At 45.2% G+C, this 56,158-nt stretch carries 60 protein-coding genes, 3 pseudogenes and 2 riboswitches (2 of these 65 cut by a window edge); of the genes and pseudogenes, 33 read left to right on the forward strand and 30 right to left on the reverse strand.

The window, feature by feature from the left end:
* Positions 1-870, forward strand: partial view of a flavin-containing monooxygenase gene (locus ACWJJX_RS16420; RefSeq protein ID WP_146276180.1) — the 3' portion only. 168 nt of this gene lie to the left of the window's left edge; only the last 870 of its 1,038 coding nucleotides appear in the window; its start codon lies beyond the left edge, outside the window; its stop codon occupies positions 868-870.
* Positions 871-1,218: 348 nt separating this feature from the next.
* Positions 1,219-1,752 carry a cupin domain-containing protein gene (locus ACWJJX_RS16425; RefSeq protein ID WP_146276182.1) on the forward strand — a complete coding sequence of 178 codons (534 nt, stop codon included), beginning with the start codon at positions 1,219-1,221 and terminating at the stop codon, positions 1,750-1,752.
* Positions 1,753-2,008: 256 nt separating this feature from the next.
* Here ACWJJX_RS16425 and ACWJJX_RS16430 read toward each other — a convergent pair whose 3' ends face one another.
* Positions 2,009-2,536, reverse strand: coding sequence for a DinB family protein (locus ACWJJX_RS16430; protein ID WP_225979779.1), 528 nt, complete (start codon positions 2,534-2,536; stop codon positions 2,009-2,011).
* A 96-nt stretch (positions 2,537-2,632) separates the two neighbouring features.
* Between ACWJJX_RS16430 and ACWJJX_RS16435 the strand changes: the two genes are divergently transcribed.
* From ACWJJX_RS16435 to ACWJJX_RS16470, 8 genes are all read left to right on the forward strand, one after another.
* On the forward strand, positions 2,633-3,175 hold the full coding sequence (locus ACWJJX_RS16435) for a dihydrodipicolinate synthase family protein (RefSeq protein WP_225979780.1): 543 nt from the start codon (positions 2,633-2,635) through the stop codon (positions 3,173-3,175).
* A gap of 55 nt (positions 3,176-3,230) precedes the next feature.
* Positions 3,231-3,611, forward strand: a complete 381-nt coding sequence (locus tag ACWJJX_RS16440) for a hypothetical protein (RefSeq protein ID WP_146276184.1) — start codon at positions 3,231-3,233, stop codon at positions 3,609-3,611.
* Positions 3,612-3,728: 117 nt separating this feature from the next.
* Positions 3,729-3,832, forward strand: a riboswitch (TPP riboswitch).
* 77 nt (positions 3,833-3,909) lie between these two features.
* The gene (locus ACWJJX_RS16445; RefSeq protein ID WP_014417011.1) at positions 3,910-4,374 is read left to right on the forward strand and encodes a TIR domain-containing protein; all 465 of its coding nucleotides are present in this window, start codon (positions 3,910-3,912) and stop codon (positions 4,372-4,374) included.
* Entirely contained in the window at positions 4,371-5,381 is a 1,011-nt protein-coding gene (locus ACWJJX_RS16450) for a thymidylate synthase (RefSeq protein ID WP_146276186.1), read from the forward strand. Before ACWJJX_RS16445 ends, ACWJJX_RS16450 begins: the two co-directional genes overlap by 4 nt.
* Positions 5,378-6,136 (forward strand): class I SAM-dependent methyltransferase, encoded by a 759-nt coding sequence (locus tag ACWJJX_RS16455; protein ID WP_146276188.1) that lies wholly within the window; start codon positions 5,378-5,380, stop codon positions 6,134-6,136. The genes ACWJJX_RS16450 and ACWJJX_RS16455 overlap by 4 nt, the downstream gene beginning before the upstream one ends.
* A gap of 14 nt (positions 6,137-6,150) precedes the next feature.
* Positions 6,151-6,969: a bifunctional hydroxymethylpyrimidine kinase/phosphomethylpyrimidine kinase gene (gene thiD / locus ACWJJX_RS16460; RefSeq protein WP_014417014.1), complete on the forward strand. Its 819-nt coding sequence runs from the start codon at positions 6,151-6,153 to the stop codon at positions 6,967-6,969.
* A gap of 11 nt (positions 6,970-6,980) precedes the next feature.
* Positions 6,981-8,216: an HAD-IIA family hydrolase gene (locus tag ACWJJX_RS16465; protein WP_326375111.1), complete on the forward strand. Its 1,236-nt coding sequence runs from the start codon at positions 6,981-6,983 to the stop codon at positions 8,214-8,216.
* A 188-nt stretch (positions 8,217-8,404) separates the two neighbouring features.
* The gene (locus tag ACWJJX_RS16470; RefSeq protein ID WP_060675337.1) at positions 8,405-9,367 is read left to right on the forward strand and encodes an arsenic resistance protein; all 963 of its coding nucleotides are present in this window, start codon (positions 8,405-8,407) and stop codon (positions 9,365-9,367) included.
* A 58-nt stretch (positions 9,368-9,425) separates the two neighbouring features.
* Here the strand turns inward: ACWJJX_RS16470 and ACWJJX_RS16475 are convergent, their stop codons facing one another.
* On the reverse strand, positions 9,426-10,475 hold the full coding sequence (locus tag ACWJJX_RS16475; RefSeq protein ID WP_128574460.1) for an NAD(P)-dependent alcohol dehydrogenase: 1,050 nt from the start codon (positions 10,473-10,475) through the stop codon (positions 9,426-9,428).
* Positions 10,476-10,634: 159 nt separating this feature from the next.
* Here ACWJJX_RS16475 and ACWJJX_RS16480 point away from each other — a divergent pair, with 159 nt between their 5' ends.
* Complete coding sequence (locus ACWJJX_RS16480) at positions 10,635-11,039, forward strand: MerR family transcriptional regulator (protein ID WP_007409338.1); 405 nt, start codon at positions 10,635-10,637, stop codon at positions 11,037-11,039.
* Positions 11,040-11,262: 223 nt separating this feature from the next.
* Positions 11,263-12,552, forward strand: coding sequence for a Na+/H+ antiporter NhaC family protein (locus ACWJJX_RS16485; protein WP_454023123.1), 1,290 nt, complete (start codon positions 11,263-11,265; stop codon positions 12,550-12,552).
* A gap of 37 nt (positions 12,553-12,589) precedes the next feature.
* Here the strand turns inward: ACWJJX_RS16485 and pdxR are convergent, their stop codons facing one another.
* Complete coding sequence (pdxR, locus tag ACWJJX_RS16490; protein WP_454023124.1) at positions 12,590-13,972, reverse strand: MocR-like pyridoxine biosynthesis transcription factor PdxR; 1,383 nt, start codon at positions 13,970-13,972, stop codon at positions 12,590-12,592.
* Positions 13,973-14,090: 118 nt separating this feature from the next.
* On the opposite strand from pdxR, the gene ACWJJX_RS16495 reads away from it, so the two are divergent.
* Complete coding sequence (locus ACWJJX_RS16495; RefSeq protein ID WP_003156081.1) at positions 14,091-14,711, forward strand: FMN-binding negative transcriptional regulator; 621 nt, start codon at positions 14,091-14,093, stop codon at positions 14,709-14,711.
* A gap of 48 nt (positions 14,712-14,759) precedes the next feature.
* Here the strand turns inward: ACWJJX_RS16495 and ACWJJX_RS16500 are convergent, their stop codons facing one another.
* Positions 14,760-15,122 carry a hypothetical protein gene (locus ACWJJX_RS16500; RefSeq protein ID WP_454023125.1) on the reverse strand — a complete coding sequence of 121 codons (363 nt, stop codon included), beginning with the start codon at positions 15,120-15,122 and terminating at the stop codon, positions 14,760-14,762.
* Between the two features lie 226 nt (positions 15,123-15,348).
* On the reverse strand, positions 15,349-16,539 hold the full coding sequence (locus ACWJJX_RS16505; protein WP_046559377.1) for an MFS transporter: 1,191 nt from the start codon (positions 16,537-16,539) through the stop codon (positions 15,349-15,351).
* Between the two features lie 245 nt (positions 16,540-16,784).
* Here ACWJJX_RS16505 and ACWJJX_RS16510 point away from each other — a divergent pair, with 245 nt between their 5' ends.
* Positions 16,785-17,363 carry a TetR/AcrR family transcriptional regulator gene (locus ACWJJX_RS16510; protein WP_102422381.1) on the forward strand — a complete coding sequence of 193 codons (579 nt, stop codon included), beginning with the start codon at positions 16,785-16,787 and terminating at the stop codon, positions 17,361-17,363.
* A 51-nt stretch (positions 17,364-17,414) separates the two neighbouring features.
* On the opposite strand, the pseudogene ACWJJX_RS16515 reads toward ACWJJX_RS16510, so the two are convergent.
* From ACWJJX_RS16515 to ACWJJX_RS16540, 6 genes and pseudogenes are all read right to left on the reverse strand, one after another.
* Positions 17,415-17,492: pseudogene (locus ACWJJX_RS16515) on the reverse strand (hypothetical protein); the annotation flags it as partial.
* Positions 17,493-17,543: 51 nt separating this feature from the next.
* The gene (locus ACWJJX_RS16520; protein ID WP_016937108.1) at positions 17,544-17,843 is read right to left on the reverse strand and encodes a spore coat protein; all 300 of its coding nucleotides are present in this window, start codon (positions 17,841-17,843) and stop codon (positions 17,544-17,546) included.
* A gap of 14 nt (positions 17,844-17,857) precedes the next feature.
* On the reverse strand, positions 17,858-18,055 hold the full coding sequence (locus tag ACWJJX_RS16525) for a hypothetical protein (RefSeq protein WP_003156073.1): 198 nt from the start codon (positions 18,053-18,055) through the stop codon (positions 17,858-17,860).
* A gap of 18 nt (positions 18,056-18,073) precedes the next feature.
* Positions 18,074-19,210 carry a zinc-dependent alcohol dehydrogenase gene (locus ACWJJX_RS16530; RefSeq protein WP_003156072.1) on the reverse strand — a complete coding sequence of 379 codons (1,137 nt, stop codon included), beginning with the start codon at positions 19,208-19,210 and terminating at the stop codon, positions 18,074-18,076.
* Between the two features lie 18 nt (positions 19,211-19,228).
* Positions 19,229-19,597, reverse strand: a complete 369-nt coding sequence (locus ACWJJX_RS16535) for a spore coat protein (RefSeq protein ID WP_070081429.1) — start codon at positions 19,595-19,597, stop codon at positions 19,229-19,231.
* Positions 19,598-19,614: 17 nt separating this feature from the next.
* A complete protein-coding gene (locus ACWJJX_RS16540; RefSeq protein WP_070081430.1) occupies positions 19,615-19,860 on the reverse strand; it encodes a spore gernimation protein GerQ in 246 nt (81 codons plus the stop codon).
* A gap of 466 nt (positions 19,861-20,326) precedes the next feature.
* Here ACWJJX_RS16540 and ACWJJX_RS16545 point away from each other — a divergent pair, with 466 nt between their 5' ends.
* The 3 genes from ACWJJX_RS16545 (at position 20,327) to ACWJJX_RS16555 (ending at position 24,367) form a co-directional block, all read left to right on the forward strand.
* Positions 20,327-21,487, forward strand: coding sequence for a sensor histidine kinase (locus ACWJJX_RS16545; protein WP_181445539.1), 1,161 nt, complete (start codon positions 20,327-20,329; stop codon positions 21,485-21,487).
* Positions 21,480-22,115 carry a response regulator transcription factor gene (locus ACWJJX_RS16550; protein ID WP_014304442.1) on the forward strand — a complete coding sequence of 212 codons (636 nt, stop codon included), beginning with the start codon at positions 21,480-21,482 and terminating at the stop codon, positions 22,113-22,115. The genes ACWJJX_RS16545 and ACWJJX_RS16550 overlap by 8 nt, the downstream gene beginning before the upstream one ends.
* Positions 22,116-22,213: 98 nt before the next feature.
* Entirely contained in the window at positions 22,214-24,367 is a 2,154-nt protein-coding gene (locus ACWJJX_RS16555; RefSeq protein WP_326375115.1) for an MMPL family transporter, read from the forward strand.
* A gap of 33 nt (positions 24,368-24,400) precedes the next feature.
* Here the strand turns inward: ACWJJX_RS16555 and ACWJJX_RS16560 are convergent, their stop codons facing one another.
* From ACWJJX_RS16560 to ACWJJX_RS16575, 4 genes are all read right to left on the reverse strand, one after another.
* Positions 24,401-25,123 carry a gamma-glutamyl-gamma-aminobutyrate hydrolase family protein gene (locus ACWJJX_RS16560; protein WP_029326195.1) on the reverse strand — a complete coding sequence of 241 codons (723 nt, stop codon included), beginning with the start codon at positions 25,121-25,123 and terminating at the stop codon, positions 24,401-24,403.
* Positions 25,124-25,259: 136 nt separating this feature from the next.
* A complete protein-coding gene (gene abc-f, locus ACWJJX_RS16565; protein WP_101562770.1) occupies positions 25,260-26,888 on the reverse strand; it encodes a ribosomal protection-like ABC-F family protein in 1,629 nt (542 codons plus the stop codon).
* A gap of 279 nt (positions 26,889-27,167) precedes the next feature.
* Positions 27,168-27,695, reverse strand: coding sequence for a GNAT family N-acetyltransferase (locus ACWJJX_RS16570; protein WP_276123258.1), 528 nt, complete (start codon positions 27,693-27,695; stop codon positions 27,168-27,170).
* 118 nt (positions 27,696-27,813) lie between these two features.
* Positions 27,814-28,671, reverse strand: coding sequence for a YitT family protein (locus ACWJJX_RS16575; RefSeq protein WP_276123259.1), 858 nt, complete (start codon positions 28,669-28,671; stop codon positions 27,814-27,816).
* Positions 28,672-28,953: 282 nt separating this feature from the next.
* Between ACWJJX_RS16575 and ACWJJX_RS16580 the strand changes: the two genes are divergently transcribed.
* Positions 28,954-30,087 (forward strand): glycerol dehydrogenase, encoded by a 1,134-nt coding sequence (locus ACWJJX_RS16580; RefSeq protein ID WP_014304447.1) that lies wholly within the window; start codon positions 28,954-28,956, stop codon positions 30,085-30,087.
* A 145-nt stretch (positions 30,088-30,232) separates the two neighbouring features.
* Positions 30,233-31,444 (forward strand): Bcr/CflA family efflux MFS transporter, encoded by a 1,212-nt coding sequence (locus tag ACWJJX_RS16585; protein ID WP_025853711.1) that lies wholly within the window; start codon positions 30,233-30,235, stop codon positions 31,442-31,444.
* Between the two features lie 28 nt (positions 31,445-31,472).
* Here ACWJJX_RS16585 and fabF read toward each other — a convergent pair whose 3' ends face one another.
* On the reverse strand, positions 31,473-32,708 hold the full coding sequence (gene fabF / locus ACWJJX_RS16590; RefSeq protein WP_172614481.1) for a beta-ketoacyl-ACP synthase II: 1,236 nt from the start codon (positions 32,706-32,708) through the stop codon (positions 31,473-31,475).
* A 108-nt stretch (positions 32,709-32,816) separates the two neighbouring features.
* Here fabF and ACWJJX_RS16595 point away from each other — a divergent pair, with 108 nt between their 5' ends.
* Positions 32,817-33,656 carry a helix-turn-helix transcriptional regulator gene (locus ACWJJX_RS16595; RefSeq protein WP_165409813.1) on the forward strand — a complete coding sequence of 280 codons (840 nt, stop codon included), beginning with the start codon at positions 32,817-32,819 and terminating at the stop codon, positions 33,654-33,656.
* 41 nt (positions 33,657-33,697) lie between these two features.
* Here the strand turns inward: ACWJJX_RS16595 and ACWJJX_RS16600 are convergent, their stop codons facing one another.
* A complete protein-coding gene (locus tag ACWJJX_RS16600; protein WP_044803008.1) occupies positions 33,698-34,441 on the reverse strand; it encodes a sulfite exporter TauE/SafE family protein in 744 nt (247 codons plus the stop codon).
* A 158-nt stretch (positions 34,442-34,599) separates the two neighbouring features.
* Complete coding sequence (locus tag ACWJJX_RS16605) at positions 34,600-35,058, reverse strand: GNAT family N-acetyltransferase (protein WP_003156050.1); 459 nt, start codon at positions 35,056-35,058, stop codon at positions 34,600-34,602.
* A gap of 131 nt (positions 35,059-35,189) precedes the next feature.
* Here ACWJJX_RS16605 and ACWJJX_RS16610 point away from each other — a divergent pair, with 131 nt between their 5' ends.
* The 4 genes from ACWJJX_RS16610 (at position 35,190) to ACWJJX_RS16625 (ending at position 38,697) form a co-directional block, all read left to right on the forward strand.
* Positions 35,190-36,011, forward strand: a complete 822-nt coding sequence (locus ACWJJX_RS16610; RefSeq protein WP_003156048.1) for a MerR family transcriptional regulator — start codon at positions 35,190-35,192, stop codon at positions 36,009-36,011.
* 215 nt (positions 36,012-36,226) lie between these two features.
* On the forward strand, positions 36,227-37,099 hold the full coding sequence (locus ACWJJX_RS16615) for a DMT family transporter (protein ID WP_025853708.1): 873 nt from the start codon (positions 36,227-36,229) through the stop codon (positions 37,097-37,099).
* Positions 37,100-37,261: 162 nt separating this feature from the next.
* Positions 37,262-37,879, forward strand: coding sequence for an NUDIX hydrolase (locus ACWJJX_RS16620; RefSeq protein WP_060386777.1), 618 nt, complete (start codon positions 37,262-37,264; stop codon positions 37,877-37,879).
* Positions 37,880-37,914: 35 nt separating this feature from the next.
* A complete protein-coding gene (locus ACWJJX_RS16625; protein ID WP_188155771.1) occupies positions 37,915-38,697 on the forward strand; it encodes a class I SAM-dependent methyltransferase in 783 nt (260 codons plus the stop codon).
* A gap of 61 nt (positions 38,698-38,758) precedes the next feature.
* Here ACWJJX_RS16625 and ACWJJX_RS16630 read toward each other — a convergent pair.
* The 3 genes and pseudogenes from ACWJJX_RS16630 to ACWJJX_RS16640 form a co-directional block, all read right to left on the reverse strand.
* Positions 38,759-39,277, reverse strand: a pseudogene (locus ACWJJX_RS16630) (isocitrate/isopropylmalate family dehydrogenase); the annotation flags it as partial.
* Between the two features lie 207 nt (positions 39,278-39,484).
* Positions 39,485-39,910, reverse strand: coding sequence for a hypothetical protein (locus tag ACWJJX_RS16635; RefSeq protein WP_020955408.1), 426 nt, complete (start codon positions 39,908-39,910; stop codon positions 39,485-39,487).
* Between the two features lie 424 nt (positions 39,911-40,334).
* Positions 40,335-40,702, reverse strand: a pseudogene (locus tag ACWJJX_RS16640) (isocitrate/isopropylmalate family dehydrogenase); the annotation flags it as partial.
* 191 nt (positions 40,703-40,893) lie between these two features.
* Between ACWJJX_RS16640 and ACWJJX_RS16645 the strand changes: the two are divergent.
* Positions 40,894-41,580, forward strand: a complete 687-nt coding sequence (locus ACWJJX_RS16645; protein ID WP_060386780.1) for a GntR family transcriptional regulator — start codon at positions 40,894-40,896, stop codon at positions 41,578-41,580.
* A 141-nt stretch (positions 41,581-41,721) separates the two neighbouring features.
* On the forward strand, positions 41,722-42,915 hold the full coding sequence (locus ACWJJX_RS16650) for a macrolide family glycosyltransferase (RefSeq protein WP_070081443.1): 1,194 nt from the start codon (positions 41,722-41,724) through the stop codon (positions 42,913-42,915).
* 57 nt (positions 42,916-42,972) lie between these two features.
* Here the strand turns inward: ACWJJX_RS16650 and ACWJJX_RS16655 are convergent, their stop codons facing one another.
* Positions 42,973-43,227: a hypothetical protein gene (locus tag ACWJJX_RS16655; protein ID WP_015416933.1), complete on the reverse strand. Its 255-nt coding sequence runs from the start codon at positions 43,225-43,227 to the stop codon at positions 42,973-42,975.
* Positions 43,228-43,460: 233 nt separating this feature from the next.
* Here ACWJJX_RS16655 and ACWJJX_RS16660 point away from each other — a divergent pair, with 233 nt between their 5' ends.
* Together ACWJJX_RS16660 and ACWJJX_RS16665 are read left to right on the forward strand one after the other, a co-directional pair.
* The gene (locus ACWJJX_RS16660) at positions 43,461-43,730 is read left to right on the forward strand and encodes a hypothetical protein (protein ID WP_070081444.1); all 270 of its coding nucleotides are present in this window, start codon (positions 43,461-43,463) and stop codon (positions 43,728-43,730) included.
* Between the two features lie 133 nt (positions 43,731-43,863).
* Positions 43,864-45,222, forward strand: coding sequence for a serine hydrolase (locus ACWJJX_RS16665; RefSeq protein ID WP_454023126.1), 1,359 nt, complete (start codon positions 43,864-43,866; stop codon positions 45,220-45,222).
* Positions 45,223-45,274: 52 nt separating this feature from the next.
* Here ACWJJX_RS16665 and ACWJJX_RS16670 read toward each other — a convergent pair whose 3' ends face one another.
* Positions 45,275-45,448 carry a hypothetical protein gene (locus ACWJJX_RS16670; RefSeq protein WP_003156030.1) on the reverse strand — a complete coding sequence of 58 codons (174 nt, stop codon included), beginning with the start codon at positions 45,446-45,448 and terminating at the stop codon, positions 45,275-45,277.
* Between the two features lie 196 nt (positions 45,449-45,644).
* Here ACWJJX_RS16670 and ACWJJX_RS16675 point away from each other — a divergent pair, with 196 nt between their 5' ends.
* A complete protein-coding gene (locus tag ACWJJX_RS16675) occupies positions 45,645-46,211 on the forward strand; it encodes a YdhK family protein (RefSeq protein ID WP_024084955.1) in 567 nt (188 codons plus the stop codon).
* Between the two features lie 51 nt (positions 46,212-46,262).
* Here the strand turns inward: ACWJJX_RS16675 and ACWJJX_RS16680 are convergent, their stop codons facing one another.
* A complete protein-coding gene (locus tag ACWJJX_RS16680; RefSeq protein ID WP_015388619.1) occupies positions 46,263-47,423 on the reverse strand; it encodes an MFS transporter in 1,161 nt (386 codons plus the stop codon).
* Positions 47,424-47,477: 54 nt separating this feature from the next.
* A riboswitch (purine riboswitch) is annotated at positions 47,478-47,577 on the reverse strand.
* A 178-nt stretch (positions 47,578-47,755) separates the two neighbouring features.
* Between ACWJJX_RS16680 and ACWJJX_RS16685 the strand changes: the two genes are divergently transcribed.
* From ACWJJX_RS16685 to ACWJJX_RS16695, 3 genes are all read left to right on the forward strand, one after another.
* The gene (locus ACWJJX_RS16685; protein ID WP_007409298.1) at positions 47,756-48,472 is read left to right on the forward strand and encodes a GntR family transcriptional regulator; all 717 of its coding nucleotides are present in this window, start codon (positions 47,756-47,758) and stop codon (positions 48,470-48,472) included.
* Between the two features lie 121 nt (positions 48,473-48,593).
* Positions 48,594-49,280 (forward strand): FadR/GntR family transcriptional regulator, encoded by a 687-nt coding sequence (locus ACWJJX_RS16690; RefSeq protein WP_003156026.1) that lies wholly within the window; start codon positions 48,594-48,596, stop codon positions 49,278-49,280.
* Positions 49,270-50,484 carry a CynX/NimT family MFS transporter gene (locus ACWJJX_RS16695; protein ID WP_015416938.1) on the forward strand — a complete coding sequence of 405 codons (1,215 nt, stop codon included), beginning with the start codon at positions 49,270-49,272 and terminating at the stop codon, positions 50,482-50,484. The genes ACWJJX_RS16690 and ACWJJX_RS16695 overlap by 11 nt, the downstream gene beginning before the upstream one ends.
* Positions 50,485-50,543: 59 nt before the next feature.
* Here ACWJJX_RS16695 and ACWJJX_RS16700 read toward each other — a convergent pair whose 3' ends face one another.
* The 6 genes from ACWJJX_RS16700 to ACWJJX_RS16725 form a co-directional block, all read right to left on the reverse strand.
* Positions 50,544-50,858 carry a DMT family transporter gene (locus tag ACWJJX_RS16700; RefSeq protein ID WP_102422394.1) on the reverse strand — a complete coding sequence of 105 codons (315 nt, stop codon included), beginning with the start codon at positions 50,856-50,858 and terminating at the stop codon, positions 50,544-50,546.
* Positions 50,858-51,187 carry a DMT family transporter gene (locus ACWJJX_RS16705; protein WP_003156023.1) on the reverse strand — a complete coding sequence of 110 codons (330 nt, stop codon included), beginning with the start codon at positions 51,185-51,187 and terminating at the stop codon, positions 50,858-50,860. Before ACWJJX_RS16705 ends, ACWJJX_RS16700 begins: the two co-directional genes overlap by 1 nt.
* Before the next feature lie 72 nt (positions 51,188-51,259).
* Positions 51,260-51,841, reverse strand: a complete 582-nt coding sequence (locus ACWJJX_RS16710) for a TetR family transcriptional regulator (protein ID WP_014304461.1) — start codon at positions 51,839-51,841, stop codon at positions 51,260-51,262.
* A gap of 116 nt (positions 51,842-51,957) precedes the next feature.
* Complete coding sequence (locus ACWJJX_RS16715; RefSeq protein WP_007409293.1) at positions 51,958-53,520, reverse strand: APC family permease; 1,563 nt, start codon at positions 53,518-53,520, stop codon at positions 51,958-51,960.
* A gap of 237 nt (positions 53,521-53,757) precedes the next feature.
* A complete protein-coding gene (locus tag ACWJJX_RS16720) occupies positions 53,758-54,612 on the reverse strand; it encodes a manganese catalase family protein (protein ID WP_040238461.1) in 855 nt (284 codons plus the stop codon).
* Between the two features lie 110 nt (positions 54,613-54,722).
* Positions 54,723-55,187 carry an SRPBCC family protein gene (locus ACWJJX_RS16725; protein ID WP_003156017.1) on the reverse strand — a complete coding sequence of 155 codons (465 nt, stop codon included), beginning with the start codon at positions 55,185-55,187 and terminating at the stop codon, positions 54,723-54,725.
* A 127-nt stretch (positions 55,188-55,314) separates the two neighbouring features.
* Here ACWJJX_RS16725 and ACWJJX_RS16730 point away from each other — a divergent pair, with 127 nt between their 5' ends.
* Positions 55,315-56,158, forward strand: partial view of an NADPH:quinone oxidoreductase family protein gene (locus ACWJJX_RS16730; protein WP_039062714.1) — the 5' portion only. Its footprint extends 158 nt past the window's final position; the window shows 844 of its 1,002 coding nt (coding positions 1-844); it begins with the start codon at positions 55,315-55,317; the stop codon falls past the right edge of the window.

Genomic DNA, 56,158 nt, shown 5'->3' on the forward strand with positions numbered 1-56,158 from the left:
TCTTTGCCGGGAATGCAGCTTGAAGGAGACAAGCATGGACTCCCTTCAAAAAATGAAATTGCTGCTTATCTGAAAAAATATGTTGAAAGGTTTGAAATCCCGATCCAATTACGGACAGAAGTAATAAGTGTCCAAAAATTAAACAACTATTTCTTAATAAAAACAAACCGGGAAGAATATCAAACGAAGAATCTTGTGATGGCCGCAGGCCCTTTTCATACCCCTAACATCCCATCAATATCAAAGGATGTAGCCGGTCATATTCGTCAATTACATTCTTCACAATATAAACATTCAAAACAACTGGAGCCTGGGAATGTACTGGTAGTCGGCGGCGGGAATAGCGGGGCTCAGATAGCTGTTGAATTATCCAAAGAAAGAGTTACATATTTGGCTTGCAGTAATAAACCGGTTTATTTTCCTTTATGGATTGGAAAAAGAAGCATTTTTTGGTGGTTTGATAAATTAGGAGTTTTACATGCAAGTCATACATCAATATTAGGCAAGTTCATTCAAAAGAAAGGCGACCCCATATTTGGGTATGAATTAAAACATGCAATAAGACAGAAGAAGATCATCTTAAAACAAAGAGTCATAGCCGGAAAGCAGAATGAAATCATTTTTAAAGACTCATCTTCAATAGAAGTAAACAATGTTATTTGGGCAACTGGTTTTAAGAATCCGCTTTGGTGGATAAAAATAGAAGGTGTTTTGGATAAGGAAGGCCGAATTATACATCACCGGGGTGTTTCAGCTGCGGAGGGATTGTACTTTATTGGTTTGCCTTGGCAGCATAGGCGAGGTTCAGCGCTGCTTCAAGGTGTAGGAAATGATGCTGAATACATTGTAAAACAAATGAACGGTGGATAGACTGAGGAGAGCAGTAACTTACGGGTTTACTGCTCTTTTTTGTGTTGAATACGTCCAGTTATGTGACTGTGGCTGTTTTAATCGGCTTGTGGAACAGAAAACACAATATCTCTTGGTTGTCGGACTGGTGAGTGCATACCCCGGGCAGGTTCAAGTTTCTCGGCTGCAACAGTATTACCCAAGAGTTACAGGCCTTTGGTATTTTTTATGCAAACGGGTTTTGTGGCCAAAACGTTTCTGCTAACTTCAGTCTTTTAGCCTGAACAAGGGAATTTCTTAGTGTGGCACACTCTCATTACAAAAAGCATAGGATAATATCACAAAAATTTAAAATTGCGGGGATGAAAAATGTATTATATACCTTTTTCGCATCAATGTTATTATTGTGTGAACGTACCGATGTATAGCGATGGAAGATCTGTTTATTGGACTGTTCCAAATAACTATGATCCTTCATACGAAGATAGAAACCTTCTCTTGAAAGATTATGGACCAAAACCATTTGTCGTGAATATCAATAAAGCCGCAAAACAAAACAATACGTTCCGTACGGCCCTATGGACAGGAGAGCATTTTCAAATTACTTTGATGAGTCTTGGTATTGGAGAAGATATCGGTTTGGAGATCCATCCTAACGTAGATCAATTCTTACGGATTGAGCAAGGCCGAGGGCTAGTTAAAATGGGCAAGAGTAAAGATCATTTAAGTTTCCGAAGAAATGTCTATGATGATTATGCCATTGTTGTCCCTGCCGGCACGTGGCACAATGTGATTAATACGGGTAATACGCCGTTAAAACTATATTCAATTTACGCTCCTCCCAACCATCCGTTTGGTACAGTTCATGTGACAAAGGCCGATGCAGCGGCTGCGGAAGATTAGTATAGGATTCCAGAGGACTTTGCTGCTGCAAAGACTATAAAAAAATCGTATTGGGACAGCATGATTAAATATAGCGATTGAATGGCTGAAACACAAAATATTAACGTTTCAGCTTGTCATAGTGCAGTTGATGCGGTGCTTTATTCCGCAACTTTTCAACAGCAAATGTGGTTTTTTGTCTGACCATTTTAATTGATTGGCAGTCAGTGAACATGAATTTGTAATAAATTTATCCTTGCTCCTCCTATAAGCGGCTTTAACAGCCAGGTTTCTGTTTCTCTTCAAACCATTTGCGAAGCTGATTAATATGAGCTTGATGATATCTATTATGGTCTGCCATATGCCATATTCCCCATTGAATGGTTGCTTGTTTATCTGCTTCATAATCTACTGTGTGATTCAGTTGATCGTCAGTTAGCTGATAACAAACAGACTTAAACATGCTGAATACTTCTTCATAATCAGTGAGAATTTGTTTTAATGAAACACCGGAAATGAAAGGAATCTTATTGTTCTTATCTAACATTGGTCCATACTTCTCTTCAAGCTGCTTTGGTATCGGTTCACCCTTTATTCTAAATATCCAGTTGAGATCAACATATGCTAAGTGTCTTATTAGCTGAGCTGTACTATTGTATGTTTGATTTGGTCCTTTATAATCGATCTCCTGCTGTGACATGTCTGACACAATGGATATTAAGCGGTTGTAATTTTCATTAACGGCAGAATAAAGCATTCCCACAAGATGATCCATGTGCGTTTCACCTTTTAAATCTAAAATCATAAAACCCCGCCTCATTAGTACAATTTTATATTTAGTTTGCCTTATTACTCTTATTTGTCAAGCAATCCAAAGAATGAATCGCTATAGGATGAAGCAATGAAGCAGGCTCTCTTTGCCTGCCTTTTTTGTGTGTCAGCCTTTACATCTGCCATGTTGGGTTATCTGAAACTGTCCTTTTTAAATGTCAGACAGTGTTATATGATACTCTGCAGATATTCAAGAATAGTACTTGGAGGTCATTCTCATGCAAATTTTATTGCTATCCCTACGCCTTTTCATGAAGATGAGCGTTTATATTCAGCAGGATTTGATGCTATTGTCGAACATTTGAAAAACAGCGGTATCCATTCGTTACTCATATGCGGCACGACTGGTGAACAGCATTCACTCAGCATAGATGAGCGCCTTCAGATCATTGAGTATGTTAATCAGCGAAAATTTGAAGATGTTGAACTGAAGTTCGGGGTTTCAGCCGTAAGAACCAGTGATGCCGTCAAACTGATGAAATACATTGAGAAAACCAATATTGATTTTGTACGGATTGTTTTTCCTCCTTATATAAGACCGACACAGCAGCAAGCCGTTTGTTACATTATTCATTCATCAATTGACTTCATATTATTTCATTTGATAACATAAAATGGTTATTGTGATTAAAAAAGGATACCCGTTTTTATAAAAAGGAGTCATAACGTTGCTGAAAAGGTTTTTTCTTGTTTTTCTTACGCTGATGATGTCTATATTTGCTGTATTCGCGGCGGCTGAAGAGTCTCCCGGCGATCGTGTCACTTCTTTTGACGAGCCTATGATTTTATTGATCTCACTCGGAATCATTTTATGTTTGTTCATTCCGCCATTCGTCATGTCCTTTTTTAGCAGCTTGGTTGTAAGAATCATATCCGGAGTCTATCAATGTTTTATCGTTCTCACGTTTGCGGGCCTCATTCCGATTGGATTTCTGATTCCCCATGGCTTTTTGACAATTCTTGCTGCCGTTCTGGGGACTTTGGTCAGTTCAGCGAGTGTTGCCGTGACCTTATTCGTTGGCAGGAAAAAAGAGGCCGGAAGGTTTTAAAACTAGTGGGTAAGCTGCAATATTGAAGGGGAATCCCAGTGATATCCGCAGCGCTTTTTGCCGGTCATTGTTTGACTATTTATATGGAATAGCATAGAATTAAAGTAAATATTTATAAAAAGTCACTAGGGGAGCTTTAATAGCTGAGAAGAGACAATACGTCCTGACCCTTTGAACCTGATTTGGTTAATACCAGCGTAGGGAAGTGAAAAATTAGAGAGATTCTTTATCTTATCTATATTTAAGCCACTTTCCATAGAGGAAAGTGGCTTTATTTATTTTGAAAGGGTGATATGAAGTGGCGACTAAAAAAGTTTTTCTGGCAGGGCCTTTTAAAAGTTTAGTAGATGAGAAAACTGGATTGATGAGTACGTATGAGAGGGGAAAGCTGGAATCATTAATTTCCTTTTTTGAGAATGAAGGATGGCTGGTTCATAATGCTCACAAGCGGGAAGGGTGGGGGAAAGATTTCATGACACCCCTTCAATGCACTAAAATTGATTTTGATGAAATAAGCACTTGCGACCTTTTTGCAGCATTCCCCGGATCACCCGCTTCTCCCGGAACACATATAGAAATTGGATGGGCTTCCGCCTTGAAAAAAAAGATCGTGCTATTTCTAGAAAAGGACAAGGATTATGCTTTCTTAATTCAAGGGTTAAATGCAGTGGCGGATGTTGAGTACATCAGCTATAAAGATACAGATGATTTATTAGAGAACATTAAAAATATCTTTGCAGCATATAAGGCGGAATCTCAATGAGAAAGAGAACTTTTCATGAAGCATATACGGAAACGCTGTATGACATCTATCACAACCCTGAATTTTTCAATTCACCGCGCGGACAAAAAAGCAGAGAACAATTGAACTACCATCTGACTCTGGAAAATCCAATAGAACGTGTCACTTATTTATCCTCAAGAAAAACCAATATCGTGTTTAATTTTGCTGAAGTGTTATGGTATTTATCGGGGAGTAACGACTTAGATTTTATCAGTTATTACAATAAAAAAATGCCTTCATATTCAATGAATAAAAAAACATTAACAGGCACTGCGTACGGGCCTAAAATATTTGAATTCGGAAATGCAAAACTAAATCAATGGAATCGAATAAAAAATCTTTTGACACAAGAAGATATTGATTCAAAAAGAGCATTTATTCAAATATTCGATGCTTCGGAACTCTTCGTTTCAGAAAATATAGATGTTTCCTGCACAATCGGTTTGCAGTTTTTTGTGAGGGAAGGCGAATTATACATGTCTTCTGTCATGCGTGCAAATGATGCTTTTCGCGGGATGATCAGTGATCTTTTCTCATTTACCTTCATGCAGGAATTAATGGCCAGAGAACTGCGTTTAGAAGTCGGAGAATATTTTCATAATGCGGGATCAATCCATATTTATGATTCAGATCATGAATGGGCGAAAACGGTGCTTGAGGAAGCTGAAAATCACCATGATATTCCGGAATTTGAATTTCCGAAAATGCCTGAGGGAAATAACTGGCCGTCCATTGAAACAGTCTTAAAGTACGAAGAATTACTTAGGAAAGATCAAATTTCTATGACAAAAAACGATATTGAAATGCTTGATTTACCTGATTACTGGAAACAGATTCTTTTCCTTTTCAGTATATACCAGCATATTGCATATAAACGGGATATGGATCATTCTCTATTTCAAAGTTTACTTCCTATATATCAATTTTTCGTCAGGAATAAGTGGTTTCATTATTTCTCAATTGAGCAAAAGGAGGAAATTCAATGAAAACTTCATGGAAAGAAGACAGTGTTGCTGGTAAATTCGATGCTTATAATGACGTTTTAGAACAAACGTTAGGTTTTGAGTTTGTTTTTCGTACTTTTGATAAAGCGGAGATTAAAAAGGTGCTGGATTTCGGATGCGGTCCGGGAAAGGTAGCTTACAGGCTGGCTGACAGAATAGGCTGCAATGTGATCGCAGTCGATGAATCAAGGAAGATGTTAGATATAGCAAAGGCAAAAAGACAACATCCTCATGTGAACTATCATTTAATTGAACACGATAATCTTTCCTTCTTACCAGATCACTCAGTTGATGCTGCAATGGCCTGTTATGTTTTTATTAATACGGATAGTGACCAGCGTATCAAAGGTATCATAAATGAAATTTTTCGTGTGTTAAAACCAGGAGCTTCATTTGTCATACTCGATACGAATCCTGATTCAACCGGAATTGAATTTTCAACCTTCCGCAATGGAATACCGGGGAAAGAATATTCTTACGGAGAAGAAAGAAATGAATGGCTCCATGTTCCGGGACAAGCAGATTTAATTTTAAATGATTTTCATTGGCCGAAGTCAATGTATTATAAACTATTAACTCATGCAGGTTTTGATAATGTAACTTTATCAGAACCAACGTTAAACGATATTGACCAAGAGCATGTAAAAGCCATAGAGAAAGAGTTTCAATTTAATAATTGGAAATGTGAAAAGGAATATCCGCCTTTTGTCATTTTTAAAGCAGTGAAACCTGCCTGAAGGAGGAGTGTAAGTTGACGGATATTTATAAAGCGCTTTCGATTGCTGGGACTGATCCTTCCGGAGGGGCGGGAATTCATGCGGATTTAAAAACATTTCAGGAACAAAAGGTATATGGAATGGCTGTTATTACATCAGTTGTTGCACAAAACACACTTGGTGTGAAAAGTTTTGAGGAGATGTCTCTTCAGAATATATCTCAGCAAATAGACTGTGTCATGGATGATATAAAACCGGATGCTGTCAAAACCGGTATGCTTGCAAGTATAGGAATTATTGAATTGCTGGCAGAAAAGTTAAAAGACGCAAATATTCAATCGTATGTGATGGATCCGGTTATGATTGCTAAAAGCGGACATCATCTGCTCCATAAGGACGCCATTGATCATTTGAAGAAATTATTAATACCCCAAACAACTGTTATTACACCGAACATTCCGGAAGCGGAAGTAATCATCGGCAAATCAATCGAGACTGTACAGCAGATGCGTGATGCGGCGAAAGAAATAGTGGAGGTATACGGGGCGAAAAGTGCTGTCGTAAAAGGGGGGCACCTGAACGGAGAAGCCCGTGATATTTTGTACTTTGACGAGGACTTCGAGGAATTTGTTTCTCCCCGCTTTGATACAAAGCATACTCATGGAACAGGATGTACATTTTCAGCTGTGATAACTGCAGAGCTGGCAAAGCAGCACAGCATACCGGAATCAGTGGCAACTGGAAAGGAATTCATTTCAGCAGCCATTAAACATCCCTTAGGAATCGGGAAAGGACAAGGCCCTACAAATCATTTTGCGTATCGCTCAACTATTAACCAAGAGACAACCGCTTAAGGAGTGTTACGATGATTTCCAAGAATTATGATGTATTTTTATTTGATTTAGACGGAGTGATATATATAGGAGATAAAGCTTTACCAGGAGCTGTGGCCTCTTTAAAACGACTCCGTGAAGAAAAGAAAGCCATTCGCTTTTTAACGAATGATCCTTGTGTTACAAGAGAAACGATTGTGAAACGCCTTCATAAACTGGGGATTTCAGCAAGTATTGGTGAAGTGTTTACTGCGGGGTGGGCAACAGCTGATTACCTTGTCAGTGAAGGAATAAAGAAGGCATATATATTGGGAAATGACCAACTTAAAAGTGAAATTCAAAAGGCCGGTATTGATCTTACGGAAGATCAGGCGGAGGCTGTTGTCATTGGATGGGATCAAAATATTACATTTCAGGATGTGCATAAGGCAGTAAACCTCATCCGCTGCGGAGCTTCATTTATCGCTGCAAACGGGGATAAAACATTTCCTGCCGCTAACGGACCAGCTCCCGCGACAGGCGCTATAGTCGCGGCTGTTAAAACAGCAGCTGCTAAAGAGCCGATGATAATTGGAAAACCGGCGTCTTCAATATTTGAAAAAGTACTCGAGCCTTTTGAGGATAAAGAGAGATGCGTTATGATCGGGGATACGCCTGAAACAGATATTGTCGGAGCAAACCAAATAGGCATAACTTCCGTATTAGTTTCTGATCAACATACTTTATTTCCTGCAAAACATGATTTTAGAAATCCGGATGTTGTGATCCGCGATCTGAAAGACTTGTTCGATAATGAAATAAAGGCAGAAGTACGGAAAAAACCGGATTTCCAATGGACAGAACAAGTGAAAGCCGGAGTCGCTGGAATTATAATGAAAGAATCAAGTTCCGTTTTATTAATGAAGCGTGCTGATAATGGTTTATGGGGCATTCCTTCAGGCCATGTGGAACCTGGTGAAACAGTTGAACAAGCAATTATAAGAGAAATAGAGGAGGAAACTGGATTAGTGGTGAAAGTCTCTAAAATGATAGGCGTTTATTCTGATCCGAGTTCACAAACCTTTATATACCCTGACGGCAGAGTCAGCCATTTTATTACCAATTGTTTTCAATGTGACGTCATCGGCGGCACTTTGAAAGAGTCCACAGAGGAAGCCATGGAAATCAGATATTTTGATATCCATGAATTACCTGAACATCTCTTGCCGATGCACCCGAGATGGCTGGATGATGCTTTGGAAATGAAAGAGAATGCTTTTATTCGATAAGGAACAGTACGCCAAAAATACTTTTTGGGGGTTATTTACAAGAATTAACGGTTCTCAACCCGTATCTCTCGGCCGCGTTCCAATAACACCAAGTGTCACAGACCCTTGGTGTTTTTTAATTCCGGCAGGACCTTAATGCAAGAGCGGCAGAAAAGAAGGTATAATGGGCGGAGAAGAGGTGTCAGCCAATGAAAATAACCAGAGAGACATTAGAAAAACAGCAAATTTGGATATATGGTGTGACTCTTGTGATCGGCGGAATAGCGGGGATCGCCGGGAAAGATTCAGGACTTCGCTGGGGATGGACGATATCACCGCTTATCGCTGTTCTCATGTATGCCATGTTTGCCCAAATTCCATTCTTGAAGCTGAGGGAAGCCATGTCAAATCTTAAGTTTATGGCGGCTTTACTGATCGGTAATTTCTTAGCTGTACCTGTCGTTGTATGGGTGTTAACCGCTATTTTTCCTCAATCTCCTCCTATATTATCAGGGGTTTGTTTGGTATTGCTTACACCTTGTATTGATTACGTCATCGTCTTTACTCAGCTCGGCAAAGGAAATGAGAGATTAATACTGGCTTCCACGCCGGTTTTGTTCGCCGTTCAGATGGCATTGCTTCCGTTATACCTGTGGCTGTTTATCGGGAAAGAAGTAATAGGGACTGTTCATGCGGGACCGTTTCTGGAAGCATTCTTATTGTTAATAGCGGTGCCGCTGCTGGCGGCGGTGATGACTCAACTATGGGCTGATAAGAAGCCGGCGGGAGAAAAGGTGTTGGAATGGACGGCGTGGCTGCCTGTTCCTTTTATGGCTCTGGTCTTACTGGCGGTCGTCGCCACACAAATCGGCAAAGTCATCAATGATGCTGACATCATTATACGTGTGATTCCGATCTATCTGCTATTCCTGCTCATTATGCCGTTTGTCTCCCGTTTTATCGCATATGCGTTCCGTCTGAATACAGGTGAAGGAAGAGCATTGATCTTCAGCACGGGCACAAGGAATTCTCTCGCAGTCCTTCCGTTAGCGCTGGCTCTGCCGGATGCTTGGGCCTCATTAGCCGCTGCTGTTATCGTCACACAGACGATTGTTGAGCTGATCGGCGAATTGGTTTATATCAAAGCGGTGCCCGGATGGCTGCTCAAATAAAAAATAATCTGCGCTGAAAAAAACATACCAATAGATATTGGTATGTTTTTTATGAGAATTATAAAGTTGCAATATCAATGACGAAACGGTAGCGGACATCGCTTTGGAGAACCCGATCGTACGCTTCGTCAACTTGATCGGCCGGTATCACTTCAATTTTAGGAGCAATGCCGTGCTCGGCGGCGAAATCAAGCATCTCCTGAGTCTGCGGAATACCGCCGACGAGTGAACCCGCAATGCTGCGGCGGCCCGTGATTAAGGAGAACACACTGTATGAGTCCGGCTTAGCGGGCGCTCCCACATTTACCAATGTACCGTCAATGCGAAGCAGGGATAAGTAGGCATCTACGTCAAGGTTCGCGGATACTGTATTTAAAATAAGATCAAATCGTCCGGCCAGCTCAGTGAATGTATTCGGATCGCTTGTCGCAAAGTAATGATCAGCTCCAAATTCAAGCGCTTCGTCTTTTTTGTTCATTGAGCGGCTGAGGACGGTGACCTCTGCGCCTAAAGCGTGCGCGAATTGAACGGCTAAATGTCCGAGCCCGCCCATTCCGACAATCGCCACTTTTTTGCCGGGACCGGCATTCCAGTGTTTCAGCGGAGAATAGGTGGTAATGCCCGCGCACAATAGCGGACTGGCAGCATCCAAATCCAGCTGATCGGGAATACGGACAACGAATCTGTCAGTGACAACTATTTTCTGGCTGTAGCCTCCGTACGTAGGATTTCCGTCGTAGTCCAGGTTATTATAGGTCTGAACAACGCCTTTTGTGCAATATTGTTCGTCTCCGTTCAGGCAGTATTCACATTCCCCGCAGGAGTCTACAAAACAGCCGACACCCACACGGTCGCCGGCGGCAAATGTGGTGACTTCTTCACCTACGGCTTCCACAACTCCGGCAATTTCATGGCCGGGAACCATCGGAAAGATTCCGCCGCCCCATTCATCGAATGCGCTGTGGATGTCTGAGTGACAAATCCCGCTGTACTTAATATCAATCAGGATATCGTGCGGCCGTAATGCTCTTCTCTCAATCGTCGTCCGCTCAAATTTAGCTTTTGCATGCGGAGCGCTTAATACACGAGTCGGATGATTATTGCACATGGTTATCTTCCTTTCCAAGATAAAGTGATGAATCCTCTGTTCGGTTTTACTTTAAATGTTAAAGCGGACTTTAAGTCAAGGGGTTTGGTTTATTTTTCTATGAAATGATATTCTATAATGGCACGCTTATGAAAGGTATGAAGGATGGGTGGTAAGAATATGAAGATTGCGCAGGCTGCAAAGCAGGTTGAGTTATCAGCCGCGACGCTTAGGTATTATGAAAGTATAGGACTGATTCCTCCGGTAAAACGCGATGAAAGCGGCATCCGCGATTATGACGAAGATGATGTGAATTGGATTCAATTTATAAAATGCATGAGAAGTGCCGGGCTGTCGATTGAGGCGCTGATTGAATATACCGCTTTATTTATTGAAGGAGCCGATCATACGATCGAACCCCGAAAAAACATCCTTATAAATGAAAGGAAAAGGCTGACGGAGAAACAGAGGGAAATTGATGAAACTATAAAACGATTAAACAGGAAGATTGAGGATTACGAAGATATCCTTGAAAATGAAGCGAAACTTAAAAACAGATTGAAAGCTGAATGTATTTCTGAATGAAGAGAAGGTGTCCCGGGCGCCGGGCCGCATGAAATGTACCAAGGGAAACGAGCCTTGGTTTTTTTATTTTCTAAAGAGAGGAAACAAAACAGCTTTTTCTATCTTATCAATCATTACTTATCCTTTTTTCAGCTTGACTTTTTTACTGCAGACTTTTAAAGTGTGAAATGTTGCTTAGACTGTGATTAGCGACTTTAATGCTGAAAAGAGGTGGTTTACCCAGATGAACAATCATAAGAATCCTTGGGCGTTATTGCCTTTAGTCTTATTCGTAGGGCTTTTTGTCGGCTCTGGTCTGGTGACCGGAGATTTTTATAAATTGCCGATCTTGATTGCCGCGATCATTGCGTCAGCTTTTGCGCTGTTATTTAACCGGAAGAAATCGCTCAATCAAAAAATAGAATGGTTCGCTTCCGGTGCGGGACATCCTGATATTATCATTATGGTTATGATTTTTATATTGGCAGGTGCCTTTGCTTCAGCGGCTGAGGCGATGGGAGCGGTGCATTCAACTGTCAATCTTGCTTTGAGCATAATTCCGCAGCAGTTTTTGCTGCCGGGGCTGTTTATCATTGCTTGTTTTATTTCTATATCGATGGGAACATCAATGGGTACGATTGCGGCGGTTGCGCCGATCAGCGCGGGTCTGAGCGGAGAGCTTGGCATCTCCGGCGCGATTACAATGGCAGCTGTGGTCGGCGGAGCTATGTTCGGAGATAATCTTTCTTTTATTTCCGATACGACCATCGCGTCAGTCCGGACGCAAAAAACACAAATGATGGATAAATTCAAAACGAACTTCCTGATTGTTTTGCCCGCTGCTATTTTAACGGTTATTATCTTATTTTTTATTCCGGCAGGCCACGCGGGCCATGCGGGCGCTGCATCTTACAGCTGGATTAAGGTGCTTCCTTATGTCGCCGTGTTAGTTTTTGCGTTAATCGGTTTTAATGTGATGGCTGTCATATTCGGCGGATTGGTTTTGACGGGGATCATCGGATTGGCGGGCGGCAGCCTGACGTTTGACTCTTATTTTAAGGCGATTACGGATGGAATCGCCGGAATGAGCGATCTGATCATCCTGTCCATGCTGATCGGCGGGATGGTTGGCGTAATGAAACAAAACGGCGGGATCGACTTTTTACTGGAATTTATCACGAAACGAATCCGTTCAAAAAAAGGCGCCGAAGCCGGCATTGCCGGACTGGTCAGCGTGACGAATCTGGCTGCGGCCAATAATACGATCTCCATTATCGCAGCCGGGCCGATTGCAAAGAATATCGCTGATAAATTCAACATCGACAACAGAAAATCGGCAAGTATTCTGGATATCTTTTCGTGTATGATACAAGGATTGATTCCTTACGGCGCGCAGCTGTTATCAGCCGGGAAATTCGGGAATATTTCACCCGTCAGCATCCTGCCATACTCTTTCTATCCCGTTTTAATCGGAATCTGCGGCATCGCCGCCATTATGTTTGGACTGCCGAAATTCACAAGAAATACGAAATAAAAGATAAAAAAAGGCGCCGTTCGGCGCCTTTTTTCTTTCATGACAGCCAAGCATTTCTCAAAAGCTGTACGCCCTGTGTGATCTGATCCGTATCGAGATGGGCGAAACCTAACTTTATGATCGGCGGTTCAGGCTTTCCGGCAACGAAATAAACGGCGGTAGGATATACCTTCACTCCGTACTGAAAAGCGCGTTCGATTAATGTTTCTTCTGTATAGTTCAGGTGAACTCTTATCAATATATACAATCCCGACTGCTCGCCGATGATCGTCACCTGATCGCCGAACTGCTGCTTGATATGTGAAGTCAAGTGCTGCATCTTACGCCTGTAGACAGTGCGCATGCGCTTAATATGGCGGGTCCATTCACCGGCTTTCATCAATTCAGCCATGGTCAGCTGGTTAAGCGAAGAAGCGGTGCTTTCGAAATGAATAAACCGTTTTTTATACCGGTGCAAAAGGCGCTGCGGCAAAACCATATAGCTTATGCGGATGCCCGGTAGAAAGGATTTTGAGAAATTCCCTAAATAAATCACCCGGTCTGATTGAATGGAAGCAAGAGCGGGAAACGGCTGCTGTGTATAACGGAATTCACTGTCATAATCATCTTCAAGAATATAACCCTCTCTATGATTCACCCAATTGATCAGTGTTTGGCGCTGCTGAATGGACATGCTTACGCCGTAAGGGCTGTGATGGGATGGGGTCACATAGATTAATTTTTCTTTCATTGCATGCAATTGAGAAAAATCAGCTCCGTTTTCATAGACAGGCATCGTTTCCAGAGATAGCCCGTGAAATTGAAATGCCGCTCTGGCCCCGTCAAACCCAGGGTCTTCAACGATAATTCCGGAAAAATCCTCTTTCAGAATCCGGCTGAGATATATCAGCATCTGCTGGGTGCTGCTGCCGATGATAACCGAATCCGCATCTGTTTTCACTCCGCGTGATTCCAAGAGATAAGCGGCAATTTGTTCACGCAGGTTTCTCTCGCCGAACGGTTCACCGTACAGAAAGCTTTTCTCTGATGCCAAAACTTGATTGTATAATTTTCTCCATGTTTTCAGAGGAAAATGCTTTTGATCGACGGCTCCGGCGCGAAAATCAATCAGGGCCGGCTGAGCTGATTCGGTTTTCTCAGCGTAAACAACATCATGTTCTTGTTGAAATAAAGAGGGTTCTATTTCATTTGCAAAATAACCTTTGCGTGTTTCTCCGCGAATGTATCCCTCCGCTAAAAGAAGATCATAAGCCATCAGCGTTGTATTGCGGCTTACCCGCAGGGAATCCGCCAGCTCGCGAATGGATGGCAGCCGCTCACCTGCCTGAATATTTCCTTGCTCAATCAATGTTTTAAATTGCTCGTAAATTTGTTTGTATTTCGGGGTGCCGCTTCTGAAAGCGAAAATCAAATTTTTCATCAGATGTTCTCCTCTGACATGTGTATTTATTTGAAACTGTATCTTTTTAAATGTCAGTTGATATTTTATTATAGCGGAAAGCGCTTTATCAATCCATGTTCAGAGAGGAGAGTTTTGTATGTATATTCCGGCTCCATTTCAGCTGAGTGAAGCTGAAGCGTGCGATGTAATCAAAGAGTATGGTTTCGCAGCATTGTTTTCAACGGCGGGGGGCATGCCGTATGCAACCCACCTGCCATTGATGATGAGTAAGGGTAACGAATGCTTATACGGTCATTTTGCATTGCCGAACCCCCAATGGAAAGAGATTGATGGCCAAAACGTATTAGCCGTTTTTCAAGGGCCTCATTGTTATATCTCGCCTAAATGGTATGAGACGAATCAGGCTGTTCCCACATGGAATTATGTGGCGGTTCATGTTTACGGAGAGGCGGAGCTTTTGGATGAGGAAGAAACCGTGCAGTCGATGAGTGATCTCGTATTGAAATACGAAAGCCCCGACAGCCCGTACAAATTAGAGGATGTCGATGCGAAATTGCTGGAAGGCATGAACAAAGGGGTAAAAGGTTTTAAAATCAAAATCAACAAAATAGAGGGACAGGCGAAGCTTAGTCAAAATCATTCAGCCGCAAGACAAGGGCTGGTCGTACAACAGCTCAAACAGATTCCTCATACAAACGAACAGCTCATTTCCGGCTTGATGGAAGAAAACATCAAACGGATCACCGCAAAAAACTGACAAGCATGTTAAAAACATACCGGCAGCATGCGGTATGTTTTTTTCTGATTATGAAGCTTTTCTCAGGATGAATAACGACTCGAACAGCACATAAATCAAAGGCGCCATTAAAATGAAGAAAGAATGAAAAATAGCATACGGTATGAGTAAGTAAACGATAAGTTTCAATAGAATGGAAGACGTTTTATTCAATGTCCAGCGGTTTTTCAAGATATCAGTCATACAGGCTGAAACAAGGCCGACCGTCAAATATCCGGCTGCTATGTAAAGATAAATAAAAAGGTAAAACGGGTAAGAAGACAACGGGGGTATGTCTTCCTGTGTCATTTTTAAACCCACATAAAAGACCAATAAAAAGCAAACGGACGAAACGAGAGCTAAAAAAAGGTGTTTATATAAATACTTCTTCATGTGTTTCACCTGCCTATGGACAATTATTTCTAAACATATTATGACATGGTTTTATCGCTGCTGAAAGAATCGGCAGCGGGCATGCGCCCGTCTATATGAGCGGGGCGTAAAGAATCAATATCATCTTTTCATGAATCCGGATGTTTTGTTCGGATGGATGTAAAGAAGAATACACCCCAAAAAAAGCTGTCAGCTTGGTCCTGACGGCTTATTTTTGGTGAAAGGCTTATTTCTCCGTGGTGAAATAAAGCAATGCTATGACCGGAAAAGCAATTCCAATCCATAATGTGATACTCCACCCGCCTGAGGCGTATGCCCATCCTCCGATTGATGATCCTATAGCGCCGCCCAGAAAGAAGATTGCCATGAATAATCCGTTTAATCGGCTGCGGAATTCAGGTGCCAACGAAAAAATGGCACGCTGACTGAGTACGAGATTGGCAGATACCCCCATATCCAACAGGATAGCTGCGGCCACCAGAACTGCTATTCCGACGGGGGAGCTGGTCTGAATCATGAGCGGGAGTAATAAAGAAACGATGACAACACCGAGAGCGATTCCGGTGGCAAGCCGGGTCAAGCCGCGATCAGCCAGACGGCCGCCTATCGGTGCAGCCGCTGCACCCGCAATGCCAGCTAATGCATACAGCGCGATTGCCTTTTGAGAAAAATGAAAAGCAGGACCGGACAATAGTAAAGGTACAGTCGTCCAGAATAAGCTGAAAGCTCCAAATACAAACGCATGATAAATGGCACGGCGGCGTAAGACCGGAGTCGTGCGCAGCAGCTTCCACATTGAACCGAGTAAGACGGTGTAGCTTGTGTTTGCTGTTGGTTTTCTGGCAGGAAGCACTTTTGATAAGACGATTGCCAGGACAACACTTAACGCGGCGGATAAAGCAAATATGGCATTCCACCCCCATATATCAGCGACCAGGCTGGATATCGGACGTGAAAGCATAATACCGAGCAGCAGGCCGCTCATCACATTGCCGACAACCCGGCCGCGTGCGGCGTCTGGCGCAAGGTATGATGCGAACGGAACTAGCACTTGGGCCGCGATTGATCCCAGTCCGATGAAAAACGCAGCGGCTAAAAACAGTGTTCCATGCTTCACACATGCTGTCAGTGTCAAAGCGGCTGCGCTTAGAAGGAGCGATACCACGACAAGTTTTTTGTTTTCGACAATGTCTCCCAAAGGGACGAGAAACAGTAGGCCGGCAACGTATCCGATTTGAGTCAGCGTGACAATCAATCCGGCACTGCTTGGAGAAAGCCCGATTGCCGCACTAATGAATCCTGCCAAGGGCTGTGCATAATAAAGATTAGCGACAATGATACCGCATGCCGTTGCGAGAAGAAGGGTTAAACTGGTTGAGATTCTCTGATCTGCTTTTTGTTTGTTTAACGTAGCCATGTGAATGAACTCCTTTTTAATGATTTTATGAGGTTTGATAAATATTTTGCTGATTCATCTCCTCTCCATAGATTTTTAGTGCTAAGGTTTTGCGGAGTGTTGAGTATTTACTAAACTGTACGTTTAGTTTTTATAAGTAAATAATATACTGAACGTTCAGTTTTGTAAATAGGCTTCTGTTTTATTTTTTTATCATGTTAAGTATACTGAACGTATCGTTTATAATTCGGGAAGGAATGATTCATGTGCAGAGTAAACGAGGACGGCCGCGTGATGAAGGAACACATAAGGCGATTCTTTCTGCTGCCTATGACCTATTGTTGGAAAATGGCTTTGACGCGGTGACAGTCGATAAAATTGCAGAGCGTGCCAAAGTGAGTAAGGCAACGATTTATAAATGGTGGTCAAACAAGGCTGCCGTTATCATGGACAGCTTTCTTTCGACCGCTACGGACAGACTGCCTGTGCCCGATACAGGATCAACAGTGCAAGATATATTGATCCACGCCGCGAATTTAGCAAAGTTTTTGACAAGCCGGGAAGGAACCGTTATTAAGGAATTAATCGGTGCGGGACAGCTGGATGCAAAATTGGCGGAAGAATATCGCACGCGATTTTTCCAGCCCCGCCGCCTCCAAGCGAAAGGCCTTCTGGAAAAGGGAATTCAGAAAGGTGAATTAAGAGAGAATCTTGATATTGAAGTAAGCATCGATCTCATTTACGGACCGATTTTCTATCGCCTGTTGATCACAGGTGATGAGGTGAATGATTCCTATGTGCATGATCTTGTGATGAGTGCGTTTAAGGGAGTTCAAGCTACGTGAATAATTAAAAAGGCAGAACAATTTGTTCTGCCTTCTCTGCTCTATTTGCGAACGCCCGGCAGCTGCCACGCACGCATTCACCGCTGCAAGCCCCAATAACAGCCCGAAGAAAGGCTGGAGAAGCTGCAGAGCTGTTTCGTTGAAGCTTGAGCCAGAGGTGCTGTCTCAGCAGCAAAACATTTATAGGACGGGCAGGCGGAGCGCCGTATCAATATTTTGTAAATTAAACCGGACTTGTTCATCTGTGTTCCACGGATGATACCAGCCTTTTTCCATCATATAGCGTGAGATTTGCTCGTGCATGTCGATGGCTTCTTCTAAGTGACGGGTGAGGATCGCTTTCACTTCAGGCGTTCCGGCTTCCGTCGCTGCCATCGCATAGTTTCTGACTCCGCTTTTTGCCGAATTCAATAAATCCATAGCGACAATTTGGTCTGTCAGTGCATCCATCCCCGTCAAGTATTCCATAATCGGATTCATTCGTTATTCATCTCCTATTCGTGCTTTGCATCAGATAAAATCGAGGCAAATTCCTGCAATTGCCTTGTTGATGTATCCGCATCCTGCTGCATGATTTCTTTCAGCTGCGGATCGGATACGAGCGCTTTCATGGTTTTGGATTTCGTCAGACAAAGTGACTTAAAAGAAGCCATCTCCTGAATTTCGAGTAATTCATGTAAGGCGCTGGCCATTTCTGTAGCCTCCGTTCTTTAAGGTTTGAGTACAACTTTAATACAATCATCTGTTTTCGTGTCAAACATCTCATAGCCGTGCTTCGCTTCACTAAGCGGAATGACATGGCTTACAACATCGCCCGGATCAATTTTGCCGGTTGACACCAGTTCAAACATATACGGCATATAATGGATAACCGGAGCTTGTCCTGATCGGATATTGACGTTCCGCTGCATGATATCGCCAAGGGGAAACCCGTTGTATCTGCCGCCGTACACACCCGTAATCTGGATCGTTCCGCCTTTTCGCACCGCTTGGGACGCGATGACCAATGCGCTCATCGCCCCGCCTTGAAGTTTTAATCCGCTGGCGAGGAACTCCAGATCCGTCATTTTTCCGTCCATGCCGACGGCGTCAATAACCACATCAGCGCCGCCTTTGGTGATTTCCTTCAGGTAGCTGCCCGTATTTTCGTGGTCTTCGAAGTTCACGATTTCCACTTTATTCGTCCGTTTCGCATGCTGGAGACGGTAGTTGACATAGTCTACGGCTATTACGCGTTTCGCTCCCTTTAACCAGCAGAATTTTTGAGCGAAAAGGCCCACGGGCCCGCAGCCGAGAACGATGACCGTATCGCCTGCTTTTACGCCGGCATTGTCAACGCTCCAAAAACCGGTTGTCATCGCATCGGCAATAACACTCAATTTCTCATCCGGTTCTTCGCATGTTTCGGGGACTTTAAAATGGGTGAAGTTCGCAAAAGGGACGCGTAAATATTCGGCCTGGCCGCCCGGATAGCCGCCGGTACTCCCTGAATAGCCGAAATAAGCGCCCATATCGCCGTTTTCATTTGATTGATCACATTGGCTTTCCAGGTGATTTTTACAATAAGTGCATTCTCCGCAGGCGATATTAAAAGGAATAATGACGCGGTCGCCTTTTTTGACTTTCGTCACGCCGGGACCGGTTTCTTCCACAATGCCCATCGGTTCATGCCCGATAATATAGTCTTCCTGCAAGTTCGGAATGAGTCCGTGGATTAAATGTAAATCTGATCCGCAAATTGCCGTACTTGTGACTTTTATAATCATGTCATCGTGTTTTTCAATCTTCGGATCAGGCACGTCTTTGACTACGACGTTTTTCACTCCTTGATACGTTACGGCCTTCATGCTGTAATACCTCCAGTGTTAGTGTTCATCAGGTGTGCGGTCAAACATCCCTTTTCTGTTCGTTTCAACGGGAAACAGATTCATGTTTCCGACCATGAGGGTATTTTTCGCAGAGAGCTGGTCCAGTTTATACTGTTCGCTCAGATCATGCGGGTGAAACCACTTTTTGCTGACCATCAAGTCGGTAATTTCCTGATGCATCGCGATTCCCTGCATGAGCTGTTTGCGCAGCAAAGCTCTTACATCAGGTGAAGCGGTTTCTGTTAAAGCGACGGCGGTATTTCTGACGCCTTCTTTTGCCCGTAAAAGAAAATCCATTGCGAATGTCATATCTGCGAGTTCAGGGACGTGTAATGAATTGATTGGATCTAAATAGTCATGATTCAATGATGCTTACCTTCCTTTCAATTAATGATCGAAGTCGGCCGGTTTTGAGGAACAGGAGCCTGAAAAGATGCCCGTTCATAAACCGCCTGCAGATCAGCAAGGTTTTGCGAGGCTTGCTGAACGTCTTTTTCCATTAACGTTTTCAGATCCTGATCAAACACAAGCCCTTGCATGAGCTTGGATTTCGCTACACAAAGCGTCTTGAAGTTAATGATTTCATGTAAGTCCAGCGACTCGTGAGCCGCTAATTCACGCTTTTCCATAATCGTTTTTTAAACCTCCTCTTCTCAATTACATAATTAATTTCCCCTGAGAAAAGAGCTCTAGTCTTACAAATTTTGTTTATAAAAAAAGAGAGAAGAAATCTGACGGTACATTAAAAAAGAGGAAGCACAATCGCTTCCTCTTGTTCACATGGAATGGCTGTCGGTGTCCTGAACGTTTTTCTGATGCGCGGGCGGTTTTGCCGCGCGGGAGACAGACCGCTGAAACCCGGGAAAGGTCATAAAAAAGATATGAACAAAAGCAGCCCGCGAACAATCCCGCAGGCTGTTTTTTCTTTCACCCGCCATGCAGGACAGAAGGGGAAGGTGAGAAGAAGGCACTTATGGTATGATGACAAATAGAATAAAATCTCGTGAGGCCGGTCGGCTAAAAGGGAGTGGACAGAGATTGTTTGGTACAAAACATCAAGAAGACTATGTCTCCCGTGACAGACGCTCATTGCATATGCTTGCGCTTCGGGTGCCCGGTCTGGCGTTTATTTTTATGGTATATGCCGCATCAGTCTCTTTGCAGTACATTTATGAAAGCTGGACGGTTTTATTGCTGCTGTTATTCACGATATTGATCGTCATTTTTGCCGTGCTGCACTGGCATTCCTATCGCTGGGTCAAGAAAAAAACGTTTCTTTATTTCATCATACAGGGATTTATCATATATACATCGGCTAACTTGATGACCGGCGGCTATATCGCGGCGGTCATCGGTCTCTATGCCTTTTTAATCGGGCAGATTATCGGAATGGCGGATAAGGGCAAAACGCTGCTCATACTCTATCTTTTCATTTTAATGTCCATAGCAGCCCTGCACCAGGAGCATCCGCATCATCTGCTTCGTTTCATCGTTATCGCCGCTCCCATCATGATCGTGATTATCACGTATGCGGCAACATTTTTCGCACAAGTTGATGAAAAAATAAAAACACAGATGACGCTTGAAAAATTAGAGCTCGCTCACCGGCAAGTGAAACAGCTGACGCTTCAAAACGAGAGGCAGCGGATGGCGAGAGACTTGCACGATACACTTGCGCAAGGGCTGGTCAGTTTGCATATGCAGCTTGAAGCGGTGCATGTTCATCTTTCAAAGGGTAACACTGACAGAGCGAAAGACATCATCAGCCAGTCAATGGACAGAGTGAAGGGCACATTGGCTGATGCGCGCTCGGCCATTGACAACCTTCGCAGCAAATCAGAAGAGATCGGGTTCTTAAAAGAATGCATCACTGAACAAATCAACCATTTTACAGAAGCCTCCGGGCTGTCTTGTTTTTTAGATTACAGCGTGTATCATGTGCTTGACGTTCATACGGCGGAGAATTGCCATTACATGATCGGCGAAGGCCTGACTAACGCCGCCAAGCATGCAGAAGCCAAGAATGTCTGGGTGTCCGTTCAGGAAGAAGAGGGACAGATCCGCATAACCGTCAAAGATGACGGGAAAGGCTTTGATGCCGGAACAGAAATGAGAAAAAGCGGACATTACGGGCTGCTTGGGATACAAGAACGCGTCAATATGATGAATGGCACTTTCCGTATAACAAGCGCCAGAGCAGCGGGAACTCAAATTGAGATCATCATACCAATTCAAGGAGAAGCGGAACATGTATAAAGTGTTAATAGCAGATGACCATCTTGTCGTCAGAGAAGGTCTGAAGCTTTTGATAGAAACAAATGACCATTACACCATAACGGGAGAGGCGGAAAACGGGAAAACCGCCGTCCGCCTTGCAGAGGAACTAAAGCCCGATGTCATTCTCATGGATCTGTACATGCCGGAAATGAGCGGGCTGGAAGCCATTAAACAGATAAAAGAGCATTCTGATGTGCCGATCATTATTTTGACGACCTATAATGAAGATCATCTGATGATAGAAGGCATCGAATCAGGCGCGAACGGTTATCTGCTGAAGGACACAAGCTCAGAAACCTTATTTCATACGATGGATGCGGCGGTGAGGGGAGAAGTGCTTCTGCAGCCGGACATCTTGCGCCGTTTCCGGGAAATGAAAATGGAACGGGCAAATGCCAATGAAACACAGCTGACGGACAAGGAAATCATAGTTCTGCAAGCCGTTGCGAAAGGACATAAAAGCAAAGCGATCGCCTTCGATTTAGGAATCTCAGAGCGGACGGTAAAAGCGAGATTAACATCGATTTATAACAAATTAGGCGCTGATTCGCGGACGGAAGCCGTCACCATTGCCATGCAAAAAGGCATTCTGAAACTGAATATATAATGAAAAACTGCCCAAACGTACATGCCCCTATGTACGTTTTTTTTATGTGAATGTGAACTACAATTAGGCAGAAAGTAATGATTGGAGAGGAGTATTCGATGTCTGGTTTTTTATATAAATTAGGGGGATGGTCTGCCCGCAACCGATTCAAAATGATCATTGCGTGGCTCGTGATATTGATCGCTTCGATTGTGATCGCCATCTCGTTAAAGCCTGCTTTTTCTGAGGATATGTCAATTCCCGACACACCTTCTGAAAAGGCGATGGATATCATTCAAAAAGAATTTTCAAAGGGGCCTGATAAAGGAAGCATACGGGTTATTTTCGGAGCTGAAGACGGGAAGAAATTGACGTCAAAACCGGAAAAACAAGCGATTGAAGAGACATTAAAGAAGATCAAAACAGATCATTCAGTCGCTTCGATTGCAAGTCCTTTTGAGACAGGAACCATTTCTAAAGACGGATCAGTGGCATATGCCGATATTACGTACAAAAAAGCGGCGGATGACATTACGGAGGCGTCTGTTTCACATATTAAACACAGTCTGTCCGCCGCCGGAGACAAGGGCCTGCAGACGGAGCTCAGCGGTGATGTGCCGGGAGCCGGTGTTGAAGTCGGCGGTGCCTCTGAAATTGTCGGCGTTGTGCTGGCTTTCGTCGTTCTGGCCATTACGTTTGGTTCATTAGTCATAGCGGGGCTGCCGATTGTCACAGCCCTGATTGGGTTAGGCGTAAGCGTCGCGCTGACGTTAATCGGAACACAGGTCTTTACAATAGCCTCGGTCAGTCTCTCATTATCCGGAATGATCGGCCTGGCCGTCGGGATTGATTATGCGCTGTTTATCTTTACGAAGCATCGTCAGTTTTTGGGCGAAGGTGTACAAAAAAATGAATCGATCGCTAAGGCTGCGGGAACGGCTGGCAGCGCCGTCGTTTTTGCGGGACTGACCGTGATCGTCGCGCTTTGCGGATTGACCGTTGTCGGCATTCCGTTCATGTCTGCCATGGGATTGACTGCGGCGCTCAGTGTGCTGATGGCTGTATTGGCATCAGTAACGCTGGTGCCTGCGGTGTTATCAATCGCAGGAAAACGGATGATTCCGAAATCAAACAAGAAGAAAGAAAAGAAAAGCGCCGACACGAATGCCTGGGGGCGCTTCGTTACAAAGAAGCCTATTCTGTTAAGCATTTTCAGCATTATTCTTTTAGCCGTCATCAGTCTGCCGGCCATGCATTTAGAGCTAGGGCTGCCTGATGCGGGAATGAAAGCGAAAGACAGCCCGGACCGCCGCGCCTATGATCTGTTGTCTAAAGGATTCGGCGAAGGCTTTAACGGCAAGCTGACAATTGTTGCCGATGCAAAAGGAGTCAAGGGGAATAAAAGTGAAGCATTTCAAGACGCCGTGAAAGAAATAAAGGACTTGCACAATGTGTCGAGCGTCACACCTGCCATGCCGAATCAAAAAGGGGATTATGCCATCATTACGGCAGTGCCTGAAACCGGGCCGAATGATAAGGCAACGAAAGAGTTAGTGCAGGATATACGGAAACGATCAGACAAAAACGGCATCCGCCTGCTCGTCACCGGGTCAACAGCGGTGAATATTGATATTTCAGACCGGTTAAATGATGCGATTCCGGAATTCGCCATTCTCATTGTCGGGTTTGCGTTTGTATTGCTGACCGTTGTTTTCCGCTCGCTTCTCGTGCCGCTTGCCGCCGTCGTCGGCTTTTTGCTGACGATGACCGCTACACTCGGATTATCGGTATTCGTTTTGCAGGATGGGAATTTCACCGGCTTGCTCAGCATTCCGGAAAAAGGTCCGATTCTCGCCTTCCTGCCTATTTTAGCCATCGGTATTCTTTTCGGGCTGGCGATGGACTATCAAGTATTCCTTGTCAGCAGAATGAGAGAAGAATATGTCAAAACAAAAAATCCGGTACAAGCCATCCATGCCGGATTGAAACATAGCGGACCTGTCGTAACAGCGGCGGGACTGATCATGATTTTCGTCTTTGCGGGATTCATCTTCGCGGGGGACTCTACGATCAAATCCATGGGATTGGCAATGACCTTCGGTGTTCTTTTCGATGCGTTCATTGTAAGAATGACCATCATTCCGAGTGTCATGAAGCTGATGGGACATGCGGCCTGGTACTTGCCGAAGTGGCTGGATAAAATCATTCCGAACGTGGATATCGAAGGCCATAAGCTGACACAAGGCAAAACACCGGAGAAACCGGAAGAATAAAATGAAAAAGCAGATCGTTATGATCTGCTTTTTTTATGTGCTGACCGCATTCATGAACAGAGAAAAAAGCTTTTTCATGTCTTCGTGCTTTTTTGTCAGCATTTCGGGATGCCATTGCACGCCGACGACAAATAATTCACCCGTCCGTTCAATCGCTTCTATGGCCCCGTCTTTCGCATAAGCCGCGGCTTTAAACGAAGGCGCCGTCTCTTTTATGATCTGGTGATGGAATGAATTCACCCGCGCTGAATCGCCAAACAAGGAATGGAGACGTGTCCCTTTTTCAAAAGAAACATGATGGGTTTTTAACGGCGGATCTTTTTCTTGATCGTGCTTAATGTCAGCAAACGAAGCGTGTGTCAGGTCTTGATATAAAGTTCCCCCGTAAGTGACGTTTAACATATGCATCCCCCGGCAGATGGCCAGAATCGGCTTTTCTAAAGCAACCGCCGTGAGAATCAGCTCCTTCTCGTAGGCATCCCGATCAGGAAAGGTCTTTCTTAAAGCCTGTAAAGGTTCTTCGCCGTAAAACAGCGGGTCTATATCCTGGCCGCCGGAGAGAATGATGCCGTCAACATGAGAGACCTGTTCCTTTAAAAGCGCCGTCTCTTGAATCACCGGCAATATAAACGGCACACCGCCGGCCTCAGAAACAGACTGAATATAATCATTATTGACATAAGCCCGATTATAACCCGGGAAAGGGCCGGATTGATCAGCCATAATGTTTCCCGTAATTCCGATGCGTTTGGCCATCCTGCGTTCACCTGAACCTTTCTTTCTGAACCTTCTCGTATAAATCTGAACGTAGGTTGTACAAATCAGTTTGAAATTATTCTTCATGATATGTGAACTTTTCAAAAAAACCCGTGACAATCACGGGTTTTTACATTCATTTCAATTTCTTGATTTCTTCCGTCAGCTCTTTGAATTTTTGATCAAGCTCACGATATTGTTTATCAGCCGGAGTCATGAAGCTGAGTTTTCCGAGGACTTCCTGCCGTTCGGTTTCAAGCTTTAATCGCAGTTCTTCAGCATCATCCCTGACGGAGGGAGATTCTTTCCATTGTTTTCGGACGCTGCCGTTTGAGATATCAAGCCGGATGTCCGTCGTCTTTTCGACAAAGTAGCGATCATGCGATACGATGATGAGCGTTCCGTCGTATCGGGCCAAAGTATCTTCAAGCTGCTCGCGTGACGGCAGATCAAGGTGGTTTGTCGGCTCATCCAGAATCAGCACATCTTTCTCCTCCAGAATAAACGCCATCAGCTTGCATTTGACCCGCTCTCCCATGCTCATCTTGCCGATGGGTTCCGTCCATTGCGCTGCGGTAAATCCTAAATGCTTCATGAGGGATTGAACATTTCCCCTTGCTTCGAACGTTTCTTTGTAAAAAAGCTGTTCGGGGGTTTTATCAAGCGGAAGGTCGAATACTTCCTGGGTTAAATATCCGACGTTTGCAGACGGAGAAATCCATATGCCGCCCTGCGCTTTTTCCTGACCGAGGATGACCTTCAATAATGTTGTTTTCCCGCTGCCGTTCGGACCTGTAATCGCGATCTTTTCACCGTGCATCACAGTGAAATTTACGTTTTTAAAAAGCGTTCGGCCGTCATATGACTTTGTGACATCACTTACTTCTAAAAAACGCTTTCCCGCTTTTTTACGGTGCTCAATGGAGAAACGGACTTCATACTCTGCTTCAACCGGTTCTGCTTTCGCTTTTTCAAGCTCTTTTTCAAGACGCTTCTGCTTTGATTTAATCTGGGCGTCCGTGCGTTTTGCTTTTACGCGGTGATATTCTTTAAAGCCTTCTATTTTCGTTGATTGGGCGTGGGCTTTTTTTGACCAGGCGCTCAGCTCGTTCATTTGAGCTTCAATCCGTCTGATCATATGCTGCTGATTCTCATATTCCCGCTGCTGTGTCAGCCTTCTCTGTTTGCGGACCTCCATATAGCTTGAATAATTCCCTTTATGTTCAATGAGTTTCTTTCCTTCGATGGCCCAGATTTTTGTCGCCGCTGCATCTATAAAAGCACGATCATGCGAAACGAATATAATGGTGCCTTTGTAATTCTTGATCTGATTCAGCAGTATTTCTAAACTGTGCTGATCGAGGTGGTTCGTCGGCTCATCTAATAACAAAAGGCCGCTTGAGGAGGAGAAACCTTTGGCAAGACGGGCTTTCAATTTTTCTCCGCCGCTTAATTGCGAAAAGGCGCGTGCGGGCACGTTCCACTTTTCTAACAAGGCTGCCTCCGCAGGCTCCGGGTGGCCGGAATCATAAGCTTCCGTTTCTTGTTCCACCATATATATGTTCACATCTTGCATCATCTGGATCTGTCCTTGTGACGGCGCTTTTTGATTGCAGATCAATTGCAGCAATAAAGATTTGCCGGCGCCGTTTTTACCGATAACGCCGATGATGTCGCCTTGCTGGACACTCGCGCTGATCTGTTCAAAAAGGGGAACGCTGTTGATTTCATAACTGATGCCGCTTAACTTTAACATTTCTTTCATATGTCAATCCCTCGCTTTAAAGGGAGGACAAAAAAAATCCTCCCAATTGATTTGGAAGGATTAGCCGTACCTGTGCATGATCAAATAAGCTATTTTTACATAGCTTTCTCGTATCGTATAGAAAATGGGCAGACTAATCCTATTTTTTCTGATTTGAAATATTTGATTTCAAACGGTCAAAATAAGATTAGTTAATCATTGTCCACCCATCATCCCTTCGTATTTGTTACGAACAGTGTAGCACACACTTATCTGTAAAAGCAAAGGGTATAAGCCTTTTTATTCCAGATTGGAGGCTTCCCACTCTTCTTCTAAAACGGCATAATAATATTCATCCCACCATTCATTATCATGGGGGATGCATTTTTTAAAAAAGCCTTCCCGCCTCATCCCGATCTTTTCCATCACCCGGTGCGAAGCCATGTTTTCCGGCTGACATGTCGCAATGATCCGGTGTAATTTCATCTTGTTAAACCCGAATGCCAGCACGGCGCGCGCCGCCTCTGAAGCATATCCTTTGCCCTGGTATTCCGGGTGAAACACCCAGCCGATTTCATACGTATGATCGCCAAAATACTGAAAAAAAACAATGTGGCCAATGACCGTTTTCTCATCCTTCAATAAAACGGGAAACTTCCCGGCATGTTCACCGCTGTTTTCAGTAACGAATTTCCTGGCTTCTTCTTCGGTAAAGACACCCTCTGGTATATATTTCATGACACTCGGATTCGAGGTGTACGCATAGACATCCTGCCAATCTTCCGGTTCAAATGTCCGAATTACGAGCCTTTCAGTTTTGATATTCATTTTTTTATGTTCCTCCATCAAAAAAGGTTTCATTTACTACTTCGATTGAAAGATGTAAAAAACCTTTGAGCGGGGAAGAGCCGGATAAAAAAAGCCTGCAGCTATACACTGCAGGCGGTTATTTTTCATTTGCGGCGGCGGGCAGGTTTGTAAACCCGAATTGCCCTCCGACAGCTTCTTTTACTTCATGAATAACGATAAATGATTTCGGATCAATTTTTTGAACATGTTTTTTGATTTTCAGCAATTCGTTCTTTTTAATGACAACATAGATAATGCGCTTGTCTTTGCTGCCGTAATACCCGTATCCGTAAAAAATCGTCGCCGCGTTGCCGTACTCGGAGGTGATGGCTTTGGCGATTTCTTCGTATTGGTCAGACATAATGGTGAGGGCTTTTTTATTATGGAAACCCTCAATGACAATATCGACGATTTTGGCGCACAGATAAACGAATATAAACGTATACAGCATATGATTGATTCCGATCGCTAAAACGGATGCGAAAATGATGACACAATCCATATAAAACATGCTTTTGGAGATGTTAAAGCCCTTTGTGTAATTCAATAAATACGCCAAAAGCGTGGTCCCGCCGGTAGATCCGTCAGCGATAAAGATCAATGCCAGCCCCGCTCCCATCAGCAGAGCGCCGAATACGATCCCGAGCACCATGTCGTGCACGCCGAATGGAATAAAGCTGACGATGCTGAGAAAAACAGAAGTCATTCCCGTACCGAGTATCGTGAATAAAATCGTTTTTTTCGTTAAAAATTTATAAGCCAACCCGATAAAAATCAAATTTACAACCAGAGTCGTAATACTTGCAGGTATATGGAAAAGATAATATAAAACGAGAGCGATTCCCACGGTGCTGCCGTCCCCTAAATGATTCGGGATGACGAAAAATTCCACGGACGCCGCGATAAGAAAGGCTCCGGCCATAATCATCAGTATATCCTTGCAAATGTTCTTCATATGCAAACCTCCTCCGCAGTCAAAAATATATAAAAAACAAAAACGCCTCAAAAATTATCCAGCAGAACTAAATAATTTTTAAGACGAATCATTCACAATCTCGTTTGTTCATTCAGTAAAGAATGATCAGCTTCAATATCGAAGATTATATAGACACCTTCACATCTTGTCAATGCCGTGAAAATTGATTTTTCAGCAGTGTATATGAGGTTTGAATCAAATCAAAACGAGGAATGATATCAGAAGAGTTTTCATTTCTGCTCTATCAATAAGAGAAATGTAATGAGAGACAACGAAGAAGGGATGATGACATTGGAACGAATTTTTATCAGTCCGGCCAAATACGTGCAGGGAAAAAATGCCATTGAAACAATCGGCGGACATCTGGAGGGCGTTGGTGAAAAAGCCGTCGTCATCGCGGACAAAACCGTGTGGGATATCGCAGGTCACAAGGTGACGGCTGAATTAAAGAAAAGCAATATCTCTTCTGAAGAGGCGGTTTTCAACGGCGAAGCCTCCCAGGAAGAAATGAAAAGAATTGCCGGCATCGCAGAAAAAGCAGGGGCGACTATTGTCATCGGAGTCGGCGGCGGTAAAACGCTTGATACGGCCAAAGCCGTATCAGATGAAATAAACGGCTACACCGTTATCGTGCCGACGGCCGCTTCAACGGATGCTCCGACAAGCGGGCTGTCTGTCGTGTATTCTGAACAAGGCGCGTTCGAAAACTATCGTTTTTATCATAAGAATCCTGACTTGGTTCTGGTCGATACGAAAATCGTCGCGGAAGCTCCGCCGCGCTTTTTAGCGTCAGGGATTGCCGATGCGATGGCGACGTGGATAGAGGCGCGCAGTGTCATCGCCAATGGCGGTAAAACGATGGCAGGCGGAATTCCGACAATTGCCGGAGAGGCTATCGCGGAAAAATGTGAAGCGGTATTATTCAAATACGGCCGTCTCGCTTATGAGTCTGTGAAAGCGAAAGCCGTTACGCCCGCATTGGAAGCGGTGGTTGAAGCCAATACACTTCTGAGCGGACTGGGATTTGAAAGCGGCGGCTTAGCTGCGGCGCATGCCATTCATAACGGATTTACCGCGCTTGAAGGTGAAATCCATCACTTGACCCATGGTGAAAAAGTGGCATTCGGCACGCTCGTTCAATTGGCGCTGGAAAAACGTTCGCTTGAGGAAATTGAGCGGTATATCGCGTTTTATATCAGCTTGGGGCTGCCTGTCACACTTGAAGACATCAAATTGAAAGACGCATCTAAAGAGGACATTATGAAAGTGGCAGAAGCCGCGACGATTGAAGAAGAAACGATTCATGCCGCTTTTGACGTGACGGCTGACGACGTGGCGGACGCCATTATAGCGGCTGATCAATACGCAAAAGCATTTAAAGAAAAACACGCGTAAAACCTTTTACGGCGTGATCCGGGACCAAGGGCTGTTACAGCCCTTGGTTTTTTTATGCCCTTTGAAAACTTTTAAAAATAAAGAAAAAATTATGATACAATATACAAATGTTTTGAGAGATTGACAAAGGAAAGGTGGGAACGATATGCTGCATAATCCGACCGGTAAGGAGCGGCTTGCGCTGGCTTTTCTACTCGGAATGCTTGCGATACTGGGGCCGCTCAATATAGATATGTATCTGCCGAGCTTCCCTGAAATCGCCGAAGATTTAAGCGCCCGCGCTTCGCTTGTCCAGCTCAGTTTAACCGCTTGTCTGATCGGACTGACAATCGGACAGGTTGTTGTCGGCCCGTTAAGTGACGCGAAGGGAAGAAGAAAACCGTTATTGCTATGTATTTTTTTATTTGCTTTGTTTTCTCTGTTTTGCGCGCTTGCACCGAACATTTCAACACTGGTGATTGCCCGTTTTCTTCAAGGATTCACCGCTTCGGCAGGACTCGTTTTATCCCGGGCAATCGTCAGAGATGTGTTTACGGGAAGAGAGCTTTCTAAATTTTTCTCGCTGCTGATGGTCATTACCGCCGTCGCGCCGATGGTGGCGCCGATGACGGGAGGCGCGATTTTATTGCTTCCGTTTGCATCATGGCATACGATTTTTCTGTTTTTAACCTTTATCGGGTTTTTGCTTGTTCTCATCATTGCGCTCAAGCTGACAGAAACCCTGCCGCCGGAAAAGCGGATTCCGAGCTCCATCGGAAATTCCGTGCGGACAATGGGAAGCCTGCTGAAGGATCGGTCATTTATCGGCTATGCGCTGACGGTCGGTTTTATTCACGGCGGGAGCTTTGCGTATGTCTCCGGAACGCCTTTTGTGTATCAGGATATTTACGGAGTATCGCCTCAGGTATTCAGTGTTTTATTCGGCATAAACGGTCTGGCGATCATTACCGGAAGCTTTATCATCGGCCGTTTCGGCGGGATTATTCACGAAAAAAGCCTGCTGAGAATCGGCGTGATTACAGCGATGACGGCGACTGCCGTTCTGCTCGTCATGACGATCATTCACGGGCCGCTGGCGGCACTGGTGATTTCCATTTTTATTTATATGATTACGATCGGCATGACGCTGACAAGCACCTTTACATTGGCGATGGAAAAGCAGGGACACCGCGCGGGAAGCGCAAGCGCACTGCTCGGCATGCTTCCGCTTCTTCTCGGTTCCATCGTGTCGCCGCTTGTGGGGATGAATGAAGCGACGGCCGTGCCGATGGGGGCAATTATGTTCACGACATCCGTTATCGGTTCCATCGCTTTTTTCGCCTTAACAACAAAACCGGAGAAAGCAAAAAAGGAGTGAAATGATTCACTCCTTTTTTTGATGCCCGCTATTCATATTTCTTCAGCACGATCGCCGAATTATGTCCGCCAAAGCCGAATGAGTTGGAAAGGCCGATCGTTAACGATTGATGGCGGGGCCCGTCTGTCACATAGTCCAAATCACATGCCGAATCAGGGTGCTGCAGATTGATCGTCGGCGGGATGATGCCGTGTCTCAGGCTTTCTGTCAGAGCGATGGCTTCAACGCCGCCTGCCGCGCCAAGCATGTGGCCGAGCATTGATTTGTTGGCCGTAACCGGAATGTCATACGCAAGCTCCCCGAATAATGTCTTGATGGCCAATGTTTCAGAAAGATCTCCGGCTTTTGTGCTTGTCGCATGGGCGCTTACGACATCAATGTCTTTCGCTGAAACGTTCGCCTTTTTCAAAGCGTTTTTCATCGCCAGGTATGCGCCCGTCCCTTCCGGATGGGAGGCCACCATATGATACGCGTCAGAGCTTGCGCCGTAGCCGAGCACCTCACAAAGGATCGGGGCATTTCTGCCGATTGCGCTATCCAATGATTCCAATACTAAGATGCCTGCGCCTTCACTCATGACAAACCCATCGCGATCCGCGTCAAACGGCCGGCTTGCCGCGGCGGGGTCTTCGTTTCTCGCTGACAGCGCGTGGGCATTGCCGAAGCTGGCTAATGACAAATTCGTAATCGCCGCTTCCGCTCCCCCGGCAAACATAATATCCGCGTCATCATTCCGAATGGCGTTGAATGCTTCCCCGATCGACGTATTGCCGATGGAACACGCGGTGACGGGCGAAAGTGAGGGGCCGAGCGCGCCTAATCTGATGCTGATTTGAGCGGCGGCCGCGTTTGAGATCATCATGGGGACAAGGCTCGGGCTCACTTTTCGCGCTCCCCGTTCATTTAAAGTATGAACGTTATCAATCAAAGTCGTGATGCCGCCGATTCCCGAGCCGACGTACACGCCGAGGCGTTCACGGTCAATCTGATCGAGCTGAATCCGGGAGCTTTCAAGCGCCTGTTCCGCTGCCGCTAAAGCAAACTGGCTGAAACGGTCAAGCCGTCTCGCTTCTTTTCTGCCCCATCTTTCTTCTGCGTCAAAATCACGGACGGTGCCGGCTATTTTTGTCTTGGAGCCGGAGACATCAAACGAATCGATGAGAGAGATTCCCGATGTTCCTTCCGTCAGGTGTTTCCAAAATGTATGCACATCATTGCCGAGAGGTGAAATCACTCCCATTCCGGTGATCACAACTCTTTTCATGGTCATTCCTCCTTCGGTATGTATTTATTGTAACTTGCAATTATCCTATTACAAGTTGTTGATTATCCTAGTATAATGAATACCAGGGTAAGAGAGGAGAGATTCGGTATGATACCAGAAGGAAGATTGCAGGCGCTCTCAGAGTTTTTAAAAATGCAGCGGGCCAAAATTTCTCCGCAGATGGCCGGGCTGCCGATGGGCACACGGAGAAGAACGCCCGGACTCCGAAGAGAAGAGGTCGCGCAATTAGCCGGCGTAAGCACCACGTGGTATACGTGGCTGGAGCAGGGCAGAGACATTAAAGTGTCCGCAGCCGTGTTGGACGCGGTTTCCGATGCGCTGCAGCTCAATAAAGATGAGAGAAATTATTTATACGCGCTTGCCATTGAGGAGGGCGTGAAGCAGCCGTTTACCGCGGAGGAAGAAGCGGTTATCAGCCCGTCGCTTTCAAAAATCCTGCAGGAGCTCCGTTATTGTCCCACCATTATCTCGGACAGGCGGTGTCATATCGTAGGATGGAATCAGGCCGCGGCTCACGTGTTTTTAGATTTTGAACAAATTCCTCCTGAAAAACGGAATCTCATAGAGCTATTGTTTTCCAGAAAAGAATTAAGAAGTTTAGCCGTGAACTGGGAGCACTTTGTGAAAGGATTCATCGCCATTTTCAGAACGTATTACGGCCAGTATGTAGCTGATACGTGGTATTCTCAGTTTATAGAAGAAATGGAGAAAACGTATTCGGAATTTCATACGCTGTGGAATGAGAGCGAAGTCAGCTCGGCACCCGAAGTATTAATTGAGTTCCGCCATGCGAAGGCGGGAAAAATGGTCTTTAACCTGACTTCATTTCAGGTTCAGGGTAACAGTGATCTGCGCTGCAGTGTGTATACGCCGGTAGATCATACCGAAACGGAAGCAAAGCTGAAAAAGCTCTTCGAAAACAGGTGAAGAACAGAAAAAAACGGGAGGCCGCCGCCTCCCGTTTCAGTTTAAAATAAAAGCATCAAACCGGCGATGGCCGGTGTTAAAAAGATGGCTGATTTCAGAATGACTTTCGGCACGAGGTTGGTGAATTTCGCTCCGACATATGCGCCGCACATCGTTCCGATCAGCACTTTGACCAACAGCATATAATCGACAAATCCTTCCGTCACATAACCGAGTCCTCCGCCGACCGCAAGCGGGATAATGACAAGCATGGTGGTGCCGACCGACTGGCGGATGGATAAGCGCAAAAGAATCATTAAGCCGATTTGGATAAAAGGGGCAGAGCCGATACCGAACGTTCCGGACAAGATTCCTGCGATGATACCGAGTACAACGGCTTTCACCCATATGTTCAGGTTGCTTTGCCGTCCGGAATCTTCTTGTGTTTCTTTTACAATAAATAACCGGACTAAAATAAGCAGAGCAGATAAAAACAGCATGCCGGCCGTTAAGTAATGCAGCAAATCTGCGGGGATAAGGGAAGTAAGCCTTGCCCCGAAAAACGAACCGAATGCCGCAAAAACGCCGACAATGAGGCCGATCTTCATCTGAATATTGCCTTCACGGTAGTGGCTGAAAGCCCCCGATAAACTTGTGAAAGCCATTCCGGCGAGGGAGGTGCCCAAAGCCGTATGAATCGGTACGTGAAACAGTATAGTTAAAAGTGCAATGACAAAACCGGCTCCCCCCGCGCCGATAAACCCGAGAATAATCCCGAGAAGAAACATAACGAGTATAATAAGCACAATCTTCTCCTCCATTTAGATGCCTGATCACCATGTTCAGATCCGCTTTATCAGGTTTTTAACAATCGACCGTAGTTCGTCGACCGTCGTCCATTATCTTTATGTTACCTCAAATTTGAGGGATTGGCAAGAAGCCGAATCGCTTTTATACAGAGGGTTTACAGCTCTTTCACCATCACTTTTTCCCCGTTTGAGTCCAGCTCTCCATTGAATAAGAAGCCGAATTTTTGATAAAGCCGCAATGCGTGCACGTTATCTTCAAACAGACTTAAATAAATCCGTCTGCACTCATATATTCGAACGAGATGGCGGATAAGGGCATCAAGCAACAGCCTGCCCAATCCACGTCCCTGATAACGTTCATCAATAAAAAAACGGTCAAGCCACACTCTGCCGTTTTCATTTTCCTCATCATATTCCGGAAACCATCCGTACATGGCAAAGCCGACTAATTCCCCGTTAACATAAAGACCGGCCGGCTGATAATGCCGGCAATCCTCAGCATCTTGTAAGCACTCTTCCGCGGTTTCAATAAATGAAGTCTGGCTTTCCCTTACATGAAGCGCCAGTATATCGGCACGGTTTTCTTCCGTGACTGCTCTGATTTCAATCGTCATACTTGATACTCCTCTTCTGCTTTTTCTGAGACGGTAAAGCTTTCATTGCGTAAGCCATTTGTGAATCAGCCTTCTCTCGGATACAATGATCATCATAAAGGATATGGTTACCGTATAGTCAAGGAGGCATTATGAGCGAAGACGTCAGAAAATACTTCACAACGGGTGAATTTGCAAAACTGTGCCACGTAAAAAAACAAACCCTGTTCCATTATGACGAGATCGGCCTGCTTTCTCCGGAAATCAAAAAAGCGAACGGATACAGATACTATTCCTATCATCAATTCGAACTGTTCCAGGTTATCGGTCTGTTTAAGGAGGTCGGCGTGCCCTTGAAGCAGATCAAACCGCTCTTAACAGACAAAACCCCTGAGGGTATCATCACGCTTTTAAAAGAGAAATCATCAGAAATCGAAAGCAAAATCAAAAAGCTGGAGCACCTGCAAAGAATGATTCAGACAAAGGTGAAGCTGACCGAACAAGCTTTGGAGACAGACTTCTCCTCCGTCTCATTGCAGCGATTAGATGAAGAGACACTTATGATAGGACGACCCGTACTCCATTTGCCAGAACGGCAATACACTGCGGCCATTTCCGAATTGATCCGCTATATGCGGGTACATGAACTCGATCAGGGGCATCCGGTCGGCGGACTGTTTGCGCGGGAGCAGATTCTGAAAAAAGAATTCTACAACTACACCCATTTTTATATGAAGACAGAAGAAGGCATAGAGAATAGAGACCTCCATATCAAGCCGAAAGGGCTTTATGCCGTCGGGTACCAAATAGGGGATGAAGCGGAAGCGGCTTACCGCAGCATCATGCAGTTTATTGAAGAGTATGGGCTGGAAATGGGCGATTATGCATATGAAGAATATATGCTTGATGAGGTTGTGGCGGACGGGTTTGACAATCAGATCACAAGAATCCAGCTGCAAGTCCGCAATCGATAAAGCCGATGCCGCCGTTCGTTTACGTCTTCTGACAAACCTTGTATAATGAGAAAAATCAGATTGCAATTGAGGTGAAAAACGATATGTTTCTAGCACCCTTATTTGAACATGATGTACCGGCAGCACTTCTCCGCCCTTAATGGAGGAAAGTGACTGCGCTTCTCTCCGTTAGGGCATATGACGTGACCTAATATGATAACGGAGGGTGCATCAAATTGAAAAATACATTGTTCGGTTCGATTTATTTGGCATTGGCCGCCAGTATCTGGGGCGGTATGTATGTCGTCGTTAAAGTAGTGGTAGCGGTCATTCCGCCGCTTGAACTGGTATGGCTGAGATATGCGGTGGCGCTTTTTTCGCTTTTGATTCTCAGTTTATTTACACGCCAATCCTGGAAAGTTCATAAACGTGATTTATTACTGATCGCTGCGATCGGATTGATCGGCAACACGATTTCGATCGTCACGCAGGAAATCGGCACGAAATTATCAACCGCGCAGATGGGTGCGATTATTACGGCATCCACTCCCGCATTTATGGTTGTATTTGCCCGGCTGATTTTGAAAGAACGGTTAACGCTGAAAAAAGGAATATCGACAGGGCTGGCGACGATCGGAGTATTGCTCATTGTGGGGAACGGAGATCTCAATATGTCGAGCCAGTTCGGCGGTCTCTCGCTTCTGGCTGCGGCGCTGACATGGGCTTTGATGTCCGTGCTGATGAAACGGGTTCCCGGCCATTACTCACCGCTTGTCGTCACAACGTATTCCATTTGCGTCGCATTTGTCATCCTGACCCCGTTTACAGCGGGCCCGCTTCGGGAGATTCCTTTGTCTCAGCTTGCCCGGCCTGAGATATGGGGCGGACTTTTATATCTGGGTGTGATCTCAACCGCCTGCGCGTTCATGCTTTGGAATCGCGGATTGCAATTGCTGAATGCGGCAAGCGGCGGTCTGTTTTTCTTCTTTCAGCCGCTTTCCGGGACATTGCTCGGCTGGCTGCTGCTGGGAGAGACGATCGGAGGAACCTTCTGGATCGGGGCGGCCCTTATTGTTTCAGGCGTCGTTCTCGTCATGAAAGAAAAATAGAAAATGAAAAAAAGCCATTCAGCAAATGAATGGCTTTTTCTGATTTCCCGGCAGGATTCGCTCCGCCATAAACAGAAAACAAGGAGCAGAAACGGATCATGGGCACCGGTACTCTCAAGGTGCAATTCGGGGTTTCGTCAATTAACATAAGGCGGTGAAAAAATGGAGCCAAAATGGCTTGAATGGGCAAAACAGCTTCAATCCGCGGCGCAAGCGGGGCTGGCTTATTCCAAAGACATATATGATATTGAGAGATTTGAAGAAATAAGAAAAATAAGCGTGGATATCATGGCGCATCATACCGGCATCGACAAAAGGATCATCAAAGACGTATTCGCCGGTGACACGGGCTATCCCACTCCGAAAGTTGATATCAGAGCGGCAGTTTTTAAAGATCAGAGTATATTAATGGTAAGAGAGAAAAGCGACGGCAGATGGGCGCTGCCGGGCGGATGGGCTGATATCGGGATTTCACCGGGCGAGACCGCTGTCAAAGAAGTAAAAGAGGAGTCGGGAATCGACGTAAAGCCCGTTAAACTGTTAGCTGTAATGGATAAGAAATGCCATTCCCATCCGCCGTCCGCCGCCCACGTTTACAAAGTGTTTATCAAATGCGAGATCATCGGCGGCCGGCTCAGGGAGGGAACGGAAACAAGCGCGGCCGGCTTTTTTGCGGAAACGGAGCTGCCGCCGCTATCTGAAGCCCGCAATACGGAAAGTCAGATTGAAAAGATGTTTGCATATCTCAAACATCCGGACGAACCCGTTTATTTTGATTAAGGCAGCAAGCAGGAAAAAAAGGGGGCCCAAGTATAATGGAGGATTCAATTAAACAGCAGGCGCAGCGGCAATTCGCCAAAAACGCCGCGAAATATGTGACTAGTCCCGGACACGCCGCAGGAGAGGATTTGGCGTATCTCATTTCAGCTTCCGGTGCCGAAAAGCATATGGACGTGCTGGATATCGCGACGGGAGGCGGACATACGGCTAACGCTCTCGCTCCTCTCGTACGCTCTGTTATCGCATATGACCTCACGGAAGAAATGTTAGCAGCCGCTGAAGCATTTATAACCGGAAACGGATGGACGAACGTGTCATTCGAAAAAGGCGATGCTGAAAAGATGCCGTTTTCCGATGCTGCTTTCGATATCGTCACATGCAGAATCGCGGCGCATCATTTTCCCGATGTCAGAGCCTTTGTTCATGAAGCGTTTCGGGTTGTCAAACCGGGCGGCAGACTGCTTCTCATTGACAATACCGCACCTGAAAAGGATGAATATGATCATTTTTATAATGACATTGAAAAGAAACGGGATCAGAGCCACTTTCGGGCGTGGAAAAAAACAGAATGGCTTCGTTTTCTGGAGACAGCCGGCTTCCGGATGGAATCCGCTGTCTGCTTTTTGAAACCATTTCAATTTACCGTCTGGTGTGAACGGGCAGGCCTGACTGAAGAGAAAGCCGCATTGCTGGAAAAACAGATGCTGGATGCTCCTCGTGATATACAGCGGTTTTTTTCTGTAAAAAAGGATCAATCAGGCCGTATTGCGGGCTTCACAGGTGAATCGGCCTGTTTCTGCGCGCTCCGTCCCGTCTGAGACGAAAAAACCGCTGTGCAGTTTTCCTGCCCGCGGTTTTTTCGTCTTATCTGTTCTTGATTTAAGAAATAATGGCGGATGGGGCGTCCTCCGTTGAATGCTTTCCGCCGGCATCAGGAGTCAGAATGCCGCTGTTTGTGACCGTTTCAATAGATTGTAAGAGGAGATGGCCCAGTTCCTCTTCTCCGAATGAATCGAGCATTAATTTCGCCGTCCATATTTGGCCTATAGGATTGGCAATTCCTTTTCCGACAATATCCGGGGCGGAGCCGTGAACAGGCTCAAACATGGAAGGATATTTGCCGTTTACATTGATGTTGGCTGCGGGAGCGATTCCGACGCTTCCCATAATCGCCGCGCCGATATCTGTCAGCACATCTCCGAACAGATTCGAAGCGACAATGACATCAAAGCGTTCCGGCTGCGTGACAAAGAAGGCCGCCAGTGCATCGATGTGCTGGGAATCCGTCTCAATCCCGGCGTACTCCCGGCTGACCTCTTTAAAGATGTCATCCCAGAACGGCATCGAGTGAACAATACCGTTTGATTTCGTCGCGCTTGTGACGTGTTTCCGCCGATTGAAACAAGTTTGTTTGAATGCTGACTGAGTGAGTCAACTCCTTAATCCTCCCTGCAATCCGCATACCGTTGACTCACGCTAGGAACGCATCATCACACAGGATCCCATGCAGATCGATTTCCACTTCAGTTTTCCTTTTTCATTTTGCACATTTCTCTTGTAATAAAAAAAGCAGGCCATCGCCTGCTCATTATGTATTACTTAGTCTTATCTATATTTATATTTTACTCCAGATACCTTAGTAGATGCATTTGACCACTTATAAACGGTAACCGTGTAAGAAATCTCTAAACCCTTTTTCTTAGAATTAGCAGTTTTAAAAGGCTTAATCATATTATTAGCTCCTACTTGATACATTAAAACACTTAAACCAGTAGAAGGGTGTACCAACCCAATAATATAACCGAGAATAAGCCCTTTATTAGACCCCATGCTGTTATATCTAGAAACCACTTTTTTTACCTGATTTTTTGTGTAATAAACCTTTACCCTTTTTTTAAGAAGAACATCATTATCACACTGAGTCCCAAGATTTGTCCGTCGACAAGCTGCTTCAGAACTTGGAGCGAAAGCAGACAACACAGTAGCGAGAATACACCCCGCTATAAATAATTTAGTAACCTTCTTTAACACTTTTTTCTCTCATCACCTTTACTCCGTTTCGCAATGCTATAAATCACTAATGCACCAACGAATATAGCAAACAAAACAGTTAATAATACATTACTCAAGTCAAATACAGAATTAAGTAATAATACTATAATTATATATAATATCAAAAAAAAGTAAAATATTTTTTTCATATTTTTTACCTCTCTAACTTTTTTGTGTAAAGACATATTTGCGGATATAAGATGCCAATAGACCGTCTTCAATCGACCTGTCTTGTAGGTATATCCTCTTTTTTCACCACAATTAAAGGAGGGGTTACCGTTTCCTTGCAGTTCCCCTGCTGCGTCTTGACATACAATTTTCTCTCTCTATCTCTTGAAAAAATTGTAATATTTCTTTGTCAAAACCCCAGCCGAACGCTGCCGGTTCGAAAACAGATCACTCATTCCGTACTCTGCCGGGAAAAGATCGCGTATTGAATGGCGATTTCATCTTCACCCTGATAGATGCTGCTGCCGACAGAGCTGTACTCACCTTCCCGGACGATTAACAGATCAAAATCGGGGATGTGGTTCCCGGCGTATCTTGATGGGCAGTCCCCGCCGCTCCCAAAAACAAAGCATCAAAGTGCTGTAACGTTTCTCATCCATCATCCGGCATCATATTCCCGTGCTCCAAATAATACTCGCAGCTCCACGGAAAAGAAGTGAAATCAAAGGCAATGCCTCCATGTAATTCGGCGATCGCGTTCAACACCCGTTCCGCTTGCGGAACTGTTTCTTTCCCCACACCGTCCCCCGGTATGCTGACAATCTAGTATGTCTTCATGTTTCCGTCACCTCCGAATGAATTGTTTTCGGTTTACGGAATACCCTCGACCAACTATACTTCCATATTACGGCACCTCCGTTATGCTGACAAGCTCGGGAATGTTGCTTCCATAGATAAACTGTTATATGATCTTGGTAACAATAAGGCCTAAATTGTATGAAGAGGTAGGAAAGATGGATAATTTTAAATTAGATAAGCCAATCCCGTATTATCTGCAATTTTATTCCCAATTGAAAAAAATGATATTTGACGGGATTTTTAAACCGGGTGAACGGCTGAATGAGACTCAGCTGGCTAAGGATTTCGGAGTCAGCCGGTCGCCGGTCAGAGAAGCCATGCGGCTCCTTGAAAAGGACGGGCTTCTGACAGCAGACGATCGAAACGGCTTTGTCATTTATTCTTTGTCCGTTAAGGATGTTGAAGAGATTTATCAAATCAGAATGTCACTTGAATCACTGGCGGTCGAACTGGTTATTGATGAAGCGGCTGAGAGTGAAATTGACCTCATTGAAAAACAGCTGCGGGAGACGGAAGAAGCCATCAATAAAGGCGTCAAAGAGACTGAGATTATTTCCTTAAACGAGTCGTTTCATCGGCTTCTTGTGGATTTCAGCCGCAACAGCCGGCTGGCCATGCTGCTTGAGCATGTCAATGTGCTGATTCATTTTTGCAGAGTTCTTAATTTTAAAGGAGATGACCGTGCGGAGGTTATCCTGCATGAGCACCGGAAAGTCTTTGAAGAAATAAAAAAGGGCGACAAAACAAAAGCCGTGCAATATATGACGGAGCATCTCAAGCATGATGAAGAACATCTGAAAGGCGTGCTCAAAGCGGGAGAAACAGACGAATCATCACGATAGACAAGGTGAAAAGCCTTGTCTTTTTTTTGCCGATGTCATCGAACCGTCATAAAGACCTGACGGATGTTCCTTGCATGATTTTTTCCGTGTCATTTATGATGGATATGGAAGAGACGCAAAAAAGGCAAAGGAGTTTGAAAAATGGCGAAACATATTCTGATGATCAATTTTCCCGCAGAAGGACACGTAAACCCGACTTTGGGTATGACAAAGGCCTTCAGCGAACGGGGCGATCACGTTCATTATATCTCAACGGAAAAATACAAAAGCAGACTGGAAGGAGTAGGAGCGAAAGTTCACCTTCACAGCGATCTGCTCAGAATGACACCCATTGATCCCGGCAGTCCGTCCGGCATACTTGCATTTTTAAAGGTTCATATCAAAACGTCACTGGAGATTTTACATATTGTGCAGCGGCTGGCAGAGGACATTCAATTCGACGCCGTCTATTATGATAAATTCGGTGCGGGAGAGCTGGTGCGGGATTATCTCAACATTCCCGGCATCTCTTCTTCAGCATCCTTCCTGTTCAATGAAGACCGTCTGAAAATACTGCCGCTCCATCCGGAATCGGGCGTGCCGTTTCAGCCGGACAGGGAATGTGAAGAGCTGTTGGCCGAGATGAAAGACAAATACGGTGTCGCCCCTGACAGCATGGTTCAATTTATGAACAACACAGGTGAATTGAACGTCGTCTATACAAGCAGATATTTTCAGCCCGAAAGTGAGACATTCGGAGATGAGTATTTATTTATCGGTCCGAGTTTTCCGAAGAGAAAAGGGCGCGTCGACTTCCCGATTGACTCATTAAAGAATGAAAAAGTCATTTATATCTCAATGGGAACGGTGCTCGGGGACACGGAAGCGTTTTTCAATCTGTGCATAGACGCGTTCTCAGATTTTGAAGGAAAAGTAGTCATTGCCGCCGGGGAAAAAGCCGATCTGTCGAAAATCAAACAGGCGCCGGAAAACTTTATCATCGCCCCGTACGTGCCGCAGCTTGAAGTGCTGGAGCAGGCCGACGTGTTTGTCACGCATGGCGGAATGAACAGTGTAAATGAAGGCATTCATTATCAAGTGCCGCTGGTCGTTATTCCGCATGATAAAGACCAGCCGATGGTTGCGCGCCGCCTGACTGAATTGGATGCAGGCTATACAGTGCAAAAAGATGAAGTGAGCGCTGAAAAGGTAAAGCTTGCCGCGGAAGAAGTGCTGCATAACGGAAAATACAAACAAGGCATTCAAGCCATTAATGAAAGCTTTAAAGAATGTATGGACATGGAAGATGTTCTGGCCCGGATCGACCGGTTTATTGAACAAAAACATGCTCAATAATACATGGAAAAAGCCTGTTTCCTCTGCCAAAGGGAAACAGGCTTTTTATAATGGCTTTTAGATGATGTGATGTTCTTCATTTGCAAGTTTCACAAGAGTCAGAAGAGATTCTGCCTCACGTGCGTCGAGTGTTTTTGCCAGACGGTCTTTTTCAAAGATCTGCTGGCCGAAGACATTCACTGACGCCTGGTCAACCGCCGTGTGCCAGTTCTTTTGTGAATGATTCTCAGAAAAAGAGAAAACAAACACGGCAAAGACCGCTATAAGCATCGCCATGACCCAAAATTTTTGCCGATTTCCTGCTGCTGACATAGGCCGCCTCCTAACGTTCATTTTACTGGTATTAGATCATATATGAGCTGTTTTTCATAGAGTAAAGAAGTCATTATTTCAGGTAGTCCAAATGAAACGGAGCACAGCCGAAAGCCCGCCGGTCAGGCCGATGAGCCAATTCATATTTTGTTCATATTTTATTAAAAGTTTATCCAAGCCTGTCCTTTACAGTGGATATAACCACAAAACGCTGCTGAAAGGGGCCTTGAAAAATGTATATTCATATGATCAACAAAAACCAGTTTGAGAGTGACTTGGAGGCGGCCGGCTTCATCCGTCAGGCAGATGATATTATCGGCAAAATGAAAGAATACGTAACGGAATACGCGGCTTCATCCGAACGGTTTCTGATTGAAATTCAAACCGTCATGAACGAATACAAAGCCGTCGTCTGTGCGATGTTTTCGACTATGGAAATTGCCGGTGCAAAAAAAGACGAGAAGCATGTTGAGTTCGAAGCCTGCACAGTATTGTGCGAATAAAAGACCTTCATCAAACTTCCGTGGCTGAAACGGCTGTATATCGACTGGTGTTCCAGTAAGGAAAAATATTGAAACTTCTAAAGCGGCTGTTCGTATAAAAGAGTAAATCAGCTTGTATATGGAGGTTCGTGAAATGAACGATAAGAAAAAACAAGCTTTTGAACAGCTTTTCAGCACTTTAGACGGAAGACATGAAATAAACGGAGCTGTATTGGCAGCGGAAAACGGCCGCATCTTATATCAGGGTTCATTCGGCGCTGCGGAACTGAAAACAAAGAGGATGCTGAATGACCAATCGGTCTTTGAATTGGCCTCAGTATCGAAGCCGTTTACAGCTTTAGGCGTTATCATTTTAGAGCAGCAAGGGAAGCTGCGTTATGACGATATGATAGAGCGGTGGCTTCCTGATTTTCCTTATCCGGGCATTACCATTCGGCATTTACTCCATCATACGTCAGGCTTGCCGGACTATATGGAGTTATTTTTAACACATTGGGACCGGGACAGAATTGCCGTTAATCAAGATGTGATCGATATGCTTAAGCAGCATAAACCGGATGCTTATTTCCCGCCGGGCAAGGATTGGCTTTACAGTAATACGGGGTATGCGGTGTTAGCGGTTATTATAGAAATTGTATCGGGCATGAGTTTTGCTGAATTTATGAAACAAGCCGTATTTCATCCGCTTCGTATGCACGATACGCGGATTTATAACAGAAGGCTGAGTAAAGAAAACATTCCGAACTATGCATATGGCTATGTGTATGATGTTCATTCCGGAGAATATGTGCTGCCGGATGAACTTGAGGAAACCGATTATGTCGTCTTTCTTGACGGGATTCAAGGTGACGGAACCGTTAACTCCACTATTAGAGATTTATATCTGTTTGATCAGGCTCTTTATAAGGAAGAAATCATCGGCAAAGAGTCTAAAGATCAAGCGTTTACACCGGGCTATTGGAATGAAGAAGAGCAATTCGGATACGGATTTGGCTGGATGATTCAAAACAGCCCCCAAAAAGGAAAGGTTATCAGTCACGACGGAGGCTGGCCGGGCTATTCAACTCTGATGATCCGGTATATTGACCAGAACAAAACACTGATTTATCTCAGCAATATGGAACAATCGTATCAATTTGAACAAGCTGTGATTGCCGCGGCCGTAAACATCTTATTTGATCAGCCGTACGTGATTCCGAAACGTCCGGCGGATCAGAAAAAAGCAGATATCGATCCTGCGATTTACAGCAGATTTACCGGCAATTACTCATTTCAGGATGACACACATGCATCGGTGACGGTAAAAGAAAACCGATTGTATCTTGCAATAGACGGGCAGACACCATTCGAATTATTCCCAATGACGGAAACCCGTTATTTTGTCAGGGCGCTGCCGCTTGAAATTGAATTTGCAGGTGATAAAGCACAAACTGCCCCGCATTTCGTTTTATATCAGGACGGCACAGAAGAAACGGCTTTGCGGATAGACTGACTGACATGCAAAACAAAACCGCCGTCCTGAGAAGACGGCGGTAATAGAAAAGTCAAACCCCTTTGATGACGCGAAATTTTCTTTTCGGCTCTGACATAAATATAGAAGAAAAAATCATAGCTCCGACCATTGTGATGTATTCCATATAAAGCGAAACTTCTGCCAAAACCAACCCCGCAATCATTAAAACAGCGCCCAATACCACCGCAAAAACCTTCGTTTTCATGATGAGTTCCCCCTATTATCTGATAATTGAATTATACTGCATCTCTATTAATGTGTACATTTTGTGAACAATTTCACCTGATAAAAGGCAATAAAGAGAGAGTTGAAGAATTAGGAGAAATGACAGGCCATTCTTTTGTTTTACCGAAGAAACGAAAGGGAAAATGAAAAATTAAAAAGGCAAAGGAGTTCTTGAAATGAAAGCGAGACTATTTTTATTCAGCATGTTTCTCCTGATCCCCGTTCTGGCGCTTGCCGGATGCAACGGTCAATCTTCAGGAGGAAGCGAAAAAGCGAAAGACAAAGAAACGCACTCTCACGAAGACATGAATCACTCAGGTTCATCCGAGGTGCCGAAAGGTTTAAAGAAAGCCGAAAATCCGACTTATAAAGTCGGCAGTGACGTCATGATTTTAGCTTCTCATATGAAAGGCATGAAAAATGCGCAAGGAACCGTAAAAGGTGCTTATGATACAACGGTTTACAGTGTATCTTACACTCCGGAAACGGGAGGAAAGCGCGTCGAAGATCACAAATGGGTCATTCAGGAAGAGCTGAAGGGCGCCGGTGATAAAACGTTAAAACCGGGTGACAAGGCCGTGATCGAGGCATCCCATATGAAAGGCATGAAGGGTGCCGAAGCCGTTATTGATTCAGCCAAAAAGACAACCGTTTATATGGTCGACTATACACCGACTGACGGCGGCCAAAAAGTAACCAATCATAAATGGGTGACAGAAGACGAGCTTGCTGCCGCAAAATAAAAAGACCGCCAAAGCCGAAGGAACTCCTTTGGCTTTTTTGCGGTCTCACATTTATGCGGATTTTCTTTTCAAGGCAGGTCTCGTTAAAGAGAATACAGCTAAAGCGACAGCGATAATGACAATCAAACCGCCGCACCAGGCTGTTGCTGTGACAGAACCGGTTTGTCCGATTACGCCGCCGCCGATGGCTGACCCGAGCGCGATGCCGATCTGCAAAGCGGACGTGTTGAAGCTTTGCTGAATATCGGAAGACTCAGGCGCAATTTTGATTAAATAGCTTTGCTGCGCCGGCGCAAGGCTCCAGCTGAGCAATCCCCAGATCACCATCGCAGGCAGGAAAATGATTAAAGAAACCGTTGTCAGCGGAAGAATAAACAGGATCAGAGCGAAAGAAACGGTCACAAGCATGATGCTTTTAAATGCTCCTAAACGGTCATACAGCCAGCCTCCGAACGGGCCGCCGCATACCGCTGACAGACCGAACAAAAAGTAGCATACACTGACCCAAACGGAACTCAAATGAAGCGTTCTTTCCAAAAAAGGCGCAAAGTAGGCATAAAGTGTGTAATGCCCCGCCAATGTAAACAAGGTGACAAGGTGTGCGCTGGCAATTTTGGCGGTCCCGATCGTCTTGATCTGCTCACGAAACGGAATCATTTTTTCAGCAGGTATTTTTTCGAAAAAGACGCTGATAATCAGCATGGAAATGAGAGATAATACGCCGATTCCCAAGAACAGAACACGCCATCCGAAGGCATTGCTGATGATAATGCCGACAGGCACGCCTAAAGCGATTGCGGAGCTGAACCCCATGAAAATGATGCCGATCGCCCGCGCTCTGTATTCAGGCGCCACGATTTTAGGAGCAATCGTTAAAGAAAGGACGACAATCAGCCCTGTGCTCATGGAAGCGAGCACCCGTGACACCATAAGAACGGCGAAATTGGGACTGAAATAAGCGACCAGATTACTTAGGAAGAAAATAAACAGTGCAATTAAATAAAGCCGCTTTCGTTCAGCCTTTGCCGTCACTGCCAAAAGCAGCGGGCCGGATACCGCGTAACCGAGCGCAAACACGCTGATCAGCTGCCCCGCGCTGACAATGGATATATCTAAGTCGGAAGCGATTTGCGGAAGAATACCGCCCACAATTAATTCAACCAATCCGACTGCGATGGTAGATGCTGCAAGCAGAAATACTTTGAAATTCATGTACAGATACTCCTTTTTTTATTTTTTAGAAAATAAAAAATCCTGATTACAAAAAGTGTACGGGACAATTTTTGTAATCAGGATTTTACGGTTCCTGGTAGACACCCTCAAACCATATCATTGAGGTTATACAATATATTGCAATATTCGGTTGTGTCCGTTTCTGCAAAAAATTCTACCATAATAGTGAGGGAGATTCCATAGAAAATTCGAGGAAATCCTTTCAATTTCAATATCGGCGGCTGTAACGTCATTGATGAAGCAGGGAAAAAAATTTATGATAACCGTAAGGAGTCTATACAGATCAAACATTACACAGCCGGAGGAAACCGATGAATAAGTACGAAAAAATCGCCAACGAAATGAGAAAGAGGATTAAAAGCAGTGTATATGACATAGATCAGCCGATCCCGGATGAAAAGACGCTCGCTGCGGAGTTCGGGTGCAGCCGGATGACGATGAAGCGGGCGCTTGATACACTTGCGGCTGAAGGGATGCTTTTCAGAAAAAGAGGGCACGGCACATTTATCATCCAATCAGCCATGCAGGATGAGCACGTTCACGTAGTCAGCAACGAAATTCTCGGCTTGAGCAATTTGTTAAAAGGCAAAAATATCAAGAGCAAGGTCATCCGGTTTGAAGTGCAGTTTCCGTCTCAAGATGTCGCCGCACATTTGGCCATCGATGAAAAGACTCCCGTCTATTATGTAGTGAGGCTCAGAATTGTTGAAGGCGAACCGTACGTTCTTGAAAAAACATACATGCCGGCGAGCCTTATACCCGGCATTAATGACGAGGTGCTCAACCATTCCATCTACGATCATATTACGCGGGAACTGCAGCTCAAAATCGCAGGCTCACACAGAAAAATCAGAGCGTGCAAGTCGGATGACATGGATCAGCAATATCTCGGCTGCCGGCCGGATGACCCGATACTTGAAGTCGAGCATGTAGGCTTTTTGGACAACGGCACTCCCTTTGAATATTCATTTTCCCGCCACCGTCATGACAAGTTTGTCGTGACCTCAGTCAATATAAAACGTTCATAAAAACGCCGAAGAGTGAGAGAAAAACTCACTCTTTTTTTGTTGCCGCTGATTTACATCGTCGCTTCTTTTATGTTATATTACCAAATGATAGAATCATCCTACAAATTTCAGAGGTGTTTTGATGGAGATATCCAAAACAAGCAGACTGTCACTCGTAGAACAAGTGGTGGCGCAAATTGAATCGTTAATTCAATCGGATAAATGGCCGGTCGGGACGCGCATTCCCCCTGAGCTGGATTTAATGAAGCAATTTGATGTGAGCCGAAACACGTTGCGTGAGGCCATTCGGGCGCTCGTACATGCCGGCCTGCTGCAGACAAGGCAGGGGAGCGGTACGTATGTCAGCTCATCCAGTGTTCTCGGCGCGGCATTTTACCGCCATATTAAAAAATCAAATTTGCTTGAAACATTAGAAGTCAGATACGCACTCGAAAGAGAAGCTGCACGATTGGCGGCGGAAAGGCGTAATGACGAAGACCTGAAAGCACTGAAGGCATGCTTGGATGAATGTGAAGCGGCCTTGCAAAATGAAGATCGAAAACGGTATGCCGAAGCCGACATTAAGCTGCACAAAACAATTGTACAGGCGGCCCATAACAATATGCTTTCTGATCTATACGAGCATATGACGGAGGCGCTTTGTGCGTCAGTCCATAACCTGTTGGAAATCACCCCTGCTATCCGGATCCACACCCAGCTTGCCGCCGCGATTATCGGACAGAAACCGGATCAGGCCATGGAGGCCGTCAACCAATACATCACAGTATTTAAAGATACAATACACATGGAGGATGAACATGAAAATTGAAGACGAACATCAAATTCTGCAAGCAAGTCATCGTAAAAAACTGATATTGCTGGTCATCGGAGTCATATTGATAGGGGCCAACCTCAGAGCGCCTCTGACATCGGTCGGGCCGCTCGTTTCCTCAATTCGGGACAGCCTCGGCATGACCAATGCGGCTGCCGGCACCATTACGACAGTGCCGCTTTTGGCCTTTGCATGTCTGTCGCCGTTTGTTCCTTTATTGTCCCGGCGCTTCGGGACCGAGATTGTCTTACTGTCATCATTAATTGTCCTGACAGCCGGAACTCTGCTGCGCTCCATCGCCGGAATCGGCACTCTCTTTTTCGGAACGATCCTGTTGGGATTGTCGATCGCCGTATGCAACGTCCTGCTGCCGAGTCTCATTAAACATAAGTTTCCCGGAAATTTAGGCATCATGACCGGCGTCTACTCGGTTTCTATGAATCTGTGCGGTGCGATTGCATCCGGCATCAGCGTGCCGATCGCCTCTTCAGCGGGGTTAGGCTGGAAAGGCGCGCTCGGCTGCTGGGCTATCCTTTCTTTTATTGCGTTCGTCATGTGGATTCCGCAAATGCGAGGACGCGAACTGCCCGTCCGCACGACTGGGACAAATGGAGAGAAGAAAAACAGTCTGATGCGGTCTCCGCTGGCTTGGAAGGTGACGATGTTCATGGGGCTGCAATCCCTTATTTTTTACACCGTCATCGCTTGGCTGCCGGAAATTCTTCAGCAGAATGGACTCAGCTCAAGTAAGGCGGGATGGATGCTTTCATTAATGCAATTCTCAGTCCTGCCGATTACTTTTATCGTGCCGATCGCTGCCGCTAAAATGAAAAATCAGCGCGCACTCGCCGGACTGACGGCTTTATTTTTCCTTATCGGCATTGCCGGCGTTCTTTTCGGAAGCCCGGCTCTCACTCCGCTATGGGTCATTTTGATCGGAATTGCGGGAGGCTGTGCGTTCAGTCTGGCGATGATGTTCTTCAGCCTGCGGACCCGGCATGTTCATGAAGCCGCGGCGCTTTCCGGCATGGCCCAGTCATTCGGATACCTGCTTGCCGCGTTCGGGCCGCTTGTATTCGGTTTGCTGCATGACATCACGCACGGCTGGACGGTTCCGTTATTCATGCTGATCGCAGTCTCCGTTCTGATCTTCATTTTCGGAGTCGGAGCGGGAAAAGCGGAACAGATCAAAACAGCATAAAAAAACAAAGGGCCCGTTTAGGGTCCTTTGTTTTTTGTTTAAAAAGCTGTCTCAGGCCGTCACGCTGTCAGTTTTAAGCCGATGACACCGATGAGGATAAGCCCCAGAGACACCAATTGTGACAGATTGAATTTTTCTTTAAACCAAAGTATGCCCACGGCAGAAACGCCGATGCTTCCCATGCCGGTCCAAGCCGCATACGCGACACCTGTGGGAAGAACCTGCATCGCTCCGGAAAGGCAAAAGAATGAAATCATAAAGCCTGTTACCATGACAATCAGCGGCCACTTTTTTTTAAAACCGTCAATATGTTTCATGGCAACGGCCGCTACAACTTCCTCCGCTCCGGCAATAAATAACAGCAGCCATGCCATTAATGTTCACCCCTTGTTTCAGTTTCTTTCGTAAATACCTTCATTCCTAAAATGCCGGACAACAGCAAAGCCAAAAAGAATATTTGCCCGATTGAAAACGATTCGCCTAAAATGACGCCCGTTACATATGTGCCGACGGTGCCTATTCCGACAAAAACGGTATATGCGGCAGCCATCGGAATTTTTTTATAAGAGCGGATCAGCATCAGAAAGCTGACGGCAATCAAAAGGAAAATACCAATCCAATCAAAGAGCGAATCCGCATGCTTCAGGGCGGACGCCCAAACTACTTCTAACAGTCCGGCTATCAATACAAGCAGCCAATACATGATACAGTCACCTCAGTTATGAATGAATGTCAGTCATTTTTACGGCGGTCAAAAATGATCGGTCTCCGCCAATCATTTCTGCAAGCTTCTTTTGAGAAAGCTGAATATTTCTTTTTTATATACTTCGAGATCGACATCCTGTTCACAGCCGATATAAAACCGTTCAGCCGCGTTCTCGACAACGTTGATAATCGTTCTGGCCGTCCATCTGACATGAATGCCGCTGATGACTTCACCCTGTTCAATGGCCGTATTGATCACGCCTTCCAGCCAGGAATAATAAGGCTGATAAATGGCTTCCCATTTCTCCATTGAATGATCGATGGCAAGACCGGAATAACAGAGGACGATAATATCTTTATGAAGCCGGGTGATGTGAAATGTCTCATCTACCAAAATGTCCAGCAACGTCCAAAAATCTTCAGAACCGTCCGTTTTCCCTTTTATTCTGTCCAGCGTAGTGTCGAGCAGGTTTTCTGCAATCGCGGATATCAGTGCGTTTTTAGAAGAAAAATATAAATAAAACGTACCTTGGGCCGTTCCGGCTTTTTTGACGATTTCTGAAATGGATGCTTTGTCTAATCCTTTTTCAGAAATGACTTCAATCGCGGCTTGCAGGATCTTTTCGTATTTTCCCGAGCTTTGTTTTGCCAATAGAGGGGTTCCTCCTTTTATGAATGACTGTCATTCATTTTATCGCATATTCGCTTTTTTGTCACCCCTTAACATAAAAATACCGGAAAGAAGACCATACTTCTTTCCGGCATTCGTCATTTATCACTGTCGATCATAGCCTTCGGCAGACCCGTATATTTTGCCCAGTAATAAATACCGAGCGAACCGATGGCGATCAGAATCAGGTCAAGCGGATTGCTGATAATGCCCAATCCGTGGCCGAACGAGCCGAGATAGGAGAAAATCAGCATCATGACATAAAAGCCGACGATCCACCATGCGGATTTCAGCTGCTGGCGTATGCTGACATCATCTTTGGGAGCATATTTACTGAAACAGAGATAGATCAGAAACATGACAATTTGAGAACCGAGAAGCCAGGATACGGTGCGCCATCCGGACCAATATACAATATAAGAGGTAAAAATAAACGACAGCGGCCCGATGATGCTCATCCCTTTTAAATAAAACGGTCTGTTAATGTTCTTCGCGTTGACTCTCAGCGCCGCAGAAGAAATCGGCGCAATCGCATAAGACAGAATCAATGCGACGGAGCATACGTTAACAAGAGCGTTCCAAGAAGGGAACGGAAGCGTCCAAAAAACAGCCAGACCGAACGAAAGCCAAAGGGAGGCGCGCGGTGTCCCGGTTTCTTTATTGACTTTAGAAAAAATGCTGAATAATGTTCCGTTTCTGGCCCAGGCATAGACGAGACGTGAAGTCGTATTCATAAAGATATTTCCGTTACCGCCCGGTGATAAAATCGCATCTAAAATGACCAATGTCGCCAGCCACCCCAAACCGAGCAAAACGGCGATATCTTTGAACGGAAGGGAGAATTCAGTCCCGATAGCCGGCCATCCGTGCTTCAGGGTATCCGCCGGGATCGCCCCGATAAAAGTGAGCTGCAGCACGGTGTAAATAATAGTAGAAACGATAATACAAACAATCAATGCGATCGGAATGTTCCGCTTCGGATTCTGCACTTCACTCGCGACAGCCACAATCGGATGCAGCCCAAGGTATGCAAACATGACGCCGCCTGTGGAAATCGCGGCCTGAATCCCGGTGAAACCAAAAGGCGCGAATCCGTGAACGGTCATATTGCCCGGGTGAAAATGAAAAATCAGTACAACAATTACCGTAATCGGTACGACATATTTAAAAATCGAAATAATGAAGTTTGCTTTCGCAAAGGTTTTGACACTCCAGTAATTGAGGAGGAAGAACAGGCAGAGCAGCGCAAATTGCAATATCCATCCGGCAATTGTCGGAGAATCAGAGCCTTTTACGGTCAAACCGGGAAACCAATACGCCACGTATTGGCGGACTGCCGTGACTTCTATAGAAATAAGACTCGTGTATGCCACAATGGTGACAAAGGAAATTAAATATCCGACCAGGTGTCCGTGTGAATATACGGGATACCGGATAATTCCCCCGGTCCGCGGCAGCGCGGCGCCCAGTTCCGCATAAACCAAGCCGATCAATAAGATGATTCCCCCGCCGATCAGCCAGGAAAAAACGCCTGACGGGCCCGCTTTAGAGGCGACGTTACTGACGGCAAACAGCCATGCCGAACCGAATATGGCTCCCATGCCGATTAAAATAAGATCAAAAAGTGACATAGTTTTCTGGAAGTTTCCTTGCTTAGACATTCGCTGCCTCCTTAAAAAAGACATTGTTCTCTTTACATAATTCCCATTATCATTCAAACATACCCAGCCGGCCGGCTGGAAAATTAGGACAACTTTCGAAACGAAGTATGTACAGAAATGTGCTCACATCAAAATAACGGCCGTATGGCAAGATCTCCCGGCTTATATTCCCCGTTTTGAACACATTCAAACCTCATATTCAGAAAAACAAAAAACGCCCGAAACAGGCGTTTTTTGTTACAAGTTCATATCTTTCAGTCCGGGGCTGTGCTCATTCGGAAGCTCGGGAAGTTCCGGGACGGGGAAACCTTTAGGAGGCTCGGACACACTTAATTCGCCGCCGTTTCGGCTCGGCGTCGTTCCCTGCAGAATTTCTCCGATCCGTGTCGGATCCAGTCTGAAATTAAATTGTGTATTATGATAACCCATTTCAACGAATTTCCGGCATTCCGGGTATTTTTCAATATCATAATTCGGCACGGGAAATAATTTGCCCCATTCGACACCCAGTGTTTCCAGCGCTTTTGTAAATGCATTTTGATGGGCGTTGTCACGGACGATCAGAAAACCGAGTGTTTCTCTGAACGTCTGATTTGAACTCATTTCATAAATGCGCGTCTTTTGCAGCACGCCGGTTGATTCCAGCACGACATTGTCCAATAGATCGGAAATCAGATTCCCGTGGTTGTATACCCAAGACCCGTTCCATGGATTGCCGCCGGCGTCTACAGGAAGAGAACTTTGCGCCCCGATGATAAAATGGTGCGGATTGGCGTGTTTAACTGCTTCGTCAAGCGGCGCCTGATCTGCTGCCTGATTTCCGGCGCCCTCAGCGCCGCTTTCATCGAGCAGCGCATTAATCGTATGCTGGACGAGCTCAACGTGTGCGATCTCTTCTAAAAATACACCGCGAAGCAGGTCACGGAACTGTTTTTCTTTTCCTCTGAAATTAGAGCTTTGGAAAAAGTATTGCATCATCGTCCGCATTTCCCCGTAATGCCCGCCTAAAATTTCCTGAAGCACCTTGGCCGCGGCCGGGTCCGGCTTGTCCGGTTTAATGATATTGATCAGCTCTTCTTTGTAATAATACATAAACAGCGCCCCCTGAAAGAAGTTTTCGGTTCTTCTGTTAGTGTCTTTGCAAATTCAGTTTTTATGTATCGGCATCAAAAAAGGACGGAAAGCGTGTCCGTCCTTTTGTGTTAAGCCTCAACCGCCCCGCGAAGTTTCGTGTTGACAAGCCCGTTCCATCCTTGATCCATCGTACTGTGAATCTCGGAGCTTTTCCGATTGACTTTATTGATGACGGCTTCCGGCTCTTTCCATCCGCCGTGAATGAGAGTGAATTCCGTATCCCCGCTTTCCGTTTCCTTTAAGACAAAAGAAACGATCCAGCCTTCCGTATCCCATGAAAAAGAAAGGCGGTACGGCGCTTCAATATCCAGCAGCTTGCACGGAGACGGACCGAACGGAGATTCCAGCTGAAACTCACTGTCTTCTTGAGGTGTGAAATCATTCGGCATAAACCAGAGAGACAGGCCGTCCGCCGTAGAGACCGTATCCCAGACAACTTGTATCGGCGCCTTGAAAACGGCGGTATGAATAATGTCCGGTAATGGCTGATTGCTGTTGTTGTTTTTGTTATCTTTGTTTTGTTTATCAGACATGATGCGTAACCACTCTTTCGCTGTTTTTACTTTTGATCATACTACACAGGGCAGGACATTTGAAAACAAATCAAACTTATTTTATGCTTTTCCAAAGCCATTCAATTCATTTTAAGGAGACGTAGTGATGACAGATCAATTTAAAGCGTTAGTAGTCGATCAACATGAAGACCGGTTTTCAGTCAGCGTACGGGAGCTGGCGGTTCAGGACCTTCCCGAGGGTGAAGTGCTGATTAAGGTTTGCTACTCAGGGGTGAATTATAAAGACAGCTTGGCTGCCATTCCTGACGGCAAGATCGTAACCTCGTATCCTTTCGTGCCGGGAATTGATTTAGCGGGAATCGTCGTTTCTTCAGATGACGCCCGTTTTAAAGAAGGGGACAAAGTCATTGCGACAAGCTACGGCATAGGCGTTTCCCATTTTGGCGGCTATAGCGGGATGGCCCGCATTCCGGCAGATTGGATCGTGCCGCTGCCTGAAGGTCTGACACTTAAAGAAGCCATGACGATCGGAACCGCCGGCTTCACTGCCGCATTGTCCGTCCAGCGTCTTGAAGAAAACCATGCCGCTCCTGAAAAAGGGAAGGTGCTGGTGACGGGAGCGACAGGCGGCGTCGGAAGCTTTGCCGTCTCCATTCTTTCAACCTTAGGTTATGAGGTCGAGGCCAGTACGGGAAAAGAAGAAGAAAGCGGGTATTTGAAGAGCCTCGGAGCAAAGACGGTCATTCACCGTGACGAAGTGTATAACGGCACGTTAAAACCGATGCAAAAACAAAAATGGGCAGCGGCCGTCGATCCGGTCGGAGGTGAGCCGCTTGCTTCAGTTCTCAGTCAGATTCAGTACGGCGGATCAGTTGCTGTGAGCGGACTGACAGCGGGAACGAAACTCCCGGCTACAGTCTTTCCGTTTATATTGCGCGGCGTCAGTCTCTTGGGAATTGATTCCGTATTCTGTCCGATGGAGACAAGAA

The organism is Bacillus sp. YH3-2-B2 (genome assembly GCF_053663335.1).

Excerpts from the sequence above, each read along its gene's own strand:
- ACWJJX_RS16425 (WP_146276182.1), top strand. The coding sequence starts at position 1,219 with ATGTATTATATACCTTTTTCGCATCAATGTTATTATTGTGTGAACGTA.
- ACWJJX_RS16430 (WP_225979779.1), bottom strand. The coding sequence starts at position 2,536 with ATGATTTTAGATTTAAAAGGTGAAACGCACATGGATCATCTTGTGGGA.
- ACWJJX_RS16435 (WP_225979780.1), top strand. The coding sequence starts at position 2,633 with ATGAAGCAGGCTCTCTTTGCCTGCCTTTTTTGTGTGTCAGCCTTTACA.
- ACWJJX_RS16450 (WP_146276186.1), top strand. The coding sequence starts at position 4,371 with ATGAGAAAGAGAACTTTTCATGAAGCATATACGGAAACGCTGTATGAC.
- ACWJJX_RS16455 (WP_146276188.1), top strand. The coding sequence starts at position 5,378 with ATGAAAACTTCATGGAAAGAAGACAGTGTTGCTGGTAAATTCGATGCT.
- ACWJJX_RS16465 (WP_326375111.1), top strand. The coding sequence starts at position 6,981 with ATGATTTCCAAGAATTATGATGTATTTTTATTTGATTTAGACGGAGTG.
- ACWJJX_RS16470 (WP_060675337.1), top strand. The coding sequence starts at position 8,405 with ATGAAAATAACCAGAGAGACATTAGAAAAACAGCAAATTTGGATATAT.
- ACWJJX_RS16475 (WP_128574460.1), bottom strand. The coding sequence starts at position 10,475 with ATGTGCAATAATCATCCGACTCGTGTATTAAGCGCTCCGCATGCAAAA.
- ACWJJX_RS16480 (WP_007409338.1), top strand. The coding sequence starts at position 10,635 with ATGAAGATTGCGCAGGCTGCAAAGCAGGTTGAGTTATCAGCCGCGACG.
- ACWJJX_RS16485 (WP_454023123.1), top strand. The coding sequence starts at position 11,263 with ATGAACAATCATAAGAATCCTTGGGCGTTATTGCCTTTAGTCTTATTC.
- pdxR (WP_454023124.1), bottom strand. The coding sequence starts at position 13,972 with ATGAAAAATTTGATTTTCGCTTTCAGAAGCGGCACCCCGAAATACAAA.
- ACWJJX_RS16495 (WP_003156081.1), top strand. The coding sequence starts at position 14,091 with ATGTATATTCCGGCTCCATTTCAGCTGAGTGAAGCTGAAGCGTGCGAT.
- ACWJJX_RS16500 (WP_454023125.1), bottom strand. The coding sequence starts at position 15,122 with ATGAAGAAGTATTTATATAAACACCTTTTTTTAGCTCTCGTTTCGTCC.
- ACWJJX_RS16505 (WP_046559377.1), bottom strand. The coding sequence starts at position 16,539 with ATGGCTACGTTAAACAAACAAAAAGCAGATCAGAGAATCTCAACCAGT.
- ACWJJX_RS16520 (WP_016937108.1), bottom strand. The coding sequence starts at position 17,843 with ATGAATCCGATTATGGAATACTTGACGGGGATGGATGCACTGACAGAC.
- ACWJJX_RS16525 (WP_003156073.1), bottom strand. The coding sequence starts at position 18,055 with ATGGCCAGCGCCTTACATGAATTACTCGAAATTCAGGAGATGGCTTCT.
- ACWJJX_RS16530 (WP_003156072.1), bottom strand. The coding sequence starts at position 19,210 with ATGAAGGCCGTAACGTATCAAGGAGTGAAAAACGTCGTAGTCAAAGAC.
- ACWJJX_RS16540 (WP_070081430.1), bottom strand. The coding sequence starts at position 19,860 with ATGGAAAAGCGTGAATTAGCGGCTCACGAGTCGCTGGACTTACATGAA.
- ACWJJX_RS16545 (WP_181445539.1), top strand. The coding sequence starts at position 20,327 with ATGCTTGCGCTTCGGGTGCCCGGTCTGGCGTTTATTTTTATGGTATAT.
- ACWJJX_RS16550 (WP_014304442.1), top strand. The coding sequence starts at position 21,480 with ATGTATAAAGTGTTAATAGCAGATGACCATCTTGTCGTCAGAGAAGGT.
- ACWJJX_RS16555 (WP_326375115.1), top strand. The coding sequence starts at position 22,214 with ATGTCTGGTTTTTTATATAAATTAGGGGGATGGTCTGCCCGCAACCGA.
- ACWJJX_RS16560 (WP_029326195.1), bottom strand. The coding sequence starts at position 25,123 with ATGGCCAAACGCATCGGAATTACGGGAAACATTATGGCTGATCAATCC.
- abc-f (WP_101562770.1), bottom strand. The coding sequence starts at position 26,888 with ATGAAAGAAATGTTAAAGTTAAGCGGCATCAGTTATGAAATCAACAGC.
- ACWJJX_RS16570 (WP_276123258.1), bottom strand. The coding sequence starts at position 27,695 with ATGAATATCAAAACTGAAAGGCTCGTAATTCGGACATTTGAACCGGAA.
- ACWJJX_RS16575 (WP_276123259.1), bottom strand. The coding sequence starts at position 28,671 with ATGAAGAACATTTGCAAGGATATACTGATGATTATGGCCGGAGCCTTT.
- ACWJJX_RS16580 (WP_014304447.1), top strand. The coding sequence starts at position 28,954 with ATGAGAGACAACGAAGAAGGGATGATGACATTGGAACGAATTTTTATC.
- ACWJJX_RS16585 (WP_025853711.1), top strand. The coding sequence starts at position 30,233 with ATGCTGCATAATCCGACCGGTAAGGAGCGGCTTGCGCTGGCTTTTCTA.
- fabF (WP_172614481.1), bottom strand. The coding sequence starts at position 32,708 with ATGAAAAGAGTTGTGATCACCGGAATGGGAGTGATTTCACCTCTCGGC.
- ACWJJX_RS16595 (WP_165409813.1), top strand. The coding sequence starts at position 32,817 with ATGATACCAGAAGGAAGATTGCAGGCGCTCTCAGAGTTTTTAAAAATG.
- ACWJJX_RS16605 (WP_003156050.1), bottom strand. The coding sequence starts at position 35,058 with ATGACGATTGAAATCAGAGCAGTCACGGAAGAAAACCGTGCCGATATA.
- ACWJJX_RS16610 (WP_003156048.1), top strand. The coding sequence starts at position 35,190 with ATGAGCGAAGACGTCAGAAAATACTTCACAACGGGTGAATTTGCAAAA.
- ACWJJX_RS16620 (WP_060386777.1), top strand. The coding sequence starts at position 37,262 with ATGGAGCCAAAATGGCTTGAATGGGCAAAACAGCTTCAATCCGCGGCG.
- ACWJJX_RS16625 (WP_188155771.1), top strand. The coding sequence starts at position 37,915 with ATGGAGGATTCAATTAAACAGCAGGCGCAGCGGCAATTCGCCAAAAAC.
- ACWJJX_RS16645 (WP_060386780.1), top strand. The coding sequence starts at position 40,894 with ATGGATAATTTTAAATTAGATAAGCCAATCCCGTATTATCTGCAATTT.
- ACWJJX_RS16650 (WP_070081443.1), top strand. The coding sequence starts at position 41,722 with ATGGCGAAACATATTCTGATGATCAATTTTCCCGCAGAAGGACACGTA.
- ACWJJX_RS16655 (WP_015416933.1), bottom strand. The coding sequence starts at position 43,227 with ATGTCAGCAGCAGGAAATCGGCAAAAATTTTGGGTCATGGCGATGCTT.
- ACWJJX_RS16660 (WP_070081444.1), top strand. The coding sequence starts at position 43,461 with ATGTATATTCATATGATCAACAAAAACCAGTTTGAGAGTGACTTGGAG.
- ACWJJX_RS16665 (WP_454023126.1), top strand. The coding sequence starts at position 43,864 with ATGAACGATAAGAAAAAACAAGCTTTTGAACAGCTTTTCAGCACTTTA.
- ACWJJX_RS16670 (WP_003156030.1), bottom strand. The coding sequence starts at position 45,448 with ATGAAAACGAAGGTTTTTGCGGTGGTATTGGGCGCTGTTTTAATGATT.
- ACWJJX_RS16675 (WP_024084955.1), top strand. The coding sequence starts at position 45,645 with ATGAAAGCGAGACTATTTTTATTCAGCATGTTTCTCCTGATCCCCGTT.
- ACWJJX_RS16680 (WP_015388619.1), bottom strand. The coding sequence starts at position 47,423 with ATGAATTTCAAAGTATTTCTGCTTGCAGCATCTACCATCGCAGTCGGA.
- ACWJJX_RS16685 (WP_007409298.1), top strand. The coding sequence starts at position 47,756 with ATGAATAAGTACGAAAAAATCGCCAACGAAATGAGAAAGAGGATTAAA.
- ACWJJX_RS16690 (WP_003156026.1), top strand. The coding sequence starts at position 48,594 with ATGGAGATATCCAAAACAAGCAGACTGTCACTCGTAGAACAAGTGGTG.
- ACWJJX_RS16695 (WP_015416938.1), top strand. The coding sequence starts at position 49,270 with ATGAAAATTGAAGACGAACATCAAATTCTGCAAGCAAGTCATCGTAAA.
- ACWJJX_RS16700 (WP_102422394.1), bottom strand. The coding sequence starts at position 50,858 with ATGGCATGGCTGCTGTTATTTATTGCCGGAGCGGAGGAAGTTGTAGCG.
- ACWJJX_RS16705 (WP_003156023.1), bottom strand. The coding sequence starts at position 51,187 with ATGTATTGGCTGCTTGTATTGATAGCCGGACTGTTAGAAGTAGTTTGG.
- ACWJJX_RS16715 (WP_007409293.1), bottom strand. The coding sequence starts at position 53,520 with ATGTCTAAGCAAGGAAACTTCCAGAAAACTATGTCACTTTTTGATCTT.
- ACWJJX_RS16720 (WP_040238461.1), bottom strand. The coding sequence starts at position 54,612 with ATGTATTATTACAAAGAAGAGCTGATCAATATCATTAAACCGGACAAG.
- ACWJJX_RS16725 (WP_003156017.1), bottom strand. The coding sequence starts at position 55,187 with ATGTCTGATAAACAAAACAAAGATAACAAAAACAACAACAGCAATCAG.